Origin of the sequence: Streptomyces fumanus (assembly GCF_014655295.1) — a bacterium.
Classification (GTDB): domain Bacteria; phylum Actinomycetota; class Actinomycetes; order Streptomycetales; family Streptomycetaceae; genus Streptomyces; species Streptomyces fumanus.
Genome location: NZ_BNBI01000005.1, coordinates 57672 through 115342 on the forward strand (window position 1 = coordinate 57672; position 57671 = coordinate 115342).

The window sequence follows — 57671 nt, forward strand, 5'->3', positions numbered from 1 at the left end:
GCCGGAGGCACGCGAGCTGTGGCAAAGTCGTCACCCACGGGGAAAGGGGAACGACTGATGACCGATTACCAATGCGGGTCGTGCTCGTATGGGAGCGACGATCTCGATGAGCTTCAAGGGCACTCGCACCGGACGGGCCACGTCGGCATCCACAAGAACGATGCCGAGCCAGCCGAAGGCAAGTTCGGCAAAGCCAGGGCCGCGGCTAAGGTCGGAGCCAAAGCTCTGGCTGTTGCCGCCGTCGTCGGGCTCTCCGCCTAGAAGTACAAGGCACTCCAGTCCATGGCTGCTGGACTCGTCGTGCAGTTGGCGGAGTCGGCGACGGAGAACGCGACCCTGAAGTCGGAGAACGAGCACCTGAAGTCGGAGAACAACTACTTGAGGTCGGCCACCGGCGCAGGCAAAACACTCAATAGCTATCGCGACCTCTGAGCGGGGGCGCAGAAGTGAGCCCTGCACCCCCCGGATCGACAACTTCCAGCGGAACCCGGCCTGGGTCGGGCATTCTTCTTGCATAAGTGCACAACAGGACGAGTCACCCTTCCTGCTGTTCGACGTCGAAACTCTCCCGAGCGCCAAGGAGACGCCCCCGGCGCTCGTGAAGTGCTCGGAGTGCGGCACCCAGGCTCCGCTCCCACCGGTCCATCGCGGCCCCATCGCGGCCGGTGTCAGTCAAGCGTGCGCGGCGAAGTTCGGGCGCGCGGTCCTTCCACCTCGCGTGAGCCTGAGTGGTGGCGGCCCCGCCTGTCGACAGCCGCCTGATCATTAGGCTCGGGGTTGATGAAACGGGTTATCCGATGGGTGGTCAGACGGCAGAAAATGCGTCGTAGAGCTGGTGTGCGAGCTTGGCCTGATAGGGAGTGCGCTTGGGCCGCCCCCCCCCGGACCGGCCGCGGGTCCTCGCGGAGGCAAGCCCGTCGTTGGTGTTCCCCACGATCAGCTCGCGCCGAAGTCTGGCGAGCAGGGACAACATCCGGAACATCACCCGGCCTTCCATAGTGGAGGTGCCGTGCCCGGCTCGATGCCGTCCAGGACTCGCCAGCCTGCTGGCTTGGCTGGACCCACGATCGGCATTCGACCACGCTCGCGCGGAAGCTGGTGGCCGTATGCGGGCGGTGCTGCCCAGCCGTGCTGGAAGGCTGGGGGCCGGGCCAACGAGAGTGAGTTGGTGTCAGAGGCGTTGCCGATACTCGAATGGTTTATCAGGTGAGAGGCAGTCGGTGTGAAGGAGTTGCAGGACGGCATAACCCGCCTACTGCCTGACGTGGTCAAAGCGGACATCGAACCAGAGAGCTGTCCGACCTGGTTGCGGCGGCCAGGGCAGATCGAGTGCGCGGGCATGTGGGAGACGGTCGCGGCGATCTACGGCGCGCTCACCGGGCTGGTCCTGCCGGAGCAGGCCCCTTCTCGTGAGCGGCGGAGCCTGGACGTCCTGCTGACCTACGAGAACGGGCAGCAGCAGATCCTGGAGGTTGACGAGAAGCAGCACTTTTACCGCGGCCCGCGCTCTGACGCTGGAGTGCTATCCGACAGGCGTGACGCTCGGCTTCGACGCTTCTCGATGGTTGGTCCGCTCGCAAGCTCTGACAGGGCGTGAACCCGGCGGTGGCTTCGGCAAGCCCAAGCCGCCATTGTTCCCTGGCGAGGGCGGGCGCCATCGGCAACGCGTCTTCAGGGACGCGCTGGCGGACCTGCTGCCGCCCGTGCACGACTGTCTCCCGACCATCCGGATCAGCGATATGGAGGTCGCCGCCATCACCGCCGCACCGGATCCCGTCTCGTCGCTCAAGACATTGCTTGGTGAACGCGGCGTACCGGTTTTATGTCTCGCCTCCGAGTGAGACGGCGCGGCGGGCTACGGTGGCGTGCAGTCTCCGGTGGGGGCACGGTTGTACTCCGGCTCTCCGCTTTCCAGGACGCGGAGCAAGGATGCGGTGACGACACGTGTCGTACGGCCGATGCGTAGCACGCGGCACGGAAACTCCCCGCGACGCACCAGGTCGTAGCCCTTCGCCCGAGAGAACCCCAACGCCCTGGAGGCGTCTTCCACGCTCCCCGTTCCATCCCCAGGTGGCGCGGATGTGCGTAGGGCTATAACGGGTGCCGTGCACCTCATTGGTCTGTCCATGCAATGCAGATTCTCCAGTTGTCAAGATGGTGCGGCTGTGGATTACGGTGCCGACCCGGAAGTTGATCAAAACAACAAGTGACGTAAGTAGGGTCAGCCGCATGGTGCGCTGAGGCTTATGCCGATGAGCAGGCCACCTTGGTGCAGGTCGACTCCATCCCTGGGGGTACTCGGGGATGCGATAGTTGACCCCCTACGGTGCGGGCGAGGCGGAGATCCTGCTACGCGCCTTACGGGACCTTGAGTGCTCACGGCACCTGCTCCGTAGGAGCTCGGCGGCAGCGCAGAGCGCTGACACACGCTCGACGCTTTCAATTGACAGCCGTCGTGGCGATTCCTTTCGACGTAGGAGCAGGCAGTGGCGGTGGACCATCGATGATCCGCGGGATTGCCGGTTTGGCTAACCGGCGATCCCGCGCTATGTTGCGCCGCTTTGCAGGGAACTACTGCACGCTACGGAGCCACAGGGCCGCCGGTGTCAAACGCCCTTCAGAGCTCCTTCCCGCTCAGTAGCATCACCGGCAGAGTGGGGCGGGAGGCGCACGGGGTGGGGAGCAGCGGTATGGCAGCGGGGGGCCGGCGGCCGTCTGAGGAGCGTGTGCGGCAGCGCCGGTCGGCCGCCGTGCGCAGGCGCGTGCACGAGAAGGCGCTGGTCGAGGTGCGGGGCTGTCTGCGGGACTGGGACGACGGCCGTGACGCGGCCCGCGAGGCCAAGGCCGTGGCCGAGACGATCATCGCGCCCGAGTACGAGGGCCGGGTGCTCATCGAGTTGTTGCAGAACGCGCACGACGCGCACCTGGCTGGTGCCGCCGACGGACGTATCGAGATCCGGCTGGACGAGGACGAGGGTGAGCACGGCACCCTCTATGTAGCCAATGGCGGCAAGCCGTTCAGCGGCAAGAACTTCAAGGACCTGTGCAGCATCGCCCTGTCCAGCAAGCGTGCCGACGCCGGGATCGGCCACAAAGGCGTGGGCTTCAAGAGCGTGCTGCACCTGTGCGACGCGCCCGAGATCTACAGCGTGGCCAGGGAGGCATCCCGGGTCCCCGACGGGTTCACCTTCCGGTTCGCTCGGCCCGATGACTACGACGCGCTCGCCCGGGAGGTGGCACCCGAACGCGCCGGTTTCGCCGACCACTTGAAGGAGAATCTGCTCACGCTGAAGGTGCCGGTCTTCCTGGAGGAGGCACCGAAGAGCGTCCACAACTTCGTGCGCCGGGGCTTCGTCACCGTCGTCCGTCTGCCGCTGAAGTCGGCCGACGCGCGCTCGGCTGCCGGGGAGCAGGTGCGCGAACTCATGGACGACAGCGCTCCGTTCGAGCTGTTTCTTGACCGCCTGGAACGTGTCCGGCTGGAGCGGCGGGTCGCAGGGAAAACCCGGGGCAAGACGTATGACCGCCAGGTGGAGGTGCTGCACCAGGCCCGCGGCCTGAAGGTGCAGCAGGTCACCTTGCGCCGACGGATGCGACTGATTGTCGTCTGCGGGAAGGTCGACCCGGACCGCGCCCGGGAGGCGCTCACCGCGTCGATCGAGAAGAGCGGGATGCGACGCGACTGGATGGCCTGGGAGAAGAAGGCTGAGGTTCGCGTCGCCGTACCGGTCGCCGATCCCCTGCGGGAGGGGCGGCTGTACACCTTCCTGCCGATGGGCGAGCAGATCCCGGCGCCCCTGCGCGGCTTCGTCCACGCCCCGTTCTTCGCCGAAATGAACCGGCGCTCGTTCAACGAGGCCGTGCCGTGGAACGGCCTGCTCCTCGACACCGTGGCCGAGACGTGTGCCCGCGCGGTGCTCGCCACGGCCGAGGGACGGGCCCCCGTTCCCGCCGGAGCGCTGGTCGACCTGATGTGCTGGCGGTCGCCCACGGCACTGACCCGCCTCACCTCCGCCTTCCAGCGGCTCGGTCACGGCATCGCCCAGGTCCCGTTCATCCCTGTGATCGTCACGGCGTCCGGCACGCGCACCTCCCTGCACCGGGCAGTGCTGTGGGAAGGCAAGGAGCACGCCACGGCCTTCACCCCGCACGCGGTCGCCGCCAGTGGGGTCACCGATCTCCTCGACCCGCAGCTGCATTCCGTACGGCTGCGGCGGCTGGTGTCTCTCGCGAGGAGTGTGGGCACGCGCCTCGAACCGCCGCCGGAGCGCCTCGCCTCCTGGGCGGAGCAGCTTGCTGAGGCCGCCGCCAGTGCCTCCTTCGACCCTGGATGGTGGGCGGACTTCTACTACGACCTCTCGCAGGAGTTCCCCGACGGCTCGGACCTGACCGGCAAGCGGATCATTCTCACATCCGGGTCGGCGTCGCCGGCACCGGCTGGCGGGGAAGGCGTCTTCTTCGACCGCGAGTCTCCGCGGGGCGGCTCCCTTCCGGCCCTGCCCGACGGGCTGTCCGGCCGTCTGCACTTCGTGCACGAGGGCATCGCATGGACCGGCAAGGGCCGCAAGCGCAGAGCGCAGAGCCGCACCTGGCTCAGGACCGCCGGCCTCGTCCATGAATACGGAGCCGACCGGGTGCTCGAGGTCGTGGCCGCGGCACTGAGGGCGGACGGAGAGGGCGGAGTCGAGGACGGCGTGCGCCTGGCCTGCCTTCGCTACGCCTGCGCGGTCTCCCACGCGCTGGAGACCGAGGGGCGCAGGGCTCCGCGGCTGAAGGATCTCCGGGTACCGACCCGGGGCGGCTGGCAGGAAGCGAGCCGTGCCATGTTCGGGCCGGGATGGCCCGGTGAGCACTCTTCCGTCGATGACACTCTGACCCGGTTCCTGGAGCGCGTCCGGGGACTGTCGTCCGTACTCACCCAGACGGAGCAGCGGCTCCTCCCGCGCCCCGAGGAGCTGTGCGGGGACACGCTCCCCGTCGAGGCCATGGGGCGCTTCCTCGAACGGCACGGCGTCGCTCACGGCCTGCGTCCCCGGCACGAGGTCTTCCGCACCGAAGTGCGAGGCCAGGATCTCAACTGGCCCGCTCGTTTCTGGGTTCCGAACCGGCGGGATCTGCTGCCCCAGTGGCGGACCACCGCCGAGCGCTGGCCGAACCGGCGGCGGGTCGGTTACCTCAAGGTGGCCTACCACTCACGCGCCCGTTCCGCGGACGTGCTGCCCGGACAGGACGACTACGCCGCCTTCCGTGAGGAGGACCGCAGACTCTACGCGGAACTCATCGTGCACGGCCTCGCTTTCTCCTGGCCGGACTCCGCGCTGGAGATGCATTTCGTACGCCACACCGACTCCGCGGGTACCCCCTGGCCCACTCCGCTGGCCGCCTTCCTCGCTCACGCGCCGTGGATCCCGCAGACCACCGTCCCAGGCGCCCCCGCTGAGGGGATCGTGTTCGCCACGGCGGGCCGGGCCTGGTGGTGGCAGGGCACGCAGTCCCCGCCGCCGTTCCTCAGCGTGGTGCCCGCGACCTTGCGCAGCAGGCGGTCCGCCAAGCTCGTGGCACGCCTCGGCCTGCTCGGCATCCGCTCCTGGGACGACCCCGGCACCGCGCTCGACCGGCTCAGCCATCTGCCCGAGCTGGTGCAGGCCGGCCCGTACCTGCGCGAAGGCAGGCACGCGCACGAGATCGGGCAAGAGTACGAGAAGGCGTGGGCCCAGCTGCTGCCCGCGGACGGCGGCACACGCACCGCCGACGGCGGGCCCGCCACGCCACCGCACCGGCTGCTGGTCCACCGGGCCGGTGCCCTCGAACCCCTGGACCCGGCGGAGACGGACGAGATGGTCTTCGTCCCGGACCCGGACGGCGCACAGAACCGGGCCCTCCTGGACCGCGTCCCGGTACCTGTGATCCCGATCAGGGACAGGGCGCTGGGCGCCCGGGTCCACGCCTTCCTCGACCAGGGGACGACGTTCGACGTCCAACGGTGCGGCGACGCCACACACGACATCCAGGTCGACGGGCTGCCCGTCCGTGAGGCGATGCGCCTGCCGCTGACTCAGTACACGGGCCCCTGGCTGCTCACTCTGGTCGCGGCCCTGGTGGAGTTCGACGAGGAGCGCGCGTCCCGGACGGAGCCCGTGACCGTGGCCGAGTCGACCAGCCTGCTGCGCCGCAGCGAGGTGACCGTGGCCGACGAGGCCGTCGTCTGGATCGCCGGACACCGTCTCACCGAGAACGGCACGGACCGCGCCCTGCTCCACCCGCACCCCGACCGGCCCTGTGTCGTCGTCGTGCACAACGGGCCGCGCACCGGCTGGCGGGTGCTCCGTACCGCCGCCCCCGCCATGGCCGCTCTCATCCGTGCGCCCTACCTCGCGGACATCCTGTGGAAGGCCGTGACCCGGCTGGAGGAGCGGGGCCTGAAGACGGACGACGTGTCCGAGGAGGATCTCGCGGACGTCCTGGAACTGCGGCAGCACCAGCTGCGCGCCGTCCTCGCCGAGCGGGCCTCGCAGCGCTCCGGCAGCGCGCGGCTCGTGCCCCTCCTCGCCTGCCTCGACCTCGACCTCGCGGAGGAACTCCAACAGCGCGTCGAGGAACTGCCCGACCGCGCCGCCCTCCTGGCCTGGCTCACCGCCCGCACCGGCGCACCGGACGCGGAACGCCTCATGCGGCTCCTCGACGACGACGATCCGGAACGGCAGCTGAGGGCCCTGTCCGTAACCCTGGCCGAGGCCAACCGCGCCTGGCGCGCACTGGGCCTGCCGCAGATCGACAACACCGACCGGCACGAACGGCAGTTCGCGACCTGGCTCCAGCGAAACCGTCCCGCACTCGCCGAGCGGATCAGGGACGCCCACGCCGACGTCCACCGCTCCGGCCGGTCCCTGGCCGCCTACGTGCGCCTGCGCGGCCTGCCCACACTCGCGCCGGACCCGACCTGGCACACGACACTCTGGGACCTCACCGACCAGCTCCTCCAAGCTCACGCGGACGCCTGGCTGACCCGATCGCTCCCCGCACAACCGCCGACGTCCCGCGCGCTGCGGCCGCTCACCGAGGTCCGCGAGGCATCTACCACCGCTGTCCACCAGCACCTGCCGCGTCTACGGCAGCTGATCCAGGAATGGCAGCGTCTGCACCCGATGAGCCACACCCTGGTGCCGCCGCCCCCGCAGGAGGTGCTGCGAGCGCTGGACGACCAAGGGCTGCTGGACTTCGAGGTCCTATCCACGAAGGCGTTGATCACCTGGCTCAGTCACCACGGCCACTGGCCGACGGACATGCCCCTGTCGGACCGGCGCGCCCAACTCGGGCTGTCCCCGACGCGCTCGTCGGCGCCTGCCGGGAACAGCGGCACGGCCGCGGGCACAGGCCAGTCCGGAGCACCCGTGCCTGGCCCCCAAGTGGCCCTGAACGGCAGGCTCGTCCCGGCGGGCCCCGACGACCTGGCCGCACTGGCCCGTGAGGTGGCCGCGGACCTGACACCGGAACAACGCGCCACTTCGGCCACGACCGTGACCACGCTCGCTCCCCGCATTCCCCGGCCGCACACCCCGTCACAGCCGGGAACGGGATCGCAGGGCGGTTCCTACCAGGCCGTGGGCAACGACCAAGACCGCACCGTGCCCGTGGGCGTAGCGGGGGAGGCGGCGGTGGCCGCCTGGCTGCATGAGCAGTTCGGCGTCGAACCACAGGACTCATGGAAGTCCAGCCTGCGTGTGCACGGACTCGCCGGGGCACAGCCGGGGGACGACCGGCTCGGCTACGACTTCCTCATCCACGACGGCGACGCGACCTACCTCTACGAGGTCAAGGCGTCCACGGGCAATAGCGGAGAGATCATCCTGGGCGAGTCGGAGGTACGACGCGCTTCCCGGCTGAGCCGGGGCGAGACGTACTTCATCGTGTACGTCTCCCATGTCTTCGACCGCGACCGTCGCGCCATCACCGTCCTGCCCAACCCATTCGGCGCTCCGGACCTCGCAGGCTACGAACTGGTTAGCACCCAGCTGAGGCTCCGCTTCAACCTTGGCTGAATCAATAAGTTCGGGCCCGGCTGGCTGTGAGACGTCGGTCTTGTTGACGAGCTTGGCAAGCATGGGTTGGACACTGAGTGGGCACGGCCGAGCCGAGCTGAAATGCAAACTGCCCAGCCGTTGGGGCTCCTGATTACCTGGTGCCGCCATCTACCTTGCCCGCGTGCACCCGACTCTCGCCCAGCCCTGCCCACGCTGCATACTCGCCTCGGGCGTGGTTCAGTGGCCCGTCAACAGGAATGTGACGTATTTCCGGACACCGAGGTCGCGGCGGGTCTCCGTCCGTGCGGTGCTGAGTTCGCCCTTCACTCTCGCTCGTTCCGCCTCGGCGCCGCTCAGCTGCTTCTGGCGTTGCAACAGGTCAGCACGCTTGCGCTGGGTCTCCATAGCGCGCTGCTGGCGGTCGGCCGTGAGCCGCTGCCGTTCGTCGGTGATCTGCTTTTGGAGGACGTCCCGGTCCTGCTGGGCCTTGCTCTCCGCCTGCTTTACCTCCCGGTCGTACTGCGCCCGCAGCGTGGCGATCTCTGCGCGGATCCTCGTGAGGGCAGGCCCAGGCACCTTGGCGGGTGCGGAGGCCCTGGCCCGTTGCTCCAGGGACCGGCGCCATGCGTCGAGGGCGCTGGCCCGAGCTTCGCCCACGCCGGACACGCGTACGTGGTGGCCGCCTGGGCGGACGAAGTAGGCGACACGGCTCCCGGAACCCTGGTTTTGGGAGTAGGACACTCCCGTGAAGTCGGCCGCGGTGCGGATACCAGCCTGCACCAGAGCCCCGACTGTTTTGGCGCCCATGTTCGGCAGTGACCGCGCTTCCTGAATCGAGGTGGCGCGCAGCTTCGCCTCGACGTGCTGGCGCACCGCCGGTTCCAGCGCGGCGGCAATCATGCTCTGCTCTCTGGCGGGCAGCTCTACCTTGCGCTTGCGGGACTGGTCGGTGCGGCGGTTGAGCTCCATGGTGATGCGGGCCAGTCCGTCGCGCAGGTCGGTCTGGAGGGTCTGGATGCGCTTGTCAGTGGCCGCGCCGTCCTTGGCAGTGGCGGCGTCCAGCTTCTGGATCTCATGCTCCAGCCGCCGGTGGGCGCCCGCCGGATCCTTGAGTTCGCGGGCCCGGCGACGTAGTCCCCGGACCCGTTGGCGGGCGGCTCGATACTCCGGCCTGAGCCGCCGGCCTACGCCGATCAGGGCGGCCGAGGCGAGTAGGGCGGCCCCCTGCGCGGCGGGCAGGTAGCCCGCCGGCTGTCCGACGGTGACCGTGAGCACGCCGGGGGCGGCGGTGCTCAGTACGGCGGTGGCCGCCGCCGCCAGGTCGCGAGGGCGGCGCCCGGTGAAGCCCGCGGAGGCGGGGGTCGGCGCGCTAGTCGGCACCGCTCTGGCGGGGGCGGACGCCACGCGATCCACCAGCCAGGCTGGGATGCACCCGGAAGGTGCATTTGCCGGGGCGGCGGCACTCGTCGAACCGCTGGTCGCCGTCGGAGCCGCGGCGCCGCCCTTTCGCTTGCGGGGTGGGGCGGGGAGCGCGAGCGCGTCGGCGGTCAGGCGGGGCAGCGTAGAGCAGGGTTGCCCGAGGAAGCCCCGGACGCGGTCCGCCTCCGCGCGGAGCCGTTGGTCGGAGTGGCCGAGGAGCAGGGGCCAGGCCAGGGAGGTCGCCGGGTCCGTGAAGTCGGACTCGGAAAGGATCAGGTACTCGCCCTGGGTGTCGTGGAGTTGGGTCCACAGGCCGGGGTCGGTGGCGACGGCGAGCAGGGAGAGGTGGATGAGCCAGGCCGAGAAGCGGTCCATGGCGGGCCCGAAGTCGGTAGCGCCGCGCTGTGGCGACTGGTAGTTGCGGTGGCCGTTCTCCGTCGCCGGTTCGCCCTTGAGAGCGGGGACGTACATGCCGTCGTAGTCGACGAGCCGGAGGGTGTTGTCGTCCGCCACGAGGATGTTGCCGTGCTGCAGGTCGCCGTGGGCGATGCTGTGGTCCTCCAGGTCGCCCGCCAGCGCGAGGAAGCGGTCGGCGAGGGCGTGGACGGCAGCCGAGTCGTGGCGGTGGCGGTCGATCCACGAGATGAGGTCGGTGCCCTGCACCCACGCCATCCGCACCACCGGGAACCAGTCGCCGAGAGCCAGCACGCCCTGCTCCAGGAACTCGAAGCGCACAGACCACGGCTGGGAGAGGCCACCGGTGTCGAGGGCGCGCAGGGCAGCGCTGATCGCGGTGTAACGGACGCCGATGGCGGAGGTGTCCCGAGTGAAGCACTTGAGCGCGTATCGCTGTCCGTCCCGCGCGGTGACGGAGAAGACGCTGGCGAAGTTGCCAGAGATCGCCTTGGGTCCGAGGACGGGGCTCTGCTGGACGGTTCCGTGCCGGAGATCGGGATCGCGGAAGCAGAGTTCGGGGTGCTGCAGGGCCTCCGCGTAGTTCGCGCCCGTGGGGAACTTCCGGACCGCACCGGTTCCGGTGGCGGGGCGACCGCCGCGGGACACAGCCATCACGCCTCCGTTCTCACCCGGATCCGGATCAGGGTCACGTCGTCGTTGCGCATGAGCCCGCGCGCCCGCTGGTCCTCCACCCACTCCGCGAAGGGCTCATCGCCCACCTCGGCAAGCGTGGCCAGCACGGTGCCGGACGCCCGGTGCCCGTGGTGCGGGGACAGCAGCCAGGCGGCCAGCGCGTCGCTGGCCAGCAGCACCTCGTCGCCCGGCGCCAGGGTGCCGTGGGCGAGCCGCAAACGCTCGGCCACCAGGGCCGTGTCGTGGTTACGGCTGCCGAGGAGCTGGGGAGTGATGCCGAAGCCGTCGACCTCCTCGACGGGGAAGGCCCGCCGGACGACACCGTCCCGCAGGTGGAACAGGCAGCTGTCGCCCAGGGCGAAGGCGTGCCAGGACCAGTCGGCCCTACCGTCGCCGGACACGGTGGCTCGGACCTCCGCCCCCAGGACGGTCGCGAACGCGCCTTTCTCCAGGCCGGGTTGCTCGTACCAGGCGATGGGCCGGCCACGGGCGTCGCGCTCCGCCCGGTACCACTCGAGGTACGCCTCCCAGCGAGGCGCGGACCGCTCCATGAGGTCGACGACGAACGTGTCCACGTCGTCCCACCAGTCACGGCCGAGGGACATCGACTCGACGGCGTCCGCGACGAGACGCTCCGCCCAGGCGCCCGCGAGCAGGCTCTCCGAGGCGCCGTCGGACACCGCCGCGTACAGCGGGAGGACGGTACGGCCCTGGTCGTCGGACCGTGCGTCCCCGACCCAGGACCGCCCGGCGTCCTCGCACTCCTTGAGGGTGTTGCCCGCCTTGGGCACCCGCAGCAGCTGGCATTCCGACAGCGCCGAAACGTCCTCCATGGTCAGCGCAGCTCGGTGGCGCGGGTGCCGATGTCGAGGAACTCCACGATGGAGGTGATGTCCGCGTTGTAGACGAAGCCCCGGGTGGTCTCGCTGACCCGGTGCCCCTGCGAGGCCGCGTAGGAGCGCATGTGGCTGGGCAGCACGCTGGACATCAGGAACAGCAGCCGGGCGTACGTGTCCGGCAGCCCCTCCTCGCTGTCCGGGAAGGTGACCGGTGTGCCGCCGCTGCCGGACACGTGGAGGTTGAACAGGAGGACCGCGCCATCCGCGGTGGCGTACGAGGCCAGCGCGATGGCGGCGCTGGTGGGGTCGCCATCGGTGGACTCGCCGTCGGTGAGGTTGAGTACGATCGGCGGGAAGCCGCTCGGGTGGGCCTCGACCCAGTTCGCGACGAGGCTGTCAGCGTAGCCGAGGGCGCGTGTCATGGGCGTGCCGCCGTTGGTCACCGGGTCCATCCAGACCGGGAACTGCACGGAGGTCTCGACCAGGCCACCGGCGCCATCGGGCACCTTCTTGGTACGGCTCTCCACCCGCGCGGGGTTGTTGGCGACTTCGCTCAGCGGAACGAGGTCGCGCCCGGCCAGCGCCCCCTGGAACGCGGAGCCCACGTGATTGTGTCCGTACCCGATCACGGCCACGTGGAAGTAGTCCCGTACGCCTTCCTCTTTGGCACACTTGACGGACAGTTCGGTCAGCAGCCGGTTAATCGCGTCGGAGACGACCTCGGCCCTCTGCTGCGCGACCTCACCGGCGCCCATGGGATCGCTCATGGAGGCGGACTGGTCCACGAGGAAGATGAAGCACCCCGGATTGGTTCGGCTGATCTCTGCGGTGTACGGCACTGCGCCCCCCTTGCTGTGAAGGGGATCACCATATCGAATGACCAGTGCTTTCACACTGCCTTCACAGTCTTGGTGCCGAAGGTGATCGACACTCACATGCCGTTCCAACCGGCCGTCGGCTGAGCCCCCGACGGTCTGCTCGACGACGTTTGGATCCACGTGCTGCTCGGAGTCGTGAAGGAGGTTTTCGATGTCTCCGGAATCGAGGCTAGTGCCTTCACCCAGGGCAGATTCCCATCAGGGCAGATTCCCGTGATCAATGACATGCGAGGCAGTACGCTGGTTACGTCTCGTGTGGCCACTGGGGCTGCGCGGCGCTCGGAGTGATGAACACCGCAAGGCAGCGGAACTCGCCACTTAAACCCTCCAGTTGGGTGTACTGACGCCAGGCGAGCGTGTAGGCGCCGCGCAGCACTCGGGTGTTGTCCGGGAAGGAACCGCCGGCCCACAGCAAGGTGCCGCTCAGTTCGCGCCCGTGGTGGATGCGGAACTCCTCGTCCCTGGTGGGCATCCTGCGTTGCCTGGGGCGCCACAGGGCCGCCTCGTTTGTGATGAGCAGGGCCAGCCCGTTCTGGTCCTCGCGGTCGCAGAAGCGTTCCAGCCTTGCTACGTCCCGCAGGAAGTCCCTACGTGCGACGTCCGGGGCGTTGTGTCCGCGCAAGGCGTAGTCCTCGGGAGGCGTCCCTGCAGTACCCGACCATTGTCGGGTCACGTACTTGAACTCGATTGCCGTACGGCTCGCCGGCCCCAGGCACAGTAGGTCCAGGTACTCCGAGGCGTTGCTTCCGCGCACCGGGATCTCGAGACGGCACCTGACATCCGGTGCGACCTCGCCTACAGCGAGGGCGAAACTGTGCTGGAGATCGGCCTCGGAGTGGAACACCGGCCGCCGTGCGCGTAGACACTCCAGGACTTCGTCCAGCGCGGCGCTACCCGCGATCGTCTCCAGCGTGGCGGGCGGGGGCGGGGGTGTTGGCATCGGCGTGGCCATGACGCCATTGAAGACTGTGCGGCTTGCCCATGTCAGCTGACGTTGACTACCGTCGACAGGACGTCGGCCACATCGCTGGACGCCGAGGCGCTCATGATCCGCCCAACGCATCTTCAAAGAAGCCGATACCGAGGATGCCGTCGGGCGGCAGCGATCTCCTAAAGAAGGTTGGTACGACGGAACCCGGGCTTGTTCGGCTACTGGGTGCAGCGGCGGGGTGCATCATGACCGACGGTTATCGAGTTGCGCCTCGGGAGCACGTTCCGCACGCGGTACGGCCTCCTCTGAGGCTGGTCAGGGTGAGGGTGATGGCCGTGCTGCACCTGCAGCGGCAGCGCCACCGGTCGGTGGTCTTCCCCGGATAGGGCTCCAACGGCTCGAACCCGGCGGCGCGTGCCTCCGCGGCGGCTGTCGCGGGATCGGTTCGGCCACCGGATCGGGGGCACTTCTTGCAGCCGGTGGTTCCCGACCGGACGGATGACAGGCGCGTCATGACCTCGTTTCCGCAAGAACAGCGGCAGCGCCAACGGTCCGTGGTACGCCCGGGGTACGGCTCCAGCGGCTCGAACCCGGCCGCTCGTACTTCGGCGGACGCACGCTCGTCGGTTGCCGAGTTGAGGGCACAGAACCGGCAGCCCTTCGAACCGCTGTTGACGTTGGAGTAGGTGGGGCTGGTTTCGCGACCGCATGTGGTGCAGCGGCACCGCCACGGTGTTTGGCTGCCCGGGTAGGGTTCCAGCGGTTGGAGTCCGGCCGCGCGCATGGTTTCTTGGGCCTTCGGCGCGTTCGTGGCGGCGCGTTTCGCCTGGGTTCCCTTTGCCCGGCAGACGCGACAGCGCTGGCCCGCGTTACGGACGGCATTGAACGAAGGACGCCCCTCGTGCCCGCAGGTCATGCAGCGCGAGGGCCAAGTCGCGTTGGTGCGGCCGGGATAGGGCACGAGTGGCTCGTATCCGCAAGCCCGCATCTCAGCGGCTGCGGCCTCCGCGTCGATGAGGACCGCGGCACGTGGTCGGCCGCCAACTCGGGGCGCATAGGGTTTTTCTGCGCTCGGTGTTTCCTCATCGACCATGGCCCAGACCTCGGCCGCCGTGATGCGAGCTGCGGAGCAGGTCTCGGTCCAGCCGTTCGGCATGACGTCGCTCGTGAGGAAAGGAACGAGTCCGGCCTGATGCAGGCGGCCCAGCACGGCCTGCTCGACGTCGTAGGCGGCTGCGCCGGTGGTGTAGTCACGGGCCTGATGCAGTCGCCAACCCTGGCGTTCGTGTTGGATGAGGCGAGAGGTGTAGCCGGTGCAGGCACCGATCCCGATCTTGACGGCTTTCCACTCCTGGTGGGTGATCACGTAAACCTTCGACGGTCCTGACAGGTCGATGCCGTGGGTGGCACAGAACTTGCACCCTCCACCAGCACGAATCTTCATGAGCGTCGGGGAGACCTCGTTGCCGCAGGTTGTGCAACGGCACCGCCACGCCGTCACCGAGGTGGCATAGGGCTCCAGCGGCTCCAGCCCGGCCGCGCGCATGGCAGCCACCGCGGTGCCCGGGTCGGTCTTTCTACCCGCTGCTGCCCTCACGTCGGCACAGTGCCGACAGCCGCCCTGGCCCGCCAGAATGCCGCCCAGACTTGGTGACGTCTCACGCCCACAGCCGTTGCAGCGACACCGCCACGCCTTGTCACGACGCCCGGCGTACGGTTCGAGCGGTTCCAGGTCGGCGGCACGCATGAGGGCCTCGGCTTCGTCCGCGGGCCAGCGGCGTCGGCCACCCGGGGAGGGAGGGCAGTACGGGCAGGCCCGAAGGCCGCGCCTGAGGTTGCTCAACCTGATCTCGACATCTCGGCCGCACGGGAGGTGGCGGCAGTGCCACAGCCCGCTCGGTCCCGGGTAGGACTCCAGCGGCTCGAGGTCGAAGTCCTTCGCCTCAATTGCGGCCCGGTCGCCGTCCGTGCGAGGCAGTTCGCGGCGACGCGACCATGCCCGGCTGATGCCCTGCCCGGCGTTCTTGCGCCCGCACGGGCCGCAGCCCCCTTGTCCGCCCTTGACCGACCCATGAGTGGGTGTCCCGATCGTGCCGCATGTTGTGCAGCGGCACCGCCAGGGCATGTCGGTCCCGGGATAGGGCTCCAACGGTTCCAGACCCGCCGATCTCATGAGCGCGGCGGCCTGGTCCGGATCGACCGGCGCGTTCGGCGCGCACCATCGGCACGGTCCCCCTCCGCGTTTGATGTACGAGTAGCGCGGCTTGACCTCCCGACCGCACGACACGTGCCGGCAGCGCCAAGGGGGTGTCGCCCCGGGATACGGCTCCAGCGGTTCCAGGCCGGCCGAGCGCATCAACGCCACCGCCTCCTCCGGAGGAATCGATGCCGTGCCTGAGCAGTACCGGCAGCCGCCCTGCCGGCCCGCGGCAATGTTGCCCAGCCGCGGTGACACTTCTCTCCCGCACGCTTCATGGCGGCAGCGCCAGGGCTTATCACTTCCTGGATAGGGCTCCAGTGGTTCGAGCCCGGCACCCCGCAGAATCAGCACCGGATCGCGTGAATCCTTCCGCGGACGTCCCGTCGCCACCCGGCCTCCTTCTGAAGTACCCGCTTCCGGGGCGAGGATCGCACGCGGCACTGACAATGGCCTTGTTCACATCAGGAGCTTGGGGCGGTTCGGCGATGTGGGCGACTCACTGGGCGGCGGTGGCGAACGCGACACGGTGTCCGGCCTGACAGGCTCTGATCCCCAGGCCGATGGCCAGGTTGGTCTTGCCGGTGCCAGGCAGCCTTGGGACGATCACATTCTCCTTGCCGACGACGAAGTCCAGCGTCCCCAGATGCCCGATGACCTCGCGCTTGACGGACCGCTGGTGATCGAAGTCGAAGTCCTCCAGCGACTTGCGGGAGGGGAAACGGGCAGCCCGGATACGTCCCTCGGCTCCGTGACTGTCGCGGGCGGTGACCTCCCTCTGCAGGCAGGCGGCCAGATACTCCTCATGACTCCAGCCCTCGTCACGGGCCCTCTCGGCCAGACGAACGGCCGCATCCCTCAGGGCCGGAGCTTTCGAGGTTTCCTTGAACACGCTCGTGGTGCTCACGCAGGACCAACGGAGCCTCCTCACTGCTATCGCCGACCCGTGGCTCGAGGCAGGCGAGTGGCCGCCGTGGGCCTACGTCCAGCACTACTTCGAATCAGCGTGGCGGGGACGCCGACGCCACCTTCCAGTCACTGCCGCACGTGGGTAGCGAAGTACCGTAAGCCTCGGGCTACTACCAGTACCGGCACGCCATCGAACTCGCCTTGAAGTGGAACATCCGGTTGGTTGCGGCTTGTCTGCGTCGAGACGGCGTGTCGGTGCCGCCCGAGGAACTCGACAGCTTTCTAACGACGTCCCATGCGATCGCGCATCTGGCGGATCGGTTGAACCAGTACCTCGGCCGGTTGATGCCACCTCCGAACGACCGGATCGATCCGGCCACTCAAGGCACCCTGGACTGGCTGCACCAGCTCGACGAGAAGGGGCAGACCTTCCGATACGGCACGGTGAGGGGTGGCAAGGGACAGGGGTTGGTGCGGGCGCGGCCGAACCAGCAGAGGGTCGACTTCGACGCGGACGTCCGGCGTCTGCATGATGCCGCTTGGATGCTGTACGCAGGCTGTTCCGGTGTCCTCGACGCGCACGCGGAGAACCAAGCCGAGTACTACGCGGAGTACGACGTCGAGATGCCGTCCGCCATGGACTACTGAAAGCCCTGCGGCGGTGGCCCCGCGCCGTCTGGGAGGATGCAGCCATGAAGGCCGACGTCCAGGCGGCCTGCGACGTCTTCGCCCGCCTGCTGTCCCACACCCTTCCGTACACCGACTGCATGGTCGGTGACGACCATGTACTGCTGCGCCTCCACGGCGATCTCGAGACGGCTTCCCTCTATCCCTTGGCCACAGCGGGTATGAACGCCTACGTCTCCGGGCCGCAGGACCGTCGGCGGCTCACTGGGGAAGTCGCCGACGGTCCCACAGGAGCACAGGTTGTAGAAACCGTCTTTGGGCGTCTGCGCCAGTCTAGGACGGACGCGTAATGCCAGGTCAGCGCTCTCGACCCGAGGAGGTCGACGTAGTTGGTGACATCTGCGTGACAGCGCTTGTGAGGGTTTGTGTGAGACGACGAGGCCCCGCCGGGTACCCGGCGGGGCCTCGTCGTAGCGGTCCTAGGATGTCGAATGGCCCCCAACGCTGGCATCGTTGTACTCCGGAACTCCGCTCTCGAGTACGCGGAGCAGAGATGCCGTGACGACGCGCGTCTTGCGGCCGATGCGTAGCACGCGGCAGGGAAACTGCCCGCTGCGGATCAGGTCGTATCCCTTTGCACGTGAGAATCCGAACGCTTTTGAGGCGTCCTCCACGCTCGCCGTTCCGTTCCAGGTGGCGAGGATGTGGGCAGAGCTAAAGGGAGGGGTCAGGGCCTCGTCGATTCCTGTGTGCATCCGAGTTCTTTCGTCTTGACGGCGGTTACCACCCCATTCCGGACCTACGGAGGTCACTCGCGCAGATGCTCGGGGCGACCGTCAATACTCCGTACCATCGCCGGTTTGGCTAACCGGCGGTTCTGGACTATGTTGTCCCGCTTCCCGCAGAGAACTGCCTCTGGCGGCGTGAAAGTCCGACCGCGGAAGGGAGTGAGTTGTGTCCAGCGAGTGATGCCATTCGGGGCGCTGAATGAAACGGCAGTGGTCACGCAGTACGAATTGCAGCGCATCTGTTACCAGTTGAGTACGTCATGAAGTCGTCCACCTGGGAGCCTTGACCTGCATCGATGCGGAGTTCCCGGTCTCTGACCTGCGCGGATATGTCTTTCAGCGTGATTCGGAATCGTGCCGCGTTACGCCGTCGATTCTCCCCATGATCTCCCCGCGGCCGTTGATACTCCCCAGATTCTCTCCAGATCGCGACGTTGTGGCGACCCTAGGGCACGGGACGTCATGCCGCCGGAGGCGCTGCCTGGGGCACGTTGAGTGACTGCCGAGGGCAGGGCAGAAGCCCGGTGCTCAGCGGATGGGTGAAAGGCGTGAGTTCTCTGCTGTACCGCCGCAAGCAGTGCGAGCGACCAACCCGGCCTCACGTTCCTTGGGGCCGGGAACGCGGCTCGACGCTCGTCGGCAGGGCCGCAACAAGCAGGAACTCGCCATCGAGGCCGCAGCGGAGAGCTGACCGACGGGACGGTGCGCCCGTACCGGCCGCCGTGACGCCAGCAACCGGTATGCGACACATCGCCGTGGCGTCGCCTCGCCGTGCAGTTCGCGGCACAGCTCGGGTAACGGCCAGAAGCAGTGGAAGCACTTGCTGGCCACCGGCTCACCTCCGCTCGCGCGGAGAGAACCTCGCCGACACGTTCAACGAGTACTCCACGATCGGCTCACCTCCGCTCGCGCGGAGAGGACGACACCGCCCGCACCGTCGCGGTCCTCTCCACCGGCTCACCTCCGCTCGCGCGGAGAGGACGGGTGGTGCGTTCACTGCGTGTTCCCCCGGGGCGGCTCACCTCCGCTCGCGCGGAAAGGACCCCACCCATCGCCGGTGCGTGGAGCTGCGGTTCGGCTCACCTCCGCTCGCGCGATGAGGACCGCCAGGCCGACGCGATCCTGGTGGAGCGGAACGGCTCACCTCCGCTCGCGCGGAGAGGACAGCGCGCGCCGGTACGCGCGGTCGGTCATGTGCGGCTCACCTCCGCTCGCGCGGAGAGGACGGTGGCGTGGTGGCCTCGGGTGCGGCGGATGGCGGCTCACCTCCGCTCGCGCGGAGAGGACCTCGTGAGGCACCCCGGCACGAAGGAGAATGACGGCTCACCTCCGCTCGCGCGGAGAGGACACCCGGAAGCGGCCGACGGGACGGCCCTCACGCGGCTCACCTCCGCTCGCGCGGAGAGGACTCCGTGGGCCCGCAGATGCTCACCGCGATCGGCGGCTCACCTCCGCTCGCGCGGAGAGAACCCCACCACCGCCCCGGCGATCTCCTGCCGGGTCGGCTCACCTCCGCTCGCGCGGAGAGGACCGAACGGAGAACACCAAGATGGCCATCAGCGCCGGCTCACCTCCGCTCGCGCGGAGAGGACGCGCGCTGCGCCTCCAACTCGGCGACCCGGGCCGGCTCACCTCCGCTCGCGCGGAGAGGACTCGAAGTCCGTGTGACCAGGAATGAGGTCCGGCGGCTCACCTTCGCTCGCGCGGAGAGGACGCGCAGCTCGTCCACCGCGACTACGACCCGGGCCGGCTCACCTCCGCTCGCGCGGAGAGGACACGGCCAGCACCGGCACCGACGTGTCCTGCAACGGCTCACCTCCGCTCGCGCGGAGAGGACGTGACGTTCCACCGGTTGTCGATGCCGAGCTTCGGCTCACCTCCGCTCGCGCGGAGAGGACGGTTGCAGGGCGTAGCCGAGGCCGAAACAGACCGGCTCACCTCCGCTCGCGCGGAGAGGACCACGGGGCGGGCTACCGGCGCCGCCAACCCGGCGGCTCACCTCCGCTCGCGCGGAGAGGACACCCCCGACGAGGTGCGTACTGCTCTCCGGTCCGGCTCACCTCCGCTCGCGCGGAGAGGACCTTTGCGACCTGCAGAGTTAGAAGGGCTTTGCTGTTTGTTGACCTTCTTCCCGGAACGCGACGAGAGTGAGGCCGTCGAAGTCGAGCGGGCTGCGACGCTGTTCTCCGGCTGTGCGGAGTTCGAATCCCTGCTCGTTGTCGCTGGGGTAGGCGAGGACGGCGGTGCCGTTGCGGACGCAGGCGGTGATGGAGGCCCAGAGTTCGTCGCGTACGCGGGCGGAGACGGTGCCCACGTAGAGCTCGGGAGTGACTTCGAGGAGCCATCGGGTGAGGGCGCCGCGGAGATGGTCGGGGACGGCTGTGGTGGCGAGGACGGTCATCGAGGCCATGGGTGCCGTGCCTTCCAACTGAGGGTTGTCATGAGGCTCCGCCGTGGTTGGTGCCGCCGGGAATGGTGCCGGCCACGGGGTCCCACAGGTCGACGAGTTCCTCCTCGGGATCGGGTTCTGGCGGTCGCCGTCCGGGTCGAGGAGGCACTGGACGTCATGGATGATGCGCGGCAGGAGCCGGAAGAGGCGCAGACCGTTGCGGAAGGAGCGGCGTGCCTCGGCCTCCGGGTTGGCCGAGGCATTGAGGGAGAACGCCAGCGGGATGGTCAGCTCGGCCTTGTAGAGGTCGGCGACGTCATAGACGAAGGCTTGCTGGTTCCCGCTGTGGACGAATCCCAGGGCGGGTGAGCAGCCAAGGGCGAGTACGGCCGCGTGGACGATGCCGTAGAGGCAGGTGTTCGCGGAGGAGAGAGCTAGGTTGACGGGGTCCTGGGTGTCCCACTGCGCGGGATCGTAGCTGCGGCGGAAGCGGCCGATCTTGTACTGCTGGGCGAGGAGTCTGTACTGCGCCTTGACGCGCTGCCCTTCCATGCCGCGGAGTTGGGCCAGCGAGGTGCCGGGCGGCACGGAGCCTTTGCCGAAGCGCCGTTCGTACATGGCGGTGGCGACGGCGAGCCGTCGGCTGTCGTCTGCCCATGAACGGGCCTGGCGCTCGAGCCAGACGGTCGTGAGAGAGTCCGGCTGGGTCGCGGCGTAGCAGCGGACGCCGCCGGAACCGGTGACGACCACGGTGGTGCCGTGGCGGGCCAGGGTGGCCAGGGCCCGGGCGGTGATGGAGGTGCCGGGGCCCAGGAGTACGCAGCTGAGTGCGGCGGTCGGCAGGTAGACGGTTTCTCTGCCCCGCCGATCGCTGGTCACTTCGGCCAGGACTCCGGTGTCGTCCTGCAGGACGCGGACGACGTCCAGGTAGAGGAACGACAGGGAGTCCGCGAAGCGGGGCAGCATGGCCACCGTGGGGGCGGCGAGTCTGCGGCGGCCGGCGGGGGTGGAAGGCGCGGTCATGTTCGGGTGCCGCCTTCGCCAGTTCGGGCGGGGGCGATGGTGAGCAGGCCGCAGCCGTAGGCTTTGCCGCGTCCGATGCCGTCGATCAGTTTCTCCCGGAGTCGGTCGGGATCGATGACCGCGGCGGTGCCGTCGAAGCGGGTACGGGCGTGGCGGATGCGCTGCTGGTCGGCGCCGCGTTGGCCGCGGATGCCGGTAGCGCTGTCGAGGGGCTGGGAGTGCAGGGTCAGCACCTTCAGGCCGGCGGTGTCGGCCTGCCGCATCCACCATTCGTCGGCGTGGGCGCCGGTGAGAGGGACGACGGCGGGGAGATCGTAGAGGGCGCGGGTGCTGGCTCCGGGCTTGCGGACGGGATTGGCGGTACAGCGGAAGTGGAGGTGCGCGCCGGAGCGCAGTGTGCTCAGGAGCGGGCCGATGTCCCGGACGGCCGCTGTGCCGTAGTCCTCGGGGAGCCGGGCGAGATCGGGCCGGTGGCGGGACTGCATGAGGATGTACGGGCCGGTGGGGGAGTCCTCCACGCGGTGCAGGACGCCCAGTGCCGCCCGTGGGTCGGGGCCGGCTCCGTCGGGGAAGAGGGACATGAGGCGGCGGTGCAGCCCGACGGCGTTGCCGAGGTCGCGTCGGGCGTCGCGGGAGGCGGGGTGAGGGGCGATCCGGGTCAGCCAGACGTCGTTCATGGACGGCTCTCCTCGCTGGTGTTCAAGTGGCGGCTGGCGTACTCGCCGAGGGCCTGGAGGTAGTCCGTGCCGAGCCCGCCCCACTGAGGGGCGGGCGGGGTGACGGTGCGGCGGTACAGAGGCCGGGCACGGTAGCTGCGCCGGGTGGGGTGGAAGGCGACGGGCTGGTCGTTGAGGCGGTGCTGTCGTTCTGGGCGGGCCTTCATGATCTGGGAAAGGGCACGCCGGTCTTCCAGGCGCAGGTGCCTTCACTATTCGACAAGGTGCGCGACGATGCGGACTGCTCGGCAAACCGCTCACGAGCCGCAGCGGACAGCAGCACGTCCCACAGAATGCCGAAGACCGCAGCATCGTCCAAGAGGTGGCATGTCATCGGGTACGCGCGCCCGAGACCACGCTCCAAGCCCCAGAGCCTGGGGTCAGGACAGCTACAAGGCGCGCTTTTTCTTGATGCTTCGTCACAGCGATCCCCCTATCAGAAGGCGCTGACAATGCGCTCTGACCAGGAGTAACACCTCATCAGCGTCGGCACACCGAAGTCGGCTCGGCCTCTGCTCGTGTGGGAAGGACACCGGCACCCCGATCAGCGCACTGACCGACTTCGGCTCCCCTCCGCTCGCGCAGAGAGGACTGCCGCTCCAGCCGGGAGTGCGCCACGTCGAACGGCTCACCTCCGCTCGCGCGGAGAGGACCACCCCCGCGTCGGCGGGACGAACACCTCCATCTGGCGAGCGCGATCGTCGGACACCGGAACTCCCCCGCGTCGGTGGGGAGCACTCCAGCATGCGATTGGGCACCACGATCCCTCTTCCCCGACGGTAACGTCACGTTGGGCGGTGGAACGCCCCGGCGCTGGCTCGAAATCCCGAACGCGCGGGTCGGCCCCTTTTGTAGCCGGACATTTCGTCCTGCGGGGTAGCGCTGCGCGGAGCGTGTTCCCGCCAAGGGCGATCGTCTTGAAACAGGAGGTGACGGACCCCTGGGGTCCGTCACCGTTGGCTCAAATGAGCCAGCCGACGAGTTCGCTGATCAGGGCACGGATCACCGCGCTGACCACTACGCGTGAGGCTTCGAGAAGAACCTCGCGACGCAGGACGAACTTGTGCAGGAACCGGGACACTGTATCTCCATGGCACAGACAGAGTCGAGGTTGCGCCACATCCCTCGAGAGGGTCGTGCGTTCTTCTCGGCGTTGCCGTTGCCTGAAGAGCCAATGAGGTTCCGCGCACCTCCCAGGGAGGCGTGCAGCGGTATGTACTCTACGGCGGAGACCCGTTGGCGTAGGAGTGGTTGAGGGAATTGCCTCGGCCGACCTCCGTAGAGGCAAGGCAGGATGAAGGCACGCCTGCACTGGATCCGCGATGAGGAGCACCCCATGTCCCTGGACTGCCGCCTGTGGGGCAAGGCTGCCGGGCTGGGCAAGAGCGCCTGCGGGGCTCACCGCACACACCCTTTGATCTGTCATCTGCTGGATGCGGCAGCCGTCGCTGAGGTCGTCTGGGACGAGCTGTTGACCGTGCACCAGCGGAGCATGGTGGTCGGGGCCCTGCAGGTTCCGGACGAGGAAGCGCGGGCGCTCGTGGCGTTCTGGGCGGGGCTGCATGATATCGGCAAGATCAGTGTGCCGTTTCAGATGCACCACAACGGCCCGAAGGACGCGGACGGGAAGCTGTTAGCGCAGGAGCTGGGTAGTGAGCAGGGGTACGGGTACCCGGATGGCGCCACGCAGGACAGGCAGTCGCACGAGGCGGCGGCACACTGGTGGCTGGCGGGGATCTTCAAGGAGATCGGCTATCCGTCGTCGAAGCGGCGTCCGCAGTCCCAGCTCAGCCACGCGGTGGCCCAGATTCTCGGTGGGCACGGAGGCCGCTTCCACCCGGTCGTCCGCGACAAGGATTCGAGGTGCCCCGTCGCCCGTCACCCCGGTCTGGGCTCGGGTAGTTGGGAGAGGCAGCGGCGGATCCACTTCGATGAGGTGCGCCGAGTGACAGCGGCGATGTCGGTTCCGCAAGGGCGGATGACGCCGGGGGCGGCTGTGGTTCTGACGGGGTTGGTCACCTTGTCGGACTGGCTGGCCAGTATCGAAGGAGAGATTCGGAGCAGGCTCAGGGAGGAGGGGTGGGCTGGAACTCCTGAAGACCTGGACTCTTACTGGCCGATCGCTCGTGCAGAGGCTTCCCGTGTGGTGCATCAGGCCGACTTGCTCGGGACGGGTTTCGTGCGGCCGGTCCCGGTTCGAAGTGCGGACGGGACCAGTCTCGGGGCTAGTTTGGCGGGTCAGTTGCCTGATCTGGTGGCCGAATACGGGCCGGGCTTGGTGGTCGTGACGGCTTCGCCGTCACAGGATCGTACGGAGGCGGCTCTTCGCGCGGCGGCGGTCCTTGGGCATGCAGCACACGCCCGCGGCCTGTTCTATGCGCTGCCGACCGGGTCAGCGGCCGACAGCCATATGGCGCAGGTGCACGCTTTCGCCGAGCAGGCCCTGACGGGCCCTTGGCGGTCGCTGCTGCTGCACAGCGCTTCCCGGTTGAAGCCGGCGGAAGCCGCGCAGCAGTGGGCGCATGCTAATGCGCTCGGCGAGATCAGTGCGGAGCCCGGGGAGGAGTGGGCCCTGACAGCGGACAGTTGGCTCAACTCCCATCATCGCGCGCTCCTGGCTGCGCTGGGCACGGGGACGGTGGATGAACTCCTCCAGGCGGTCATGCCGGTGAAGTTCAACGTGATGCGGCTTTTCGCCTTCTCCGGCAAGGTCGTCGTGGTGGACGAGGCCCATGCCCGCGGTGCCTGGGGGCAGAAGCTGATGCTTCGGTTCTTGGAGTGGGCCGCTGCGCTGCGGATTCCCGTTGTCCTGGCCGCGATGTCCGCGGACAAGTCGGTGGATGCGATGCTGGCGGCCTATCGCCGTGGTGCAGGAGGGGGCGAAGAGCCGCTGGTGCAGCCTCGCCGGCTGCCGGCGTGGTCGTTCGTGGATGCTCAGTCCGGAGGCGGGCACCTGCCCCGCCAGCCCGCCGAGTCCGTTCGTGGCAGCACGCTCGGCATCGAGGTCGCCGACGGTGCGCCGTACGACGAGATCCGGGCGGTTCTTGCCACCCTGGTTGCGGCCGGCCGCGGAAGGGCTGTCGTCTACCGGCCGACGCCTGCGGAAGCTGTCCGAACATCCCGACAGCTTGAGGTGGATCTGTGCGGCCTTGACGTGACCCTGGTTCATGAACAGATGCGCAACATGGACCGATGGCAGCGTCTCGCGGCCTGCAGGAGCGCTTTCGCGTCCGAGGGCACAGTCAGCGGGCCGTCGGTGCTGGTGACGACGCCGATGCTGGAACATGTCAGGGGCCTGCAATTCGACCTCGTCATTTCGGGGACGGCACCGCTCGCGGAGCTGCTGGCCCGTGCGGCACAGAGTGCGGGTGATCAGCCGCGGCTCGTGGTGCTCCGAGCGGACGACAAGTCTGAGGTGGACGACGCCGCGCTGGTGCGGCGTACTGAGATACTCCTGGGCGCCGGCAGGACGGTTTCTCTGCCGGAAGAACTGCCCCTGCTATTGGACGAGGTGTACGCCGACGGGCTCGTCGACAGGCTGGAGGAGATGGCGGCGCGTGAGCTCAAGCGGCTCGACAACCGGCGCACGGTCCGGGAAAGCCAAGCCACCGGTACGGCGGGTTGGCTGGCGGTGCCTGGGCCGGGGGAGCTCGATGGCGATCTCAGCCTGCTGAGCCGAGACCAACCCGGTATGGAGCCCGAACTGCTCTCCGCCGTGCTCGGCGAGGAGATGGTGCATGTGGTGTGCGTGTACCCCGGGCGGCTTCTGGAGGACGGAGTCTGCGCGCAGAGGCTCGCGCTCGATGACAAGAAACGACCGAGGCCGGGCCAGCTTGTCCCCTATCTGATACCTGTACCGCAGCGACTCGTCGACGGTGTGACGGATGATGCGAATGGCGTCTGGCGTGGCATGGCCGCCCTCAAGGGCGTCCTCCGGCTGAACCTGGATCGGGAAGACGGTACGTGGGTGCGTACCAGTGCGAGGCACCGATTCCGCGTGGACGAGTCCGGACTGATGATTGATCAGTTGTCCTAACGGCCCACGCCGCCCCCGCTCGTCCTTCTACTATTCGGTGACGTTCGACGTTGGGGGAGGGACGTGACCACGTCTGCGTCCGATCTGATCGACCAGCCATGGATTCCGGTCGCATGGGTGGAGGGGCAGTCGGGCCCCCCTGAAGTGGGCCTGAGGGATCTGTTCGTGCGTGCCCGGGACATCCGCACTCTGTTGATTGCGGAAGCTCCGGCTCACTCGGCGCTGCTGCGCGTGCTGTACGCGCTGACCGCGCGGATCACCGCTCTGGACGAGGCCGGGCCCGGAAGCTGGGGCGACCGGCGCGTACACGTCATCGAGCAGGGGTTCCCCGAGCGGAGTATCGAACTGCCTGACGGCCGCAAGGCCGGCATCGAGGGCTACTTCGGTCAGTGGGGCGACCGCTTCGACCTGTTCGACGGCGATCGTCCGTGGCTCCAGGATCCCCGCCTCCCTGACCAGTGCGACAGGAACAACACGGCCGGCGTCCACAAGCTCGTCATGAGCCGGGCAGCGGGCAACAACCACTCCTGGTTCGGGCACTGGAGCCACCACAGCCCCGTGCTTCCCGGTATTTCGCAGGCGGCACTGTCGCTGCTGACCTGGCACTTCTGGGGAGACCCCGGCGGTCTTTCAACGCGTGAGGTCGGACATGTCAAGAGCCATTATGCGAAGGCCGCGCCACTGCGGGCTGCACTGTCGTATCACCCCCAGTGCGACAACCTTCTCCTGACACTGCTGGCAGGTCTGACTCCGCCGGATGGCGACGTTAGCCGGCACACCGATCTGTGCCCTTGGGAGCGCGAGGACCTCCCGGACCCGCTTGCGCCGATGCCCGAGCCGCAGGGCCCCTGCTCACGGCTCACCGCCTGCTCACAGCACGCGCTCTATCTCGTTCCTGCCCCCGACGGCAGGCATACGGCCGACGCATACATCACCTGGGCTTATGACGCCGCGCGGATCCGGCCGCAAGACGACTACCTGATCTGGGACATCACCAAGGACGGGACGACATCCCCCCGGTCGGCATCCTCATCCCGTTCTTTGTGGCGGGACATCGACGCCCTTCTGCTCAAGCAGATGGACGACGCAAGCCCCATCCAGCCCAAGGTCATGGACCATGCCTTCGACGTTAGTGAGTACGTGCGGGTACGCGCGCTCGGCTTCGAACAGGATGCCAGCCAGGCAGCCAACCACCAGTACATCGATTCCGTGACCCCGGTGCTGCTGTCCCGGGTGGAAGAGGACGCGATGAGCACCGAGCGGCCCGTACGCCAGCTCCGTGAACTGGGTGAGCTTTTCGGGAGCCGGCTGGAGAAGGCCACGAAGGAAGCCTGGCTGAAGTACACGGATGACAAGGGGAACGATCCGGGGGCCTGGCTGGACGCGGTCGCGGCACGGTACTGGCCGTCGGCGGAAGACGAGTTCTGGTCGCGGTTCCGACAGTTGTCGCGCGATGGCGGCGCCATGGACACCGGATTCGACTTTGCGTCCGCGTGCCGGGCCTTCGGGCGGCACGCGCTCGACGCCTATGAGGCCGTGACCGGCTCCGTGACGCGCACACCACGGGGCGCGAAAGCCGTCACCCAGGCGAAGGCGATCATTCTCAACGCCCTGAAAAACCCGTACAAGGCGATGGAGAGCCGCTGACGACAAGTGCGGCCCAGACGTCGTGACCGACGCCCTGTGACCCGAGGACAAGCTGTGACCTTCCAAGCCCCTGAAGCAAGCAAGCGGCAGAAGAGTCGCGCCGCGTATGCCGCATTCACCCAGGGTATCGAACGACTGTGCCACACAGACCCCGGTGCCCGTGCGGCGCTGCGCGCGGGTCTGCGCCGCGACCTGGACCACCCGCGCACGCGTCCCATGCATCGGCTGCTGACGCCGCGACTGCCGGAAGGATGCGACGACAAGACAGCGCAGGCCCATTACACGGTGGCTGCGCTGATCGCGGCGCAGCCCCGGCACGCCTTCTCACCCGGCCAGGCAGACGACGACGAAGACACCGCAGACGAACACGGGGCGGCACGAAAACAGGTTCCTCAGCAGGAGGGAGAACCGGACGAGGATGCTGTTCCGCCCGGGCCTGCCCCGTACGGCTCCTCGTTCGGTGCCACCCTGGGCCAGGCCGTCATCGCGAAGGGCACCCCGATGCGGAAGAGCGCCGCGGAAAACCGTATCAACCTCCTGACGCGGCAGAGCCTGCGCGGCATCCACCTGCACCTCCCGGCTGCGGTGAACCAGGTACGCACCACAGGCGCCGCCATCGACTGGGGACAGTTGCTGGCAGACCTCGTCGACTGGCCACACCAGTCGGGGCGTATCAGCCGCCGCTGGCTGCAGGACTTCTACCGGATCACCGCCGGCACCGACCAGGACTGACCCTTCACCTCACAGGAGATCCCCGATGGGCCCCAAGCCACGTTTCATCGACATCCACGTCGTCCAACCCGTTCCCTACGCGAACCTGAACCGGGACGACACCAACTCGGTGAAAAGCATGCTCTACGGCGACGCTCTGCGTACCCGTATCTCCAGCCAGTCCTGGAAGCGGGCTGTCCGCGAGCACTTCCAAGACACGCTCGGCGGGAACGCGCTGCGCACACGCCGTATCGGCGAGCGGGTCACCGAGACGCTTCGCGACCGCGGGTGGGACAGGGCGCTTGCCGAACGCGCGGGCGCCCATGTTGCGGCCGGGAGCAGCATCAAGTGGGAGGTGGCCAAGGGGAAAGACAAGCAGCCCATCACGAACAAGGTTCTGACCAACGCGCTCGTCTACCTTCCCGAAGACGCTGTGGAGGAACTGGCTGACATCGCCGAAGCCCACAAGGACAAGCTCACGGCCGACTTCACCGGCAAGGGAAAGAACAAGCCCGAAAGCGCCCTGAAAGGGAAGATCGACAAAATCCTTGTCAAAAGGAACGGAGTCATCAACCTCTTCGGCCGCATGCTCACCGAGGTCGACCAGGCCAGTGTCGACGGCGCCGTCCAAGTCGCCCACGCCTTCACCACGCACACCACTGAGGTCGAACTCGACTACTTCGCAGCCGTCGACGATGTCACCGAGGCGAAGGGCGACGAAACGGGCAGCGGCCACATGGGCACCGCCGAGTTCAGCACCGGCACCTTCTACCGGTTCGCCACCGTCGATCTTGAAGAACTCATCAAGAATCTGAGCGATGACAGCGACATCGCGCTTGATGCCGCCCGCGAGCTCGCCGGCCAGTTCCTGCTCTCCTTCATCGAGTCCCTGCCGCAGGCGAAAAAGAACTCCACCGCCCCGCACACCATCCCGCACCTGGTCCACGTGGCGGTCCGCTCCGACCGGCCGTTGTCGTTCGCCGCAGCCTTCGAGGAACCCGTGCGGCCTGCCGAACACGGCGGCTACGTCGCGCGCTCCGTGCAAGGTATCGATGCGTACTCCAAGGCCGCGAACACCCTCCTCGGCCCCGACCGCGTCGTGCACGCGGCACATGCCTCTCTTCAGTTCGACAAACTGGAGCATCTCGGCGAGCGTCACTCGTCCTTCCATGCTCTCGTCACCGCCGCAGTCGACATTGCTCTCGCCGAGGCCCCGCAGTGACCGAACATCCCTCCCGCGGGCTGCTGCTGCGTCTGGCAGGCCCGCTCCAGTCCTGGGGCACGCACAGCAAGTACGCGCGGCGTGACACAGCCCGATTCCCCACTCGATCCGGCGTCGTGGGCATGCTCGCCGCAGGTCTCGGACGACCGCGCCAGGCGTCTCTGGACGACCTCACCGAACTGTCGATGACAGTACGTGTCGACCGACCCGGTGTTGTACTGTCCGACTTCCACACCGTCGGCGGCGGATTGCCCGCCGACGAGACGGTGATCACCGTCGACGGAAAACACCGCTCCGAGGGCAAGAGCACTCTGGTGTCCAGGCGCCAGTACTTAGCCGATGCTGCTTTCACACTCGCGCTGACGTCCGACGACGAAGGGCTGCTGCACTCGTGCGCCGCCGCCCTGCGTGACCCGCACTGGCCGCTGTACCTCGGCCGCCGGTCCTGCCCGCCGGAAGGCCCGATCCTGCTGGGACACGTGGACGAGCCGCTGTGGCACCTGGTACGGCTGCCCCTGGCGGTCAGGAGGCCGCGCAGCGGCCCGCAGCCGATCGAGTTCTACGGCGACAGGCCACTCGGTGTACTCCCCGTCACCGCCGACGTTCCGGACCGGGGCGACGGCGATCAACATAGCGGCGAAGTCACCGACGAGCCGATGTCCTTCGCACCGCTGGCGCGCCAGTACCGGCCTCGGCCGCTGTACCGGCGTGCCGTGCACCTGCCGGACGCCGCCTACGGCGGCTTCGGCACCGGCTACCTGAAGAAGCTCCAGAGCTACATCGACGCCCAGTTCGCGACGCCGCAGAGGAGCACCCGGTGCCTCCACGGCTGACCCTCATCATGCACTCACCCAGCTCTTCCACGGCCCGCCCAGACCTTGGCGGCAACGCCCAAAGCACCGAAAAGCTGCACCAACGCAGGGTGCAGATGGTGCCCGACGCGCCCGGAGCGGCGCACGCCTCCAACGACGCTTCTTTCTCAGCCCAGGCACTGCGGGCGTGGACAGGCTCGTGCTCCGGCTGACCGGCCCGATGCAGTCCCGAGGCGAACGCTCGGCGTTCACCCCCGACCGGAACACCGCCCCTTACCCCACTCGGTCCGCGTTTGCACCCTCCACGCCAAGCTGAGCGACTACACCAAGAAGGAGACCGCCACATGAGCCCCGGCGCGGCCCTCGCCCGTATCCGCCTCAACCCCCGCAGCCACGCCGTCCAGCGCGACCTACGCAACGCCACCGACATGCACCGCACCCTGATGCGCCTGGTCCCCGATGGCCTGGGTGACAACCCCCGGCAGACGGCCGGGCTCCTGTATCGCCTCGACGCAACCGACACCTCCACCACCCTCTTGGTCCAGGCCGCCGCCCTGGACCCGACACGCCTGCCCGACGACTACGGCCACGCCGACGTCAAGGACATCACCCCGATGTTCAACGCCCTCAAAAAGGCCCTTGTCATCCGTTACCGCATCGTCGTCAACCCGGTCAAAACCCAACGTCTGTCCCTGGAGAAGAAGGGCCAGCGCGGTAAACGCATCCCGCTCACCGGCCCGGACGCCGACCAGTGGTGGGCACGCCGCGCCCGCGAGGCCGGACTGCACCTGACTACTGCGCTGCCCACCCCTGTTGCTGCCGCGCACCGCCGCGGCGACAACTCCGCCGTCGTGCGGCATCACCTGGTGCGCTACGACGGCACTGCTATCGTCACCGACCCCGATGCTCTCGCCCAGGCCATACTGGACGGCATCGGACGGGCCAAGTCCTACGGCGCCGGCCTGCTCAGCCTCGCTCCAGCAGTCATATGAGCCCATCTTGCGATGGCGAGGCCCGCGCGCGCCTGGCCGCACTCACCCTGGCCAGGGCTCTGGGTGCCGCGGACTTGCTCTCCTTCCTGTACCTACCGCGTCGGCGGGAGGACCTCGTCGCGCTGCGCAACGTCGACCAGGCCATCGGATTACTCCCGCGTCGGCGGGGACGACGGACCCACGGAACTCGAACCGGCATCCGGTGACGGTCACCCCCGAGTCGGCGGGGAGAACGAATGTCTACTCATGGACACTCATGGTCAGGCGGTCCTTCCCGCCGACGCGGGACTGATCCGATGGAGTCCGGGACCGCGTTGCGCAGTTCCTCGCCCCATTCTGCCGACGCGGGGGTGATCCGAAGCCGCCCAGCCCGGACAACCCGCGGCTGGAGTCCGCTCCGCCGACGCGGGGTGGTCCGCCGGGCACGTTGACCGCCGCGGTGATGGTGGTCTCCCTCCCGCCGACGCGGGGGTGGTCCGACGAGCCGGTGGTGGAACATCCGGGCGAAGTGGTCCTTCCCCCGCCGACGCGGGGGTGGTCCGTGCGCCGGAGGGGCACCTGCGGCGTCCTGGTGGTCCGCAACACCTCCGGCGAGCTGGAGTAACTGCGCACCGACCGAGACGACTCCGACGCCGGGCGCGCCATGATCGAACGGGCCCGCGCGCTCGTTGGGCACCGGCTGCGGGTGTACCGCGTCAACGAGCAGATGACCGGTAACCCCAAGATGCAGGTCCGCACCGTCGTCCACCTGACCGACTACAGCCCGGACACCGACCCGGTGCACGAGCACAGCGCGAATCGCCCCGTCTGGAGGGCCCGCTGCTACCGTCCATCGCGGACGTGTCGGTGCTGTCGCTGGACGTAAGTCACGAGGCAATACGCATCGACGTCTGTAGTACGGCGGCCGGGGCGGCATGCCCGGACCGTGGGAGCGCGTCGGCCCGGTTGCACAGCTCTTACCTGCGGTTTCCTGCGGACGTTCCGAGTGGGGAACGTCTGATGGTCCTCCCAGTGCGAGTCCGGCGGTTCTTCTGTCCGGAGTCTTCGTGTGCTCGGCGGACGTTCGCTGAGCAGATGCCGGGGCCGACTCGGCGGCACAGCAGGTGGACGGAGCGGTTACCGGCGACTCTCGCCGCGGTGGGACTTGCCCTCGCTGGCTGGCCCGGCGCCCGGATGCAGGCATTCGGGGTGGCCATCAGCCGCAGCGCGGTGTTGCGTCTGCTCAATGCTTCGCCCGAAACCGATGTCCCGGCCCGGCGGGTGGTGGGTGTTGGTGAGTACGCCACACGCGAAGGACGGGTCTACGGCACCGTGCTCGTTGACGTCGAGACCTGTCGGCCAGTCGATATGCGGCCTGACCGGGAAGCGTCCAGCCTGGCCGCATGGCTGGTGAAGCGTCCCGGGATCGAGATCGTCTGCCGGGACCGCGCGCCGTTCTTCGCGCTAGGCGCCACGGCCGGGGCACCCCAGGCGACGCAGGTCGCCGACCGCTGGCATCTGTGGCACAACCTCGGGGAGGCCGCTGAGCGGGCTGTCGCCCGCCACCGCCAGTGCCTTTGCGTTCTGGTTCCCGACCGCGAGGGGAAGGTCGATGAACCGGCGCCGTCCGAAGAGAAGGCTGACTCCCATGGCGGAGGGAGTGGTTCGACGGTGCGTCGGCGCCGTGTGCGGCAGCGCCCCTCAGAGACCAGGCGGCGGTACATGACCTGGTGCAGTGAACCTTCATCGGCGCGTACCCGTTCACGATCTCCCGCGCCCGGTCCACTACAGACGGCCACCGCATCCGCTCACGCGCCATATCGGTACTTGTACCCTTTCCCGCGCGGCCGCCCCACGACACGGAGGGATCTCTCCCCTCGGCTGTCGCGGGGGAAGACGTGTCGTCGTCCGGGATGGCTTTGCCCGCACAGGTTGACTTGCAGGCGTACAGCGTCCTTCGGTTGCGGCGGCTCAGCCGCCCCAACCGAAGGACGCGGGACAAGAGTCAGGAGTACTCGCCGCGTTGTGCCCGGCGCAGGATGTCGCGTTCCCGGCCGACCCGGATGTCGAGTGAGTCCTCGCGGTCGATGACGATGGTGTCATCGGCCGGCTGATCCCGTACCTGAGCGCCGTAGGCGTCTGTCGCTCTGAGCAGGGACGCGTCCTGGTGTGCGGCGGGCCAGCTCTGGATCAGGTACGACTCCACGACTTCGTCCACCGTGGTGTGGTCGACGGCCCTGTCCCTGCCACGCGCGTGGACGCGCAGACGGTAGGAGCCGGGACCCTGGGAGGCCAGCGAGGGCAGATCCGCGGGATCGTCCATGAAGGGCGTCACGAGCAGCTCCCCGGAGAGCGAATGGCAGGAGATCTCAGCGATCTCTTCCCAGCCTCGGGCAGGGGCGGGCCGCCGAGTGTGCGACTCGACGGTGACCCGGACGTCTCCGGTGTGGATCCCGGTGGCCACCTCGATGGCTCCGCCGTCGGCGGACACCAGGCCGGTGCGGCTGGTGTCGAGGTCGTCGGCCACAGGTCCTTGCGGGTCTGTGATCTGGAAGAGGTGGTACTCGGCGTGCACCAGGGCTGTGCCGGTACGGGCTGGCTCGTTCACGGTGGCCTCGTCTGGTGGCATCTGGCTGGGGTCTACCTGATCCATACCAGGAACCGGTCGCCTTCCAGGACGCGGCTGTAGGTGTAGAAGCCCTTGAGAGCCTTGCCTGCATCAGTGTTCTGTCCGGCATCGACCATGCGGCGGCTGAACTTGCCGCTGCCGTACTTCGCGCCCTGCCAGGTGCTGGCGAAGGCGTACTCGTCACAGGACTTGCCCGGCGGGCGCTGCAGGCTCGACGGGCACGCCTTCTCCCGGTTCTCCGTGATCTTCTTGCGGTCGGTGAGCCGTGTCAGGTAGTCCGTCGTACCGTACTTGCCGGGCAGACCGGTGGCCTGGGCGTCTTTGATGTGCTCAGCTACCTCCGGCCACGGCCCGGTCAAGCTGTAGCTGATCACCGGCACAGCCGCGACGTTCACGCAGCCGACTTGGCGAGGAGCGCCAGGCAGTGCATTGTCGCAGCGGACATCCACGGTGGCGAGCTTGGTGGGCTCGGAGGGCGCCGCCCACTGAGAATTGGTGAACGTCCACTTCGCGACGCTCCGGCCCGTTCCTCGCTGCTTACTGGCAGCCGTGTTGATAGTGGTATCGATGAAGAACTGCCCGTAGGACTCGGAGGTCTTGGAGATCGTCTGTGACGGGAAGCTCTTGTTGACGACCTTGCACTTGCCGATACACGAGGCGCTCCCTGACACCTTGGTGCCATTTACCCCCCGCCCCCATCGCTTCGTCTCCAGCAGTTTCACCTGGTAGGCCCACGTCTTGCTGTCACGGGCCGAGAAGGAGTAGCCGATGACTATGTAGGTGATGCCGCCCACTGTGCGGCCCGTGCGCACATCGATGACATTCAACCCACTGCGCCAGATGCCACAGCCGCGCAGGCGCTCGATGTACCACGTGGAGTCCACTCCGGCGTCGATGCACCACTTGGGCTCCTTCCACGGTGTGCGCTTGGCCGCCTCGGCCGCGGCAGCCGACTCGTCGGCCGGTGCAGTCGACGCCGCCTCTTCGGCCCCATCCTGCGTCGTGTCCTGCGATCCTGCCTGTCCGGCGTCCGGTATGTCGGCCAGGACAGCCGCCTCGGCCGCAGAGGTGTCGACAGCAGTTTCGAGTTGCGACAGAGCAGCCCGTTCGTCAGTGCTGAGCTCGATGGCCGGCTCCAGGGACGACCCGCAGGCCGCGAACTGTGCCCAGGGAGTCCCGGCAACATCTTCCACTTGCTTGTCGCAGGCGGCCCTCTGCCCGGCAGCCAGCCCTACGTGCTCTCCGTCCTCTGCGATTTCCGGTGCCACCTCCCGTTCCTTGACCGTACTGTCCGCGCCCAGAACCAGTTCTTCCTCCGACGGTGCGGCATCCGGGTCTTCGTCAGTTTCTCCCGGCTCCAGTGACGCATCGTCAGCGAGGGCATCGGTAGGGGGCACACCCATGGTCAGCGAAGTGTCCATCCCCGTGTCCGGCTCGCCTGCCGCCTGCGCAACGCCCAGATGGCTGCCCAGCAGCCCCAGCGTCACAGCACCCACTGCCAGTAGCATTTTCGGTCTCAAGTTGTAGCCCCCTGTTTGGTCAGCACAGCGCGAACCCACCACTCGCGTGGCATGTCCGCGCCGGGTCGACCCGATCAAAGCACAGGGCAGTGACAGAGGCGTGAGGGAATAGCCCTCCACCGCAAGTAACAGGCCATCTGCTGGGCTGTTCAGGTCTGAACCGTTGAGTGGATAACGAGCTGGTGCGTGATAGCGGGTGAGGCGTCGGGCCGGGCAGGTGACAGGATCCGGGTGTGACGATCACGGGCACCAACTCGTTAGATGCTCAGTGGCCGGTGCGGGCATCTATGTTCGCGTTCGTCGAGAGTTCCCCACTCCGTCTTCACAAGTGTCAGCTCGTGCTGTAGTCCACGCGCCAGGTCTAGCGTGCGAATTACGAGGACAAGCCCCAAGTTGGCTGGTCGTCGCGTCGGGGCCCTTCTCCTCGTGCTCTGTATCGCCGGCGACTTCACCCGCTACGACGTGCATGCCGTGTGCGAGCACCGGCGCTCGATCGACCAATGCCGCAAAGTTAAGGCCCCGATGGCAATGTCAAGGGGTTCGTGAGATGTGGCAGGGCCTCTGCTATCCAGGGGATCGACCAAGATCTTCCTGAGAGAGCAGAGGCCCTGTGGCCCAGTTTGTCACGGGCGGCACGCCTGACGTGTTCGCGCCCGGTCACATCGGCGAGTTAACCCAAGTCATCCCACCGGAGCTGGTAGATGCGGTGGTGGAGGAGACCCGAGCCCGCGAGAAACGATTGCGGAGTCTGCCATCCCGAGTCGGGGTCTACTTCGTCCTGGCTCTCGGCCTGTTCGAGCATCTGGGTGCCCAGCTGGTCTGGGACAAACTCGTAGCAGGGCTGAGCGGCAACGTGCCACGGCCGTCCGAGAAGGCACTTCGTGATCTGCGCCGGGCGGGTGGGCATCGCCCCTCTGCAGCGGCTCTTCGACGTGCTGGCGGGCCCGCTGGCCCAGCCCTCCACCCCTGGAGTGCGCTACCGCCGTTGGCGCACGGTCGCATTCGACGGATGCGGAAGCCTGTCGGTCCCCGACCACGAGCGCAACAGGTCCTGGCTCGGCCGGACGGTACGACGCCATGGCCCGGCGGGTTACCCCCGGCTGATACTGATGACGCTGTGCGAGACAGGCACCCGCGGCCTGATCGCAGCAACCTTCGGCCCCGCCGTCAAAGCCGAGAGCGACTACGCCCGGGAACTGACCGGCCACCTCACCCCGGACATGCTCCTTCTGGCAGACCGCGCATTCGACGGCAACGAGCGCCGAACGCCGGGTCGACTGCCGGAACCCCCGTCGGTGGGACGGACAGGACGAGGGCGTAGACGACGCGGGCGATGCTCGGAACACCCCGGCGTCGGTGGGACAGACGCCCACTCGGCGACGCCGGCCGCCGTGACCTGCGGAACACCCCCGCGTCGGCGGGACGGACTGCTCAAGTCCCAGGCGGGCCCAGTTGTCGTGCGGAACACCCCCGCGTCGGCGGGACGGACCCCCCGCGCACACTACGCGGGGGCCCGGTCGCGGGAACACCCCCGCGTCGGCGGGACGGACGGCGTCGGAGTCACCAACCAGGCCACCACCGGCGGAACATCCCCGCGTCGGCGGGACGGACGGGACGCGGTAGCCGATGGAGAATGCGGCCTGCGGAACACCCCCGCGTCGGCGGGACGGACCAGCCGGGCCCGGAGATCACCCACTGTCCAGCCCGGAACACCCCCGCGTCGGCGGGACGGACCAGATCAGGCTGGACCCGGCGTAGTACGACTGCGGAACACCCCCGCGTCGGCGGGACGGACATGAGGGCCAGCAGGGACGACGCGGACGAGGGCGGAACACCCCCGCGTCGGCGGGACGGACCGTCCGGAGCGGCAGTCGGCGAACAGCTTCTCCGAAACACCCGCGCGTCGGCGGGACGGACAGCAGGGTCCGCATGTCCGTCAGCGACCGGTTCGGAACACCCCCGCGTCGGCGGGACGGACGCCGCACCGGTGTTCCACGAGGTCAACGCCCTCGGAACACCCCCGCGTCGGCGGGACGGACACCATGATCAGGTTGGGGGCGCCGCCCTTGAGCGTAACACCCCCGCGTCGGCGGGACGGACTGAACGAGGGCCGGCTCCCGGCGCGGGCCCGGCGGAACACCCCCGCGTCGGCGGGACGGACACCAGCGCGGTACGAAGGCGTGCCGGGGAACGCGGAACACCCCCGCGTCGGCGGGACGGACATGAGGGCCAGCAGGGACGACGCGGACGAGGGCGGAACACCCCCGCGTCGGCGGGACGGACCGGCCGTCGCGGTCGACGAACAGCCACTGCCCCGTCCTTCCCGCCGACGCGGGGGTGTTCCGGAAGTGGCCCACGTCGTCGCGGTCCTCGCGGAGTCCTTCCCGCCGACGCGGGGGTGGTCCGTCTGGCACTCCACCGCCCGGGCCTTCCGTAGCGTCCTTCCCGCCGACGCGGGGATGGTCCGTCGATCAGCGGCTGGTACCAGAGCGGGATAGCGTCCTTCCCGCCGACGCGGGGGTGGTCCGCAGTGTGATCGGCAGCTTCGGTGCCTGGCGTGGTCCTTCCCGCCGACGCGGGGGTGGTCCGCTGTTGCCGGCCACCGTCATCACGTTGGGGCCGTCCTTCCCGCCGACGCGGGGGTGGTCCGGTCGACCTCCTCGCCTTCCTCGGTCCGGTCTCTCCCCGTCCTTCCCGCCGACGCGGGGGTGGTCCGCCGAAATCCGCACCGCCACGGAGATTGCCGTCGTCCTTCCCGCCGACGCGGGGGTGGTCCGTTCGCCGACTTCCCCGCGATCCTCATGCCTGCGTCCTTCCCGCCGACGCGGGGGTGGTCCGCAGGTGGCTGGCGGGGCGGCTATGGCGGCGGGGTCCTTCCCGCCGACGCGGGGGTGGTCCGGCCGCCGGGGATTCCTCGTCGACGTCGGCGTCGTCCTTCCCGCCGACGCGGGGGTGGTCCGCGTCCTTGAACCCGCCGCCCGCAGCGTCCCCGGTCCTTCCCACCGACGCGGGGGTGGTCCGGCGCCGTCAGGCAGCGCCAGCGGTCAGCGGGTGTCCTTCCCGCCGACGCGGGGGTGGTCCGGTCTCCTCGTCAGTCTTCGGATTGGTCGGGAGGTCCTTCCCGCCGACGCGGGGGTGGTCCGGCACTGACCGTCCGCCAGCCCTATGCGGGGGCGTCCTTCCCGCCGACGCGGGGGTGGTCCGGTAGTCATGCTCACACTCGACCGCGCCTGTCATTCCTTCCCGCCGACGCGGGGGTGGTCCTCGCTCCTGCCTGGCCGCGACCGCGCGTACGTCGTCCTTCCCGCCGACGCGGGGGTGGTCCGGCGCCTACGCGCGCAACGTGGTGCTGCCCAAGGTCCTTCCCGCCGACGCGGGGGTGGTCCGCACGTCACCGTCAGCCACGGCGGCGGCCTCGCGTCCTTCCCGCCGACGCGGGGGTGGTCCGGAGAACGACCACGGCTGCGACGCGGGCCGGTAGTCCTTCCCGCCGACGCGGGGGTGGTCCGACGACACCGATCAGCGTCAGGATCGATCCGACGTCCTTCCCGCCGACGCGGGGGTCGTCCGGAGACCGGGGCCAAGGTGACCGCCCAGGTCCTGTCCTTCCCGCCGACGCGGGGGTGGTCCGCCTGGCGGGAGATCCGCCGCGAGCGCCCCGACGTCCTTCCCGCCGATGCGGGGGTGGTCCGATCACGCGCGACGGAACTGGCCGTTACCAGATAGCCGCGGCGTCACCGCTGTCGGCCGGCCGGGCGCGGGGTGGTGGCGGGAGGAAGGCCGGGCAGGGTGGGCTTGTGCTGGGTGTGAGTGGGGTGTGCCGTGGGTGTCGTGCGGGTGCCGGTGGCGTGGGCGAGGTCTTCGGTCAGGGCGGTCAGGAGCGGGGCGGGGGTGTGGGGGGAGGCGTGGATGGCCCAGGTGGGGCGGTCGATGCTGGGGCCGGCGCAGAGGGTCCAGGCGGCGGAGGTGCTGCGGGGGTAGTTGGCGGCGAAGGCGTCGAACTGGACGCCGGCGTCGTTCTGCGCGGTTTCCCAGCGGAGGTAGCGTCCGTCGGCTGTGTGCTTCCAGCCGACTTCGGCGAGGGGGCGGGTAGCCGTGAGGATGGTCTTCTCGGTGACCGGGCTGCCCACAGCGGTCTCCCAGGCGTCGCCGTGGGCGAGGCTGATCAGGATGGTCTGCAGCAGAGGTCCGGGTGCGGCGCCGGTCAGGGTCAGGTGCCACATGCGCTCGGAGACGGGAGTCTCGTAGGCGGCGAAGGTCCAGGCCGTCTCGCGCGGGTCGGCCTGGTGGACGAGTTCGGCCCGCAGGGTCTGCGACTCGTGGATCAGGTGGGTGCTGGCGTCGGACCAGGTCCGCCACTTGTGCCATTCGTCGTGTTCGCTGGCGAAGGCGTCGAGCACAGCGTCGTGGTCGGCCGGGTCCGCGCGGTAGACCGGTACCGACTCGGTGCGCCCGGCGGCCGGTTCGGTGCCGGTAAGGCCGGGTGAGTGCAGAGGGCTGCGGGCTTCCTCGGCCTGGCGCTCGACGTCGGTGGCGGGAGCGGGACCGGGACGCACTGCTTTCCCGTAGAGGTCTTGGAAGACAGCGATGGCTTCGTTCGTGGTTTCGTACCGTCTGATGACGGTGCGCAGGTGGTTCTCGCCCTCGAGGATGAGGCTGTTGCCGTCACGGTAGGAGCCGACGGCCACGATCGTATCTCCGTCGAGGGCGTGGGCGCGGATGACTAGACGACCGCGGCGGATGTCGTCGTAAATCTTCTGGGCTTCGTCGGAGACCTGGCGGATTTCCTGGCGGGTCAGCCAGGGCAAGGGGTAGTTGGGCCAGGTCCAGTCGTCGTCGATGGCCTCGCGCAGACCGGGGGTGATGGCCACGGTGATGTGCAGGGCGGTCAGGTCCTGGGCGGCGCGTTCGGCCCAGTACGGCTCCTCGCGGTCGATGCGGGCCATGACCAGCGTGTGCTCGGTGACGGGGTCGAAGCCGCGTACGGTCAGGTGGGCGTGGGCGATGTGCCGGTCGGTGCCGGTGACGGTGGCGACGACGGCACTGGGATGGCGGGGGTGGGTGTCGAGGCGGACGTGCGCGTCGATGCGGGAAGGAGTGCTCACGTGGGGTGTGGTCTTTCTGCCGGTGGCCGGTCTGCTGGGGGCCGGCCACCGGCGTGTTCGGGGTCATCGGAGTGTGCGGGCGGTGCTGGTGGTCGGTGGGCCGGTGCGGGGTGAGGGCGCCGGATACGGCTGCGGTGGCGGTGGCGGTGGCGGTGGCGGGGTGGGTGCGCAGGCGTGTTGCCAGCGGGTGCGGACGGCGTCGAGGTCGGCGAGGGCCCGGCGGGCGCCGATGACGAGCTGGAACGGCGTGGTGGCCGGGTCACTGGCGTATGCCTGGATGCGGCGGCCGGTGTGTTGGGCCGTGGCCAGCAGGGAGCGCCGCAGGGTGCGCTGGGCCCAGTGCTCGACGGACACCTGCGGCCCGGACAGGATTTGGAGCACCTTCTCGGGTGGTGTGCCGTGGTCGAGCAGGCCCTGCTGCTGGGCTTCCCACAGGACGGTGACGGGGTCGACCGGTTCCTGGCGGCGGGCCAGAGCGGACAGGCACTGCCACAGCCCGGCGTGCAGCGGGTGCGTGAAGTCGCCGGGGACCAGCCACCTGGTGTGCTCGATGTCTTCGGGACAGGCGGTGGCTGTCGCGAGCAATACCTGGTCTTCCTCGATGGCTTCGGCGAGGCCGGGTGCCGGGGCCGGCGCGGGGACAGGGGTGCGGGGCGGGACGGTGGCGCGCGGTGGGAACCGGGCGGCGACGTCGTCCACGACCGCGGCGAGGGTGTCGGCCTCGGTGAACACGGCCTGGAGCGGGTCCGTGTCCGCGAGGGAGTGCACGGTTGCAGCGAGGCGGGCGGCGGCGGTGTGCAGACGGCGGCGGGCGTGTTCGGCTTCGATCATCCGGGCGTAGGCCGGCGCGTGCTGCGGCCGAGGGCAGACCTGGACGAGGGTGTGCAGGTAGGAGGCGGTCAGCCCGCGGACCTGCTGGCCGGCCGTGGCGAGGACCTGGTCGAGCCATGTGGCGTTCTTCGCGTGCTCGGCCGGGTCGGGAGCGGGCAGGGTGCTGAGCGCGGTGAACACGGCGCGGTGGTCGGCAGTGGAGAACGAGTCAGGGGCGATGCTGGTGATGTCGCCGCAGCGGTGGGGTTCGAGGAGTAGGGCGCCGAGGAGGGCTTGTTCGGCGTGGAAGACCGCTGGCGGTGCCGGGACGGTGCCGGGGTGGTCGGGCTGTTGCTCTGTGGCGGGGGGAGGGAGGGGCATCAGGCTGCCAGGGTGAAGTCGGCGGGGTTGAGGCGGATGCCGAGGTGGGGGGCGAGGAGGTGGCCGGCGAGCAGCGGGGGGACGGCGTTGCCGATCTGGGAGAACTGCTGGCCCTTGTTGCCGGCCCAGGGGTAGTCGGCGGGGAAGGTCTGCAGGATGCCCGCCTCGCGGGCGGTGATCCGGATCGGATCCGGCACCGGCGGCTCCGCCTGGCTGTCGGGCTGGTCGTCGGCGGGCCGGGCGATCCAGGTGCACTCGTTGGCCCGGTGTCCGAAGAACAGCGTCGCGGCGGGCTCGTTCAGCGATCGGACGGTGGCCTTGGCTTGGTTGTTGCTGCGCAGGGACCACACCCAGCGAGGGACCTCGGTCGTGGACGTCGCTGTCGAGGCGTGCGCGGCGCAGTCGCCGCGGTTGGCGTGCCGTGCCGCCTGCCCCGCTGCCTGGCGGCCGGGCTGCGCAGCGGCATGGTCGGGGCGGGGCGTCCAGGTGCCGCGGTCGCGGGCGTCAGACAGCGTCTTGCGGGAGCCGGAGGGGAAGGGTTCGGGGCCGCCGCCCGGTCCGCCGCCGGCGCACACGGTGGGCACGGGACGGTCGGTGGCGCCCCAGCCGAGGGCCTGGGCCATGCTGACCCATCGGGCGCGGCCCGGCCCGAACAGCGACTGCGGCTCGGCTTGCTGGGCGTGGGTGGGTTCGGGCGGCTGGGCGGTGCGGGTGCGGGAGGCGATCAGGATGGCGCGGCGTCTGGTCTGGGGGACGCCGTAGTCGGCGGCGTTGAGGATGCCGGTCCACGCCGAGAATCCCCAGGCGCGCAGGACGGCCGCGTACTGCCGCCACAGCGGGAGCACATCGGGCACCTCCTCCATGACCACCCACTCCGGCTCGCCCACCATGTTCAGGGCGTGCAGGTAGCGCATGGGCTCGGCGGCCAGCAGGGAGCGCTCGTCCCGGCACGCGGAGCGCAGCTTGTCGCGGGTGTCCCGGCCGGCGGCCAGATCGGCGACGGCCTGGTGCACCAGCGGCTGGTCCACCAGGCCCAGGCGCTTGCCGGCCATCGACCACGCCTGGCACGGCGGACTGGCGATCAGCCCACGCGTCCGGCCGGCCCACGGCCACACCGGATACAGCGCCACGTCCGTCCGCAGCGTCAACAGCCCCGCACGGGCACGGGTCTTGCACGCCCACTGGTCCCATTCCAGGCCGACGTCGTATGCGCCCAGGACGGCCAGCGCATGGCTCCAGCCGCCCGGACCCGCGAACAGGTCAAGGATCAACAAGCCAGCCCGAAGCCGTCGCGCGTCGGCTCGGCATCCGCCTCACCGCGGCACGCCCATGGCGAGCATCCGTCCACCACACCGTGCTCCAGCTCCTCCGGATCCACGGCGACGGCCGGTTCGTGCTGGCGGGCGGCCCGTTCGGCGGCGGTGACGTGGTCGATGGGCGCCTGGTCCAGGGGCAGGCGGGAGCGGTGGAGGAACGCCTGACCCAGCAGCGGGTTGCCGCCTGCGTTCGCGCGGGCGTTGCCCTGGCGGATCGCGGCGTCGAACGCGACGACGTCCCGCCATTCCTCCGGGCTGGTGTCCCGGATGGCCCGCCACTGTGCGTTGCCGTGGAAGGGGCAGCCCAGGCAGGCGGATTTCGGAGTGTCGGCGAAGCCGAGGGACGACAGGTAGCGGACGCAGTCGCTGCGGGACCAGCCCAGGTCGATGAGGGGATGACGGTTGCGCATGTAGCGGACGTCGGCGTCCTTGGCGCGGTGGAACTCATCGGTGGATATGCCGACCCACTGCTCCACGAAGACACCCTTCGGGACGCGCTGCGGGTAGGGGTAGCCGAGGAGGTTCCGGACTTGTCGTTCAATCGGTTTGATCTTGTATTCGCCGGTGCACTGGCGTCGGGTCATGCCCGGCTTGCCGTCCGGGTTGAGGATGTACAGGGGCATGGACGCGAAGCGGTGCTCGGGATCCAGGGCGTCTTGCCGGATGTTGCCGGCGGAGACGCGCAGGACCGGTATGCCGGCGGGAGTGGCTATCTCCCGCTCCAGCCGGTCGAGGTGGTCGTAGACGGCCTTCGGTTCCCAGCCGGTGTCGGCGAAGATCGCGTAATCGGCCTTGGGGAGATGGCCGTTGGCGGAGAGGGCGAGCATGGCGCTGGACTGCACGCCGGTGCCGAGGGAGATGCAGACGAGTGCGGGTGATGCGGTAATCGGGGACGTCCTTGCGTGAGAGGTGATGTCAGCGGCGGGCGCGGGTGGCGGGGGCCGGTGAGGCAACGGGGCGGGGCGCGGGCACCGGGGTGGGCAAGGGGGTGACGATGAGCGTGCTGAGGACGGCCAGGCCCAGGGGGGTCAGGCGGACGCGGTCGTGTGGTGTCCCTCTGGGGGTGGAGGGGAACGCGGAATCGGGGTCGCGGTCGACCAGGCCCTGGGCGTCGAGGTGGCGCAGCACGTCGGTGCCGGCCGCCACGGTGCGGTCGTGGCTGGTGCGTTCGTAACGACCGGTGACGACGACGTGGCCGCGGGCGACGTGGAGCAAGGCGTCGCGCTGGGCCCTGTCCGTGCCGGGGACGGTGGTACGGGCGCGAGCTGCGGCGGGCAGCCGGCCGGCGATGTGTGTGGCGGACTCGACGATGGCCGGTGCGGCGAGCGCGGTCAGTTCGCGGGACAGCCGGACTGACCGGCCGAACGCCCGGCGTGGATCGGGGGGTGCGCCGGGCGCCAGATCGGGGGGTGCAGCCTGCTGGGCGGAGGCGAGGTAGCGGGTGGCGCTGCTGGTCAGGTAGGCGATCTGCTGGAGGCGGACCACGGCGCTGAGCACCGGCTCGATGCGGGGAGGCCGCTGCTGGCGCACTGTCCTGACGCAGGCCAGGGACCTGTGCTCCAGAAGAGGGGCGGACGACACATAGGCATCTGGGTCGGCGGGGGCAAGGCAGGAGAGCAGCAGGTCGATGCGGTCGTTGTGCCGGGTGTAAAGGCCGGCCAGCGCCAGGAGTTGCTCTACGGGCGGCCGTGGCATCGGCACGTCCACGTCGAACAAGGGGGTGCCGTCGGGGGCAGGTGGTGTTGTCATCGGTGGCTGGTCTCGGAAGCGGGGCCCGGCGGTGATGGGTGTTCTGTTGGCTGGCCGGCACCGGTACAGCGAGACGGGAGCGTCTCAGTGCCGGGCGGCGAGGAGCGGAGCCGGTGTGGACGGGATGGGCCAGAGCTGCGGCCGGCGTTTGGGATCAACCGGTTCGTCTTGCAGTGCGCCGCCCCGGCCGTCGCCGTGCTGTTCCAGGTACCAGTCCACCAGCACGTGCAGGGGAAGCATCAGCAGTTCGCCGTTGTCCGGCCGGCCGCTGGCGAGCCAGAACGCGTAATCCCTGGCCACAGCGCCCATACCGTGTGCCTGGAAGAACTGGCGCATGCGGTGGTGGCCCTCCCGGCTGCCCGGGTCGCGCTGGAGGATCTCCTCCAGCAGAGGCCACGGTCCCTCGTACGGCATCGTCGATGCGGTAAGCAGCGATGCGGGATTTGATGCGGATTCACCCGGCGATTGCAACGTTAGGCCGCCGCACCGCACCGGACTGGGCCCTTCGAGGTCCCAGGGCCGTTTACCCCATGGAACTCTCATGAGAGGCGCAGTGGTTATCGGTCAGGACGTACGGGGAAGAGCGCTAAAGCCGTGAAAGGAGATGGTGGACAGCCCGCTGGTGCGCGACTGCTCCTGGCCGACGACGGGCCGTCGGTCCGGGATTCCGCCGGCCGCTACCTCAGATTCGTTGGGTACAAGGTGCGCACTGGGGGTACCGGACACATGGGCGGTAACTCCCTGCCTTCGCGTAACGCGTATGGAAGGCGTGATCTCGAAAAGGTGCCTCGCCCGGGGGTTATGACCGGGCTTTGGTAGCCCGGCGACCTGCAGGGGAGGGAATCAGCCGGAGCGGAGGGCGTCACCGGCCCGAATAATCCGGGCCATCGGCAAAGGGACTTCGGGCCACGACGACATCGTGGCCCAAAGTCCCGTACGCCCGCTCTGCGCCGACCGCCCGGACAGGTCGGCAACGACCAGTTGCCTCATCCGCTCGGCTGCGGATCCCGGCTTGGTCCCGGCAGACGCCTACCCCGAGTTCGAGCTAGCGAAGAGGGTTCAGCAGCGTGATCGTTTCGTTGTCACCCAGCCCTTGCCTCTGCCCGCTCAGGTGCTGCTGCTCCTGGGCCTTGAACCGGCGCTCCAGAGCGGCGCCTTCCACATCGAGGTTTGGGACGATGCGCCCCAGCGGGCGGGGCAGCCACCATGCCTTGTCCCTGAAAACTGCCATCGCAGCCGGGATGAGCAGCATGCGCACGATGAAGGCGTCGAAGAACACACCGGCGGCCAGGCCGAGACCGATGCCCTTGGTGCTGCCACTGCTGGTGATGGCGCTGCCCAGGAAGACGCTCAGCATGATCATCGCGGCGGAGGTGACGACCCGCGCTCCCTTGGCGAAGCCGCGCTGCATCGACTCGACCGCGCTGTGGCCAGCGGTGTACTCCTCACGCATGCGGCTGACCAGGAAGATCTGGTAGTCCATGGCCAGACCGAACATCACTGCGACCAGCAGCAGCGGCACGAAGCTGATGACGGGGCCGGCCTCGATACCGAGCAGAGAGCCCAGCCAGCCCCACTGAAGGATGCCGACGATGAGGCCGATGGTCGCGCCGATGGACAACAGGAAGCCGGCGGCGGCCTTCAGCGCGAGGACCACCGATCGGAAGACCATGGTGAGCAGGAGCACCGCCAAGCCGATCACCAGCAGGCAGTAGAGGGGCAGGGCATCACTCAACTTCTGTGAGACATCGACGCTGACAGCCGTCTTGCCCGTGACACCGATCGTCGTCCCGTCGTCCTGGGAGAGGGTGGCGCTGACCTGCCGGATGTCCTTCAGAAGGTCTTTGGTCTGTTCGGACTCGGGGCCGGCGGCGGGAGTCACGCTCACCACGGCCGCTGTGCCGTCCTGGTTGGCCCGGGGCGGGGTGACCGAGACGACCCCGTTCATGCGGTCTACCTGTGAGACCAGTTCCCGGGCAGCGGAAATGGCGGTGTCGTCGCTTCCCTGTACCAGGACGACCAAGGGGCTGTCGTGGCCCGGTCCGAATGCCCCATCGACGATCTTCTGGGCGCTGGCGGTGCCGGCTTGGGGCTCGTTCAGTCCTGTCTTGAGGGAGAGGACCGGTACCGACAGGGCTCCGAGCCCCACGATGACGATGAGCAGGGCCGGGATGCGCAAACGAGTGATCGACCGGGCCCAGCGCAGTCCCAGGGCCGACTGATCGGTGCCGCGGGGGGAGCGGCGCCTCAGGAAGGGAATGACGGAGGTCTTGATCTTCGCACCCCGGAATCCGAGGCAGGCGGGTACCAGGGTGAGGGAGATCAGGACGGACATGGTGACGGTGAAGGCCGCCGCCAGGCCCATGACGGTGACGAAGGGGATCCGTGCCACGGCGAGCCCGGCCAGAGCAACGATCACGGTGGCACCGGCGATGACGACGGCGTTGCCGGCCGTGCCCACCGCTCGTCCGGCGGACTCCTCGGGGTCCATGCCGCGCAGCACCTGCTGCTGGTGCCGGCTCATGATGAACAAGGCGTAGTCCACGCCGACGGCGAGGCCGAGCATCGAGGACAGGGTCATGGCGGTGCTGTGCATGTCCAGGAAGCCGGTCGAGGCGAGGACCGCGCAGGTACCCAGGCCCACGGCTGCCATGGCCGTGCAGATCGGGATGATCGCCGTGCGTACGGAGCGGAAGACGAAGAGGAGCACGAGCAGCGTCACCAGGAGCGTGCCGGCCTGGGAAGCCGGGTTCTCCTCCTGGGCCGGCACTGCCGCCCCGGCCAGTTCCACGTTCAGTCCACTGCCGCGTCCTTTGCCCGCGAGGGCGCTGAGGTCGCTGAGTGTCGCCGTCGGGATGTCGGAGGCCGACTCGGCGTCGAAGGTGATAGTGGTGATGCCGACCGTCGCGTCCGGCGAGATGGTCAGCGTGTCCCGTGACGGAGCGGTCGCGGAGCCGACACCTGGGAGGCCGTCGGCCTCCTGGGTGATGTCCTCGATCGTCTGCTTGGCCGGCTCCGCGGTGACCTTTCCACCGTTCTTGGTCTGGAAGACGATGGTCCCGGTTGCCTGCTCCGTGCCACCGGGGAACGCCCTCGCCATGGCCTCGGTGGTCTTCTGCGATTGCGATCCGGGTATTTTCAGCCCCGGGGTGAATCCCTTCACGAGGAAGATCATGGCACCCACGGAAGCGAGGAGGATCGCAATCCAGCCCGTGACCACGATCCACCGTCGCCTATAGGAGAATTTCCCTAGGCGATAAAGAAATGTCGACATGACGAAGCTCCTGAGTTAAACGCTTCCGGGCAGTGCCGTCTCCTGCGTGAGAATCGTGTGCTGGGTCACGAAGATGCAGTGAGCGGCTGTGAGGGCGGCTATGTGGCCTCGCCCAGCGATCACAACGTTAGGCCGTACACAGCGCCGGCCAGGGACTTAAGCGGCCTGGGAGCCGCTTCTCCCATGAAACTCATATGGAAGCCGCGGTCGCCGTCCGGCAGGATGTACAGGGAAAGCGACACAGCGTGGAGGAGTACGTTGACAGTGGTACCGAGGACCAACAGCGAGGGAACTCCCTCTGGTACGCGACTGCTCCTGGTCGACGACGAACCGTCGATTCTGGACTCCGTCGGCCGCTACCTCAGCTTTGTCGGGTACCACGTGCGGACGGCCGCCACCGGACGCGAGGCGCTCAACGCGGCACGAGACTTCCTTCCGGAACTCATCCTCCTCGACATCATGCTGCCCGACGCGGACGGCCTTGAGGTGCTGCGGCGCATCCGCTCCGACGAGTTGCCCGTCGCCGTCATCTTCCTGACGGCGCGGGACAGCCGCAGGGACGTCGTAGCCGGCCTCACCGCCGGCGGTGACGACTACATCACCAAGCCGTTCGGGCTCGACGAGGTGACCGCACGCGTCGAAGCCGTCCTCCGCAGGACGCGCCAGAACCGGCCCGACCCCGTGCTGCGCGTCGCCGACCTGGAGCTGGACACGGTCGGCCTGCAGGTCCAGCGGGCGGGTAAGCCCCTGCACCTGTCTCCCACCGAATTCCGGCTGCTGCGCTACCTGATGCTCCACCACGACCGCGTGCTGACCCGCGCGCAGTTGCTCGAACACGTGTGGTCGTACGGCTTCGGCGGTGACGCGGGAGTGGTCGCCAACTACATCAGCTACCTGCGCCGGAAGGTGGACGCCGAGGGCCCACAGCTCATCCACACACAGCGCGGGATCGGTTACGCCCTGCGCACACCCGCCTCATGACTGCGCTGCGACGCGGAGCGGCAAAGCCCACCGAACTTCAGCAAAAGCGCTGGCCCGCCCGACTCTGGGCCATGTGGCGCGGGGCCCGGTTGAGCATCCGTCTGACTCTCCTCCTTTTGACGGTGGTCTCCACAACGCTGTCCGTGACCGCTGAGCTGATCACCAACACGATGCAGCGTGAGGCGAACAAGCCGATCGACTCTGAGTTGGTCACGACTCTCGACACATTGCAACTACTGCGGCTCAGACAGCCTGCGGCCTTCAAGGGCGTGACCGACGCGGATGGAAGCCTTGTGGGCGAACGCGGGAGCCAACTGTTTTTCGGAACGCCGCCGTCCGCAACCGGAGTCCTCGACCTACCCGACCGACTGCCCCCGGATGACGAGCCGGTGTCCGTCGGAGGAGAAGACGACGGCGAAGACGCCAGCCGCTTCGCGCACTATCGGCTGCTGGTGCGAACGATAGGGCCCGGCACCACGGTGGTCGTTGCCCGCGATCTCCATGAGAACGACGCGTCGAGCCGCCGCGTGCGCGCCATCGTGCTCATCGTCCAGATGTCCTCCCTGGTCGTGATCGCGCTACTCAGCGCTCTGATCGTGTACCGGGAGCTTCGCCCCTTGGAGCGCGTAGCCATCACTGCCGACCGCATCGCCGCTGGTGACTTCGATCTGCGCTTGCGCACGCGGTCACCGAGCCACACCGCTCCGTCAAGCGAGGTAGGACGCCTGTCCACGGCCCTGGACCGGATGCTCGACGAAATCCAGGCATCGTTCGAAGCACGCGACCGCTCAGAGGAACGCCTTCGCCAGTTCGTCGCGGACGCCTCACACGAGCTGCGTACCCCTTTGCAGTCCATCCGCGGCTACGGCGAGCTGTACCAGAAGGGAGTGCTGACCAACACCCCAGACGTCGACCAAGCCATCGACCGCATGCTGTCCGAGGTGGCTCGCATGACGAAACTCGTCGACGAACTGCTCGCCCTAGCCCGACTCGACGAACTCCAGGAAGCCGATCTCGATCCCGTCGACTTCAGTCGCGTAGTCTCCGACTCCTGCCGCGACGCCTCCGCCGTCGAACCACATCGGCCCCGACGAGACCTCGTCACCAGCGGCATCACCGTTTCGGGCGACGAAGCCCAACTGCGACGCCTGGTTGCCAACCTTCTGGCGAACGTGCGCGCCCACACTCCGCCGGACGCAGCCTGCCTGGTCGAGCTCATTCAGGTTGGAGACCAGGCCGTCCTGCGCGTCCTCGACAAAGGACCCGGCATCCCGGCCGACGCGCTCCCCCATGTCTTCGACCGGTTCTACAGGGCGGACGCCAGTCGCACGCGCTCGACAGGTGGCAGCGGCCTGGGCTTGGCCCTGTGCGCCGCTATCGTTCACGCCCATAACGGACGCATCACAGTGGACAGCACAGAGGGCGAAGGCACCAGCGTGGAGATCTGTCTGCCCCGCGTCCCAACGGAAAGCACGGACGACGGATCAGTGCCTCAGAACCCATAGAAGGCGACAAAGCACGTTTTACGGCAGCACCACGGCGGGGGAGTTCAGCCCCACGAGGCAGCGTGTGACGCAAGCTCGCCAGCTAGGGTCCGTCGTCAAACAGGTTTGGCTTAGAGCAGGAACGAGGTGAGAGAGACCGCTGCTTCCCGCACCGCTCACGGGTCGAACTGGCCAAGGAGTTCACCCGAACGAAGAAGGCTCACTCCTAGCCGAGCCGGATGCCGAGTGCGTTCTGTCTGCGGGATCGCTGGAGCGGCAACCGGCGCGACAGCCTGGACACGTTGGGCCTGCCATCCGATCGTGCGCCGACCCGGGAGCTCACCCAGGAACCGGACTGGCTGCGAGGCGCCCCGGATCGCCTGGGTGGCCCGGAACGGGGCCGATGCCGGATGGACGGTGACCGATGTGAAGGGCTGGCTGCACCTGCGCGGCGAGGCGGCCCGGGTCCGTCGTGGCTCGGGTCTGCTGGCCGGTGCGGAGACGCTCCGTCCCGGGCTGCCGCGCCCGACACGGAGGCCCTGCCCGAGGTGGCCGGCGTGGACGGCGTCGAGGACGACGCGGTGGCCGAAGCCCGCGCGGAGGTCCAGCAGCGGCTGATGGTTGGCGGCACCTTGCTGATCACCGTGGCGGTCGGCGCCGTGGGTCGGGAGACCGCAGAGCAGCTCTACGGCGCCGACCTGGTGCGCCGCGCGTGCTGCAGATGGCTTCGCGAGCTGCGACTCGAGCGCTTCCACCCGTGCCCGCGCCGCGGCTCCGGCCCTCGGGGCACTCGCTGGAGCTCCTGGGCCACCGACGCAGGCGGCGGGACACGGGCCCGAAGGCGTACGCCGCGGTGCTCTCGGCCATCGAGGTCGGCGCGCCGGTCGGGGGCCTGCTCGTCGGGTTGTCGCCGCAGCCGCATGACGTCACCGTGATGGCGGCCGGCAGCACTCCGCGTCTGTGGGAGCGTCACCAGGAGCCACCGCCCCCGCCACCAGCCCCGTCACCGACCGAGGACCCGTCTCCACCAGGGTTCGACGTGAAGGACGCGGACGACGTACCCGGAACGGACACCCGGGACGTACTGGAGGTGACCGCGTGGACGACCGCCAGCCAGAGAAGCGGCGTGAGCAGCGAGGATCCGCTCCGGTACGCGGCCGGTACGAGCGGGACGCTGGTCGCCCGCTCCACCGCCGCGGACCAGCGTTCCGCCTCACCGAGCGAGACGGCCCAGGCGGTGTACAGGTCGAGGACGCCCGCATCGGCGGCGGCCCGCACCTCCGCTTCCTGCGCTGCGGCGAGGTACCGGCGGAAGCCTTCGACGCGCAGCCACAAGGCGTTGCCTTCCGCGGTACGTGTGAACACCTCCTCCGACGCACCGGTCAGCATCAGCCCTGCGCCCGCGAGGGCTGCCGCGGCCGGGAGCAGCACCGGCCACGCACTCCACGGACGGCCCGCGCCGATCCCCGCGACGACCACACCGATCAGCCCGACCAGGAGGAGAACTGTCGCCGCGCTGCTCAGCTTGGAGCTGAGGGCCGCCGACCGGCGGTCGACCAGGCCGCTCTCGTGGGACCACCGGTTCATGACGAGGCCGATCCGGTCCCACCCCTCCGTGAAGCGCCGGTCGTAGGAGACGCCGAGGGTCACCGCGTTCCGTCCGGCGAACATCCGGTCCAGCACCTCCCGTACGTCTTCGTCGTCACGGGTCACTTCCTGCCGTGATGTGCCGCGGGTCAGGGTGGGGTGGGACTCGTTGTCGTCCAGCGCGAGGTGGCCGTCCTGGGCGGCGGTCAGCAACCAGGCGGTGCGGTAGCGGGGATTGACGCTGTTCAGCAGGTATCCGCCTTGTGCGGGGGTGAGTTGTGCGGGCGGGGCGGAGGTATCGGGGGCAAGGGCGGCGAGACGGGTGACATCCACACGACGGGTGGAGTCGCCGACGCTCGCGGTGGAGGAGGTCGGGTCGTTCTTCCAAAGCGGCTCCCGTCCCGCCAGCCGCTGCGACCACTCGGCCAGGAATCCACCGAGGAGTACGGTGCCGGCCGTCAGGAACAACACCTGGAGGAGACCCGGCCGACCGTGTCCCCGAACGGCTCCGGTCGGCTCGGCGGGCGCGGGGGGCACCGTGGCCAGGGCAGCGCCGGAGGCGGCGGAAACGGTGACCCCGTGGCGGGCGTCGAGGTGGTCGAACGTCGCGGCGAGGTGTCCCGGCCGGGGCCGATCGATGTCGCACGCCGTACGGGACGCCCGCCGTCCGCTGACACAGCCCGGGGCGTCGAAGGCGTGGGCGCCGGTCACATGCAGTTCTACGTCGTCGAGTGGAACGTCCCAGCCGGTGCCGACCGCGTTCCAGGCGAGCTTTCCGCCTGGCGCGACGTCCGGGAGGCGGTAGACGACGCGGTATCGGTGCGAGCCGCTGACCGTGCGATCGGGATCGCCGATACGGATGCGGGTCTCGCCGCCGTTCCCGCCGTAAGGCACCACCTCGTGGAAGACGGGCTTGCCGTCCATGGTGACCGCCACTTCGACGTCCTCGGCGTCTTCGGCGTCCAGCCCCGGGACGTCGCGGTAGATGCCATGGCGGGAATCGGTGCCGAAGTCGTAGTCGATGACCTCGGTGACGCGGGCGGAACCGTCCCGCGCCAACTGCGCCTGCACCCACAGCCGGGCGACGCTCTCGGAACTGGCCAGCCCCGCGCACATCGCGGCCGCGATACCCAGGACCGCCGCCAGAACGAACAGAAGGCCCACACGCCATCTGCGTCTGCGGCGCACCTCCTGTGCTTCGGTCACGGCTGTGCTCATGATGCCCCCACCCCTTGCCCCGGTCTCACATGGCCGAACGTCGGCTCACTGAGGCCACAGGCTAACCCCCAACCGGTCGGGCAACGGGAGCAGTTGCGGCGCCCCCGAGCTCTCCGACCAAGCTCCGCGTCGGCTCCCGCACTCCACCCGCTGCGCGAGGGGACCGAAATCGAGCCAAAAGGGCCCCCCGCCCTGGCGCCCGCCCTCGCCGCGGGCAATGATTGAACCATCAACCAAATGGTCTGCCCGGTGGCATCCCGGCGGCCGTCCGGCGACCTGGTCATCCCTCGTGCTCGACCCACAGCAGAGGAGAACTCACATGAGCTTCCCGCTCGTGCGCAACCCTGGCGAAGGCACCCTCTACCGCTATTACGACACCGTTCAGGAGCAGGTCGTGTCGACCTCCGAGACGCGGGGAGTGGCCACCGTCCTGCGGCTGACCATGCGCCCGTCGGACGCGCCGCCCCTGCACAGCCACAGCCGGGAGGACGAAAGCTGGGTGATCCTGTCCGGCCGCGTCCGGTTCTGGGTCGGATCGGCCTCACTCGACGAGTGTGACGTCCATGACGCCGGGCCGGGCGCCTATGTCTTCGGCCCCCGCCTGGTTCCCCACACCTTCCAGCCGATCACTTCGACGGCCGAGGTGCTGCAGATCAACAACCCCGGGGCCATCGAGGGCTACTTCCGGTCGGTCGGCTCCGCCGACGCGCGTCACGACACCGACCATACCGACCTGCTGGCCCAGTACGGCGTGACACTGCTGGACGGCCCGCCGAAGACATGAGGCCCTTCTGGCGCGGGCCACCTCTCGGGTGATCCCGGGCCCCGAGGCTTCCGGAGCGGGGGAAAGCTCAAGGGAGAACACCCAGCCCTTTCCCCGCCGAGCGTCTTGCGTGGGCGGCCGTTGAGCTGGGCGGCCGTTGAGCTGGGCGGCAACGGCGTCCAGGTGTTCGTGGCTGTTGACGGACAGGTCGGAACCCCGGACGAGCGTGAACGCGTAGTGGTGGCCCCCTGCCTCCCGGCCGGCCGAGGGCGCCTCATGGCCGTCAGATGGACGTGTTCACCGTCCAGGACCTCGGCCCCCGCAGTTCGCGCGGTGCGACCGGGAGGCAACACGCCTTCGTGACTGCGGACCGTCTCATGCGAGACATACAACTCTCCGACGCCCTGCCGCAGCGGGGCATCCGTCGTTAGGTACCGCAGAACAATTTGTTGACCGTACGGCAACTGCGGGGCGGCCGCAGGCGGTGGTCTTCGCGTTTCTGGCCCCCCACCGAACGCTCCGCCGTGCGAAAGCCCGAGGCCAGAGCCGGACGCGCATCGCATAGGTCCCGGCCGGCCCGCGGACATCGCGTCCATCGGTCACTGGAGACACCTCCGCGCATGCTTCTGTCACGTGGCCATGGGTGCCTCCTGGTGGGCGGCGACCGCCCTCGCCAGCAGTGCCGGGTCGGCCAGCGTGGCGGGGTGGCGCAGCATGTAGGAGACGTTGTTGAACGCGCGCGTGACGTTCCCGTCGAGGAGGGTGGCGGCCGTGATCTGTTCCACGGCCCACCGCTGCCGCGCGATGTCCTCCGGCACGTCGGTGCCGTCCCGCGCGTCGAGGCGGGCGGCGTCACCCCCGGCGGAGACCGCCCAGGCGACGTCCACGACCACCTGCTGGAGACGGAAGAACTCCCGGGCCACCGAGCCCAGGTCGGGGCCACCGCCGAGGTGGAAGGCCAGGCAGGAAGCGTGCAGCGCGGCGGAGCTCATGCCCTGGCCGTAGACCGGGTTGAACGACGCCACGGCGTCCCCCACGCTGACCAGGCGTGCGGGAAAGCGGCTTACGTCGGTGAAGTGGCGTCGTCGGCTCTCGGCCTGGTGGTAGGTCACCACGTCGCCGATGACGGCGCCCGCGGTGGCCGTGGTGAGAATCGGGGGCAGTTCGGCGCACGCCTCGCGGAAGGCGCCGACCGTCCGGCCGGGCCGACTGTCGCCGTACCCCATCAGCATGACGATCCACCGCTCGTCCTCGATCGGATTCGCCGCCGCGACGGACACCCCGCCCGAGGGGTAATCGGGCGAGAAGAGCGCCAGGGCGCCGGGGGCCTCCAGCTCAGCGATGTCCACCGGCCGCGTGAACAGGCCCGTCGCGTAGTTGATGGGGGCTTCCAGCCGCTCCAGCCCGGGCTGGTCGTGACCGTCCTGCCCGAGCCAGTTGGACTCGGCATCGTGGTCGATGTCCTTGCCGAGCGGACGTCGCCGAACCCCTCCCACCCCACGCTGGCCGACTCTCCCGGCGCCCGAAGGAAACTCGCCGTCGCCGCGCACAAGATGGACACCGCCGAGCGGCGCATGCTCGGGATCGCCGCCGCAGTCGACGCCACGCAGCCCGGCGAGGTGCTTGCGGCCGAAGAGCGGGCGCGGCTCCGCATGGATCTGATCACCGAGATGCGGGAATCTCGTAGCGCACTGGAGGACTTGCTGGACCTGCACGGATCCACCGGCCTGGACAGCTCCAACCCGCTGCAGCGGTACTGGCGGGACTTCGCGGTGGGGTCGCGGCACGTCCAGTTCACCTCCCACGTCGTCGAAGAGGACTACGGCGTGCTGCTGCTCGGCATCGACGAAGCACCCTCCGAAATGCTCTGAGGACGAGACCCGAAGGGCGACGCCGGGCAGACATGGATCTCGACGTGCCCAAAAGCGTCCTGGTGTCAGGCAAGGGCCCGGCGGTGGGCGACCTCCGTCACCTCGCCGCCGCGCTCGTCCTGCCAGGAGTAGCGCAGCAGTGAGGGCTCATGTGCTTCCAGCACCTCGCACGGCACCACTCCGCTCCACCCCGGCTTCGGCTGCGCCCCCGAGGAGTCGCACGACATGGTGAGCGTCGGCGTCCAACGCGCAGCCCGGCTCAGCGCCACGGGACCGACCTCGCTCGCCCCCGCCCGGCGCAGCGAGTGAAACGGTCGGCCGGTCGCGGGCAGCGCACGGAGTGCCGCGGGCCTGCGGTGCGCCTTCGTGACAACGACAGCCGTACCGGTCGTACCTGTCAGGGAGTACCTCAACTGACACGACCGGCATCCTGGAAGGGTGAGTCTCGGCGTTTCACTTGCGGCTGTGGAACTGTCGTGCGGAACAAGGGCGCTCGACGCGCCGGATACCTCGTACGGCGGGAGCAGGCAGGCACATGCGGACCAAGGACGACCACCTCACCGAGCTCTACGGGCTCCCCGCCTTCACGTTTCCCGAGGAGCGGCACGCGGCCGACGTCGTGTTGCCCGAGGCCGACGCCGTGGCCTGGCGGATCGGATACGAGCGAGGGACCACCGACGAGCGGTGGACGGACACCTTCGAGCGGCTGTGCGCGGCCGTGGACAGCACGCGCATCCGCGCGCTGATCATCGGCATCTGGGGAGACCCGGAGGACACCGAGCCCGACGAGGTCATGAGCGCGCTCCTGGGCGCACGGGATCGGCTGACCGGGCTGCGATCCCTCTACTTCGGCGACATCACCGACGAAGAGTGCCCGATCTCCCGGATCGGCCAGACCGACGTCACGCCGCTGCTCGCGAGCTGTCCAGCGCTGGAGGAGTTCTCGGTCCGGGCCGGCGAGTCCTACGACATGGAAGGGCTGCACCCGCTCAGGTTCCCCCGCATACGCCACGACGCGCTGCGCAGACTCGTCGTCGAAAGCGCGGGCCTGCGCGGCCACGTGCTGCGCGGGGTGGGCGAGAGCGAGCTGGCCGCGCTGGAACATCTCGAACTGTGGCTGGGGGCGCACGAGGACGGGGGTGACGGCGAGATCGCCGACCTCGCGGGGATCCTGTCCGGACAACGGCTGCCCCGACTACGGACCCTCGCCCTGCGCAACAGCGAGATGCAGGACGAGGTCGCGGCGGCCGTGGGGACCGCACCCGTCGTCGCCGGCCTCGACGTACTCGACCTGTCGCTCGGCACACTGACCGATACCGGCGCCGAGGCGCTGCTCAACGGGCAGCCGCTGACCCACCTCAGGAAGCTCGACCTGCACCACAACTACCTGAGCGAGCAGATGAGACAGCGTGTCCGGGACGCACTCGAACCCGCCGGCGTCGAAGTCGACCTCGACCCGTCCGACGCCGAGGCGGACGAGGACGAGAACGGTGTGCCGGTGCCCAGCATCAGCGTGGGCCCGCTCACGTACTGACTGCCCTGCCGGGCGCGCTGCTGGTCCGGATCCGTCCGGAACCGCCCTGACGTTCCGGCCCGTCCGGACACGCCCGCCGCCCGCCGCCCGCCGCCCGCCGCCCGCCGCCCACCGGCCACATCGGACGGCCGCCACCGGGTCCTTCGTGTCGTTCACCCCGGACCTGCCCGGTGGCCCGGGTAGGCCGGCTCCTCCCACACGTTTCGAGCGTCATCGACCTCGCC

General features: G+C 69.0%; 42 protein-coding genes, 3 pseudogenes and 2 CRISPR repeat arrays. Of the genes and pseudogenes, 21 read left to right on the forward strand and 24 right to left on the reverse strand.

Features of this window, described 5'->3' with window-relative positions:
• The first annotated feature begins 57 nt into the window (after positions 1–57).
• Together IE316_RS12075 and IE316_RS12080 are read left to right on the forward strand one after the other, a co-directional pair.
• On the forward strand, positions 58–261 hold the full coding sequence (locus IE316_RS12075; RefSeq protein WP_190204258.1) for a hypothetical protein: 204 nt from the start codon (positions 58–60) through the stop codon (positions 259–261).
• A gap of 21 nt (positions 262–282) precedes the next feature.
• Complete coding sequence (locus tag IE316_RS12080) at positions 283–432, forward strand: hypothetical protein (protein WP_190204259.1); 150 nt, start codon at positions 283–285, stop codon at positions 430–432.
• A 373-nt stretch (positions 433–805) separates the two neighbouring features.
• Here IE316_RS12080 and IE316_RS36215 read toward each other — a convergent pair whose 3' ends face one another.
• Positions 806–997, reverse strand: a complete 192-nt coding sequence (locus tag IE316_RS36215) for a hypothetical protein (RefSeq protein ID WP_351055740.1) — start codon at positions 995–997, stop codon at positions 806–808.
• Between the two features lie 538 nt (positions 998–1535).
• Here IE316_RS36215 and IE316_RS35500 point away from each other — a divergent pair.
• Positions 1536–1841 carry a hypothetical protein gene (locus IE316_RS35500; RefSeq protein ID WP_229910353.1) on the forward strand — a complete coding sequence of 102 codons (306 nt, stop codon included), beginning with the start codon at positions 1536–1538 and terminating at the stop codon, positions 1839–1841.
• Positions 1842–1855: 14 nt separating this feature from the next.
• On the opposite strand, the gene IE316_RS12090 is transcribed toward IE316_RS35500, so the two are convergent.
• The gene (locus IE316_RS12090) at positions 1856–2128 is read right to left on the reverse strand and encodes a helix-turn-helix domain-containing protein (RefSeq protein ID WP_190204260.1); all 273 of its coding nucleotides are present in this window, start codon (positions 2126–2128) and stop codon (positions 1856–1858) included.
• Between the two features lie 598 nt (positions 2129–2726).
• Between IE316_RS12090 and IE316_RS12095 the strand changes: the two genes are divergently transcribed.
• Positions 2727–8039 (forward strand): sacsin N-terminal ATP-binding-like domain-containing protein, encoded by a 5313-nt coding sequence (locus IE316_RS12095; protein ID WP_190204261.1) that lies wholly within the window; start codon positions 2727–2729, stop codon positions 8037–8039.
• A 219-nt stretch (positions 8040–8258) separates the two neighbouring features.
• Here IE316_RS12095 and IE316_RS12100 read toward each other — a convergent pair whose 3' ends face one another.
• The 6 genes from IE316_RS12100 to IE316_RS12125 all read right to left on the reverse strand — a co-directional run bounded on the left by IE316_RS12100 (position 8259) and on the right by IE316_RS12125 (position 16281).
• The gene (locus tag IE316_RS12100; protein ID WP_190204262.1) at positions 8259–10508 is read right to left on the reverse strand and encodes a hypothetical protein; all 2250 of its coding nucleotides are present in this window, start codon (positions 10506–10508) and stop codon (positions 8259–8261) included.
• Positions 10508–11362, reverse strand: a complete 855-nt coding sequence (locus IE316_RS12105) for a hypothetical protein (RefSeq protein WP_190204263.1) — start codon at positions 11360–11362, stop codon at positions 10508–10510. Before IE316_RS12105 ends, IE316_RS12100 begins: the two co-directional genes overlap by 1 nt.
• 2 nt (positions 11363–11364) lie before the next feature.
• Positions 11365–12135, reverse strand: coding sequence for a vWA domain-containing protein (locus IE316_RS12110; protein ID WP_229910354.1), 771 nt, complete (start codon positions 12133–12135; stop codon positions 11365–11367).
• A gap of 355 nt (positions 12136–12490) precedes the next feature.
• The gene (locus IE316_RS12115) at positions 12491–13198 is read right to left on the reverse strand and encodes a hypothetical protein (RefSeq protein WP_229910355.1); all 708 of its coding nucleotides are present in this window, start codon (positions 13196–13198) and stop codon (positions 12491–12493) included.
• A gap of 235 nt (positions 13199–13433) precedes the next feature.
• Positions 13434–14774 (reverse strand): hypothetical protein, encoded by a 1341-nt coding sequence (locus IE316_RS12120; protein WP_190204265.1) that lies wholly within the window; start codon positions 14772–14774, stop codon positions 13434–13436.
• Positions 14775–15873: 1099 nt separating this feature from the next.
• Positions 15874–16281: an ATP-binding protein gene (locus IE316_RS12125; protein ID WP_308438913.1), complete on the reverse strand. Its 408-nt coding sequence runs from the start codon at positions 16279–16281 to the stop codon at positions 15874–15876.
• 203 nt (positions 16282–16484) lie between these two features.
• On the opposite strand from IE316_RS12125, the gene IE316_RS35505 reads away from it, so the two are divergent.
• Both IE316_RS35505 and IE316_RS12135 read left to right on the forward strand, forming a co-directional pair.
• On the forward strand, positions 16485–16931 hold the full coding sequence (locus tag IE316_RS35505) for a hypothetical protein (protein WP_229910356.1): 447 nt from the start codon (positions 16485–16487) through the stop codon (positions 16929–16931).
• A gap of 44 nt (positions 16932–16975) precedes the next feature.
• A complete protein-coding gene (locus IE316_RS12135; protein WP_190204659.1) occupies positions 16976–17260 on the forward strand; it encodes a hypothetical protein in 285 nt (94 codons plus the stop codon).
• Between the two features lie 129 nt (positions 17261–17389).
• On the opposite strand, the gene IE316_RS12140 is transcribed toward IE316_RS12135, so the two are convergent.
• The 5 genes and pseudogenes from IE316_RS12140 to IE316_RS12160 form a co-directional block, all read right to left on the reverse strand.
• Positions 17390–17665, reverse strand: coding sequence for a helix-turn-helix domain-containing protein (locus IE316_RS12140; RefSeq protein ID WP_190204266.1), 276 nt, complete (start codon positions 17663–17665; stop codon positions 17390–17392).
• A gap of 864 nt (positions 17666–18529) precedes the next feature.
• A CRISPR array of direct repeats spans positions 18530–19779; the repeat unit is 29 nt; unit sequence CGGCTCACCTCCGCTCGCGCGGAGAGGAC.
• Between the two features lie 17 nt (positions 19780–19796).
• Positions 19797–20108, reverse strand: a complete 312-nt coding sequence (gene cas2e, locus IE316_RS12145; protein WP_190204267.1) for a type I-E CRISPR-associated endoribonuclease Cas2e — start codon at positions 20106–20108, stop codon at positions 19797–19799.
• A 28-nt stretch (positions 20109–20136) separates the two neighbouring features.
• Positions 20137–21110 (reverse strand): annotated as a pseudogene (cas1e, locus tag IE316_RS12150) (type I-E CRISPR-associated endonuclease Cas1e).
• Positions 21107–21787: a type I-E CRISPR-associated protein Cas6/Cse3/CasE gene (cas6e, locus tag IE316_RS12155; RefSeq protein WP_190204268.1), complete on the reverse strand. Its 681-nt coding sequence runs from the start codon at positions 21785–21787 to the stop codon at positions 21107–21109. Before cas6e (IE316_RS12155) ends, cas1e begins: the two are co-directional and overlap by 4 nt.
• Positions 21784–21993: a hypothetical protein gene (locus IE316_RS12160; protein WP_190204660.1), complete on the reverse strand. Its 210-nt coding sequence runs from the start codon at positions 21991–21993 to the stop codon at positions 21784–21786. Before IE316_RS12160 ends, cas6e (IE316_RS12155) begins: the two co-directional genes overlap by 4 nt.
• On the opposite strand from IE316_RS12160, the gene IE316_RS36220 reads away from it, so the two are divergent.
• From IE316_RS36220 to IE316_RS12200, 8 genes are all read left to right on the forward strand, one after another.
• Positions 21967–22299, forward strand: coding sequence for an HD domain-containing protein (locus IE316_RS36220; protein WP_351055749.1), 333 nt, complete (start codon positions 21967–21969; stop codon positions 22297–22299). The two genes, IE316_RS12160 and IE316_RS36220, sit on opposite strands and share 27 nt — an antisense overlap.
• Positions 22300–23162: 863 nt before the next feature.
• A complete protein-coding gene (locus IE316_RS12170) occupies positions 23163–25862 on the forward strand; it encodes a CRISPR-associated endonuclease Cas3'' (RefSeq protein ID WP_190204270.1) in 2700 nt (899 codons plus the stop codon).
• 63 nt (positions 25863–25925) lie between these two features.
• Complete coding sequence (gene casA, locus IE316_RS12175) at positions 25926–27509, forward strand: type I-E CRISPR-associated protein Cse1/CasA (protein WP_190204271.1); 1584 nt, start codon at positions 25926–25928, stop codon at positions 27507–27509.
• A 54-nt stretch (positions 27510–27563) separates the two neighbouring features.
• Complete coding sequence (casB, locus tag IE316_RS12180; protein ID WP_190204272.1) at positions 27564–28241, forward strand: type I-E CRISPR-associated protein Cse2/CasB; 678 nt, start codon at positions 27564–27566, stop codon at positions 28239–28241.
• 25 nt (positions 28242–28266) lie between these two features.
• Complete coding sequence (cas7e, locus tag IE316_RS12185) at positions 28267–29442, forward strand: type I-E CRISPR-associated protein Cas7/Cse4/CasC (RefSeq protein WP_190204273.1); 1176 nt, start codon at positions 28267–28269, stop codon at positions 29440–29442.
• Positions 29439–30275 carry a type I-E CRISPR-associated protein Cas5/CasD gene (cas5e, locus tag IE316_RS12190; RefSeq protein WP_190204274.1) on the forward strand — a complete coding sequence of 279 codons (837 nt, stop codon included), beginning with the start codon at positions 29439–29441 and terminating at the stop codon, positions 30273–30275. Before cas7e ends, cas5e begins: the two co-directional genes overlap by 4 nt.
• Positions 30276–30598: 323 nt before the next feature.
• Positions 30599–31246 carry a type I-E CRISPR-associated protein Cas6/Cse3/CasE gene (gene cas6e, locus IE316_RS12195; protein WP_190204275.1) on the forward strand — a complete coding sequence of 216 codons (648 nt, stop codon included), beginning with the start codon at positions 30599–30601 and terminating at the stop codon, positions 31244–31246.
• A gap of 846 nt (positions 31247–32092) precedes the next feature.
• Positions 32093–33316: an ISL3 family transposase gene (locus IE316_RS12200; protein WP_229910387.1), complete on the forward strand. Its 1224-nt coding sequence runs from the start codon at positions 32093–32095 to the stop codon at positions 33314–33316.
• Here IE316_RS12200 and IE316_RS12205 read toward each other — a convergent pair.
• Positions 33231–33833, reverse strand: a complete 603-nt coding sequence (locus tag IE316_RS12205; protein ID WP_229910357.1) for a hypothetical protein — start codon at positions 33831–33833, stop codon at positions 33231–33233. The genes IE316_RS12200 and IE316_RS12205 overlap by 86 nt on opposite strands.
• A gap of 32 nt (positions 33834–33865) precedes the next feature.
• Positions 33866–35350 carry a NucA/NucB deoxyribonuclease domain-containing protein gene (locus IE316_RS12210; RefSeq protein WP_190204277.1) on the reverse strand — a complete coding sequence of 495 codons (1485 nt, stop codon included), beginning with the start codon at positions 35348–35350 and terminating at the stop codon, positions 33866–33868.
• A 450-nt stretch (positions 35351–35800) separates the two neighbouring features.
• On the opposite strand from IE316_RS12210, the pseudogene IE316_RS36385 reads away from it, so the two are divergent.
• Both IE316_RS36385 and IE316_RS12215 read left to right on the forward strand, forming a co-directional pair.
• A pseudogene (locus IE316_RS36385) lies at positions 35801–35881 on the forward strand (DUF5655 domain-containing protein); the annotation flags it as partial.
• Between the two features lie 103 nt (positions 35882–35984).
• Positions 35985–36633: pseudogene (locus IE316_RS12215) on the forward strand (transposase domain-containing protein); the annotation flags it as partial.
• A 1057-nt stretch (positions 36634–37690) separates the two neighbouring features.
• Positions 37691–39066: direct repeats of the CRISPR family, unit length 29 nt; unit sequence GTCCTTCCCGCCGACGCGGGGGTGGTCCG.
• Between the two features lie 42 nt (positions 39067–39108).
• Here IE316_RS12215 and IE316_RS12220 read toward each other — a convergent pair.
• From IE316_RS12220 to IE316_RS12250, 7 genes are all read right to left on the reverse strand, one after another.
• The gene (locus IE316_RS12220) at positions 39109–40479 is read right to left on the reverse strand and encodes an SPDY domain-containing protein (protein ID WP_190204278.1); all 1371 of its coding nucleotides are present in this window, start codon (positions 40477–40479) and stop codon (positions 39109–39111) included.
• A gap of 63 nt (positions 40480–40542) precedes the next feature.
• Positions 40543–41670: a DnaB-like helicase N-terminal domain-containing protein gene (locus tag IE316_RS12225; RefSeq protein ID WP_190204279.1), complete on the reverse strand. Its 1128-nt coding sequence runs from the start codon at positions 41668–41670 to the stop codon at positions 40543–40545.
• Positions 41670–42941 (reverse strand): DNA cytosine methyltransferase, encoded by a 1272-nt coding sequence (locus IE316_RS12230; RefSeq protein ID WP_190204280.1) that lies wholly within the window; start codon positions 42939–42941, stop codon positions 41670–41672. Before IE316_RS12230 ends, IE316_RS12225 begins: the two co-directional genes overlap by 1 nt.
• Entirely contained in the window at positions 42938–43813 is an 876-nt protein-coding gene (locus IE316_RS12235) for an adenine nucleotide alpha hydrolase family protein (RefSeq protein WP_190204631.1), read from the reverse strand. Before IE316_RS12235 ends, IE316_RS12230 begins: the two co-directional genes overlap by 4 nt.
• Positions 43814–43901: 88 nt before the next feature.
• Positions 43902–44735, reverse strand: coding sequence for a hypothetical protein (locus IE316_RS12240; RefSeq protein WP_190204281.1), 834 nt, complete (start codon positions 44733–44735; stop codon positions 43902–43904).
• Between the two features lie 84 nt (positions 44736–44819).
• Positions 44820–45149 (reverse strand): hypothetical protein, encoded by a 330-nt coding sequence (locus tag IE316_RS12245; RefSeq protein WP_190204282.1) that lies wholly within the window; start codon positions 45147–45149, stop codon positions 44820–44822.
• A gap of 631 nt (positions 45150–45780) precedes the next feature.
• Positions 45781–47910: an MMPL family transporter gene (locus tag IE316_RS12250; RefSeq protein WP_190204283.1), complete on the reverse strand. Its 2130-nt coding sequence runs from the start codon at positions 47908–47910 to the stop codon at positions 45781–45783.
• A gap of 357 nt (positions 47911–48267) precedes the next feature.
• Between IE316_RS12250 and IE316_RS12255 the strand changes: the two genes are divergently transcribed.
• Both IE316_RS12255 and IE316_RS12260 read left to right on the forward strand, forming a co-directional pair.
• Positions 48268–48990, forward strand: coding sequence for a response regulator transcription factor (locus tag IE316_RS12255; RefSeq protein ID WP_229910358.1), 723 nt, complete (start codon positions 48268–48270; stop codon positions 48988–48990).
• Positions 48987–50495 carry a sensor histidine kinase gene (locus IE316_RS12260; RefSeq protein ID WP_190204285.1) on the forward strand — a complete coding sequence of 503 codons (1509 nt, stop codon included), beginning with the start codon at positions 48987–48989 and terminating at the stop codon, positions 50493–50495. The genes IE316_RS12255 and IE316_RS12260 overlap by 4 nt, the downstream gene beginning before the upstream one ends.
• 948 nt (positions 50496–51443) lie before the next feature.
• Here the strand turns inward: IE316_RS12260 and IE316_RS12265 are convergent.
• On the reverse strand, positions 51444–53279 hold the full coding sequence (locus tag IE316_RS12265; RefSeq protein WP_190204286.1) for a DUF2207 domain-containing protein: 1836 nt from the start codon (positions 53277–53279) through the stop codon (positions 51444–51446).
• Between the two features lie 319 nt (positions 53280–53598).
• Here IE316_RS12265 and IE316_RS12270 point away from each other — a divergent pair, with 319 nt between their 5' ends.
• Positions 53599–54063 carry a cupin domain-containing protein gene (locus tag IE316_RS12270; protein WP_190204287.1) on the forward strand — a complete coding sequence of 155 codons (465 nt, stop codon included), beginning with the start codon at positions 53599–53601 and terminating at the stop codon, positions 54061–54063.
• Between the two features lie 608 nt (positions 54064–54671).
• Here IE316_RS12270 and IE316_RS12275 read toward each other — a convergent pair.
• Positions 54672–55538: a hypothetical protein gene (locus IE316_RS12275; RefSeq protein ID WP_190204288.1), complete on the reverse strand. Its 867-nt coding sequence runs from the start codon at positions 55536–55538 to the stop codon at positions 54672–54674.
• Here IE316_RS12275 and IE316_RS12280 point away from each other — a divergent pair.
• Both IE316_RS12280 and IE316_RS12290 read left to right on the forward strand, forming a co-directional pair.
• Entirely contained in the window at positions 55494–55913 is a 420-nt protein-coding gene (locus IE316_RS12280; RefSeq protein WP_190204289.1) for an acyl-CoA dehydrogenase family protein, read from the forward strand. The genes IE316_RS12275 and IE316_RS12280 overlap by 45 nt on opposite strands.
• Before the next feature lie 535 nt (positions 55914–56448).
• Entirely contained in the window at positions 56449–57447 is a 999-nt protein-coding gene (locus IE316_RS12290; protein WP_190204290.1) for an STM4015 family protein, read from the forward strand.
• Positions 57448–57671: the final 224 nt, after the last annotated feature.

What these genes read in the sequence shown, in the direction of transcription:
- IE316_RS12260 (WP_190204285.1), top strand. Translation starts at nt 48,987, where the DNA reads ATGACTGCGCTGCGACGCGGAGCGGCAAAGCCCACCGAACTTCAGCAA.
- IE316_RS12265 (WP_190204286.1), bottom strand. Translation starts at nt 53,279, where the DNA reads ATGAGCACAGCCGTGACCGAAGCACAGGAGGTGCGCCGCAGACGCAGA.
- IE316_RS12245 (WP_190204282.1), bottom strand. Translation starts at nt 45,149, where the DNA reads ATGCCGTACGAGGGACCGTGGCCTCTGCTGGAGGAGATCCTCCAGCGC.
- IE316_RS12115 (WP_229910355.1), bottom strand. Translation starts at nt 13,198, where the DNA reads ATGGCCACGCCGATGCCAACACCCCCGCCCCCGCCCGCCACGCTGGAG.
- IE316_RS12240 (WP_190204281.1), bottom strand. Translation starts at nt 44,735, where the DNA reads ATGACAACACCACCTGCCCCCGACGGCACCCCCTTGTTCGACGTGGAC.
- IE316_RS12140 (WP_190204266.1), bottom strand. Translation starts at nt 17,665, where the DNA reads ATGCACACAGGAATCGACGAGGCCCTGACCCCTCCCTTTAGCTCTGCC.
- IE316_RS12290 (WP_190204290.1), top strand. Translation starts at nt 56,449, where the DNA reads ATGCGGACCAAGGACGACCACCTCACCGAGCTCTACGGGCTCCCCGCC.
- IE316_RS12270 (WP_190204287.1), top strand. Translation starts at nt 53,599, where the DNA reads ATGAGCTTCCCGCTCGTGCGCAACCCTGGCGAAGGCACCCTCTACCGC.
- IE316_RS12250 (WP_190204283.1), bottom strand. Translation starts at nt 47,910, where the DNA reads ATGATCTTCCTCGTGAAGGGATTCACCCCGGGGCTGAAAATACCCGGA.
- IE316_RS12100 (WP_190204262.1), bottom strand. Translation starts at nt 10,508, where the DNA reads ATGGCTGTGTCCCGCGGCGGTCGCCCCGCCACCGGAACCGGTGCGGTC.
- cas7e (WP_190204273.1), top strand. Translation starts at nt 28,267, where the DNA reads ATGGGCCCCAAGCCACGTTTCATCGACATCCACGTCGTCCAACCCGTT.
- IE316_RS12105 (WP_190204263.1), bottom strand. Translation starts at nt 11,362, where the DNA reads ATGGAGGACGTTTCGGCGCTGTCGGAATGCCAGCTGCTGCGGGTGCCC.
- IE316_RS12235 (WP_190204631.1), bottom strand. Translation starts at nt 43,813, where the DNA reads ATGCTCGCCCTCTCCGCCAACGGCCATCTCCCCAAGGCCGATTACGCG.
- cas2e (WP_190204267.1), bottom strand. Translation starts at nt 20,108, where the DNA reads ATGGCCTCGATGACCGTCCTCGCCACCACAGCCGTCCCCGACCATCTC.
- IE316_RS12160 (WP_190204660.1), bottom strand. Translation starts at nt 21,993, where the DNA reads ATGAAGGCCCGCCCAGAACGACAGCACCGCCTCAACGACCAGCCCGTC.
- cas6e (WP_190204268.1), bottom strand. Translation starts at nt 21,787, where the DNA reads ATGAACGACGTCTGGCTGACCCGGATCGCCCCTCACCCCGCCTCCCGC.
- IE316_RS12110 (WP_229910354.1), bottom strand. Translation starts at nt 12,135, where the DNA reads ATGAGCGATCCCATGGGCGCCGGTGAGGTCGCGCAGCAGAGGGCCGAG.
- IE316_RS36215 (WP_351055740.1), bottom strand. Translation starts at nt 997, where the DNA reads ATGGAAGGCCGGGTGATGTTCCGGATGTTGTCCCTGCTCGCCAGACTT.
- IE316_RS12075 (WP_190204258.1), top strand. Translation starts at nt 58, where the DNA reads ATGACCGATTACCAATGCGGGTCGTGCTCGTATGGGAGCGACGATCTC.
- IE316_RS12135 (WP_190204659.1), top strand. Translation starts at nt 16,976, where the DNA reads ATGAAGGCCGACGTCCAGGCGGCCTGCGACGTCTTCGCCCGCCTGCTG.
- IE316_RS12090 (WP_190204260.1), bottom strand. Translation starts at nt 2,128, where the DNA reads ATGGACAGACCAATGAGGTGCACGGCACCCGTTATAGCCCTACGCACA.
- cas6e (WP_190204275.1), top strand. Translation starts at nt 30,599, where the DNA reads ATGAGCCCCGGCGCGGCCCTCGCCCGTATCCGCCTCAACCCCCGCAGC.
- IE316_RS12225 (WP_190204279.1), bottom strand. Translation starts at nt 41,670, where the DNA reads ATGCCCCTCCCTCCCCCCGCCACAGAGCAACAGCCCGACCACCCCGGC.
- IE316_RS12170 (WP_190204270.1), top strand. Translation starts at nt 23,163, where the DNA reads ATGTCCCTGGACTGCCGCCTGTGGGGCAAGGCTGCCGGGCTGGGCAAG.
- IE316_RS12080 (WP_190204259.1), top strand. Translation starts at nt 283, where the DNA reads ATGGCTGCTGGACTCGTCGTGCAGTTGGCGGAGTCGGCGACGGAGAAC.